This is a genomic window from Micromonospora sp. LZ34 (genome assembly GCF_052981855.1).
On the sequence record NZ_JBRIQN010000010.1, the window covers coordinates 1 to 55386 of the forward strand.

Sequence of the window (55386 nt, forward strand, 5' to 3'; positions counted from 1 at the left end):
ATCCCCGCCCCCGGCTGACACCGATCAGCCCCGACCCAACGACCGGAGGACCCCAGGAGACCCACGCTCACCCGGCGCGACAGCCGGCCCACCACCACATCCACCCACGACCAGCATCGACTCACAACGATGAAATCAGACGGGTCGTACCAACACGTCAACCCCGCGAATGATCGAGGCTAAAGTGCTTCAAGATCCTGCGCGATTACCGGCGCGCAGCCAGCACATTGACCGCCGCCGCTTCCGGTGTTGCCAACCTGCACAACATCGCCCTCGCGGGTTGACGGCCAGCCCGGCGCCGGGCAACGCCTTCACCGAGTTGCGAGACGTCCCTTAGGGAAGAGGCCATCGCCATCCCGTGTCGTATGTGACCAGGCGACCAGCCGGCCCGTGAGAGGTTCGATGGACACTGCGCGGTCTCGTTTTCGTTGATCGGCAGCCGCACGTGCCCCGGCGGGTCGACCAGCATCTCCATGCTGGCCTCACCTCGAGGGTTTTCCTCGCCTGAGAAGTCGGCGGCGCTGCGACAGCGCACATAATCCGCAATTCTGAACCGCTATTACGCTTCGCCGTCGCTCTCAGACGCTGACGGCACTGTCCGGTCTGCTTTGTTCATGGGAAGTTGCTGCCGCCCGGTAGACGTTGGGTACACACCGGCCTGTCCGGCAGGGTGGGGGCGTGTGCGTATATGCCAGCGACGGCGAGCCATCCGGCGCTGCCGAATCAGCCTGGTTACTTCCGTCAGGCGGGGCTATCCGCTCTGAGCTGCCCCCGCTTTCGCGGAGGCTTCTGATCATGGTCTGAAGGCCATGGAGAGAAGTCATCTGTGGCAGCGCCGAAGAAGGACCCGGACGATCTGCCTGCCGGCGCAGTGCGCCTGTACCGGGAGTCGAACGAACCCGGTGATCCGCAGGCTGGCGGAGCAGCTGGGCGTGCATCACGAGGCGCTACGGAACTGGGGGCGAATGATCCGCTGCAACCGCTGCCCCTTGGGTTGCCGCTCGGCCGTCCACCACGAGCGTACGGTGTCGGCTCCATCCTTGTTCTCCAAGCCACCGAAGACACCGCTACTCGCGATGAATATGGCTCACTTATGTGAGTCTGGACGCCGAACCACGCGGCAAGAGGCAGACTCTTATCCCGGAGAGCTCGTGAAGCGAGTTACGTAGGTTGCTGCACGAGCAACTCAAGCGTGTTGCGCGATCGATGCGGAGGCCAAATGTCGACAGTCCCCAATCTGCCGACACCAACCTTCACCTTCGACGCAGATGCGTCGGGTGCATGCATCGCCGGGGTGCGGCCCTACCGCTCCGGCTCCTATCGGCTTGACGCCGAGACGGCGTCCGGCAAGCTGATCGTGCACAACTACGGCCACGGTGGTGCGGGCATCACGCTGAGTTGGGGCTGCGCCGCCAAAGTAAAAGAGATCGTGCAGCGCCGTATCGCCGCCTCGCACGACACGGAAGTCGCGGTACTCGGCGCCGGCGTCATGGGCTTGACTGCCGCGACGCTGCTGCTCGACCTGGGCCTTGGAGTCACGATCTATGCGGACCGCATGCCGCTCGAGACGACGTCATCCAAGGCCGGCGGCCAATGGGCCCTGTCCATCGTGGCATACGCCGGTAAGGAGCAGGAGCTCAAGGACATTCTCAACACCTCGTACACGACCTTCAGGAGCAGCATCGACAACGGCTTCGGCGTCGCCGAACGGCCCAACTACAGCCCCATCCCCGCGGAGAACCTCGAGGTAGTGATGCGGCTCGTGCCTGGACTGCTGCCACGCCGGGAATTTCTGGAGCGGCTGCCGTTCGAGCACCACACCCAAGCCGGATACAGATATCAGACACTGCTGATCGAACCGCCGATCTTTCTGCGACGGCTAGAACGCGATCTCAGGCAGCGCGGCGTCACATTCATGCAGCGGAAGTTCGCGAGTAGGTCGGAGGTGGTCACATCGTTGGCGCAGACCATCGTCGTGAACTGCACCGGGCTCGGAGCGCAGACGTTGTGGCACGACGCAAGGGTTGTCCCGATCACAGGACAGCTCGCCATGCTGCCGCCGCAGCCGAATTTGCAGTACCTCTACAGCAAGAACGGGTACATGTTCCCACGCAGCGACCACGTCGTCATCGGCGGCACCTACCAAGAGCACCTCAACAACGAGACACCGGACAAGGCGTTGTGCAAAGTGCTCGTCCACTACCTCGCCGCCCAGTTCGGCAAGGCGACACCGATCCCGATCCCGGACCACCACGTCCACCACCCGCGCAACGCGCGGATGGTCGACCCGACCACGCCGGCCATGCTGTTCCCGATTGACTCGCCCGAACGCCGGGCCCGGAGGTGAGCGTGACCATAGCCTTCACCGTCGCCGACTACATCCTGACTCGGCTGAGCGAGCAGCACGTCGACACCCTCTTCGGCGTACCCGGAGCGTATTGCGCGGCGCTCTTCGACGCGGCCGCCGCCCGCGGCGTGCGGCCGGTCGTCACGACCAGCGATCTCGAAGCTGGCTACGCCGCCGACGGCTACGCGCGCACGAAGGGGCTCGGCGCGGTCTCGGTCGCCAACGGGGTCGGCACGTTGAGCATGATCAATGCGATCGCCGGCGCGTACGTCGAGCGCAGTCCAGTCGTCGTCATCAACGGCAGCCCGACCGCCCGGCACCTCGACAACCTCAAGAACTTCGACGTCCTCTTCTCGCACTCCATTGGCCAGCCCGACACGGACCTGAACGCCTACCGGCTCGTCACTGGGAGCGCGACGCGGGCCGGCAATACGACTCAGGTGCCAGCGGCGGTCGACACCGCGCTCGCGACCGCGATCCGGAAGAAGCGGCCGAGCTACGTCGAGATCAGCATGGACCTATGGACCCAGCCCTGCCCAATGCCGGCCGGACCGCTCTCGCTCACCAACCCCGTGGCCGGCACCGAGCAGCAGCTCGCGGCTACGATCGTCCAGCTGATCCGCGCCGCAACCAAACCGCTGGTGCTGGTCGGCACCGAAATCCAGCGTTACGGGCTCGCTAACCAGGTCGCCGACCTGATTGCGAAGCTTGGCGTGCGCTGGTCGACCGCGCTGCTCGCCAAGTCGACGCTGCCCGAACAGGGAAACGGCTGGATCGGCGTCTACAACCCGCCGCAACTGACCCCGTCCGTTAAGCAGGCGGTCGAGCAGGCGGACCTGCTGGTGATGCTCGGGGCGGTACTCCCGAACGGCTACGCGCCGCTGGTCACCAATCGCATCACCCAAATCGTCTCCGTGTATGACGGCACGGTGCGGATCAAGGGTGGACCGAAGCAGGACGCGGAACTCCGCGCCCTAGTGGCGGCGCTCGTCTCCGAGGCTGCGACGGCGCCGCCCAAACCCGTACCCCCGGGGGTGGTGCCAGCCGCGCCCCCGCCCGCCACCGGCGCCTTGACCTACCGCCAGGTGTTCGACCGGGTCGGCGCCGCGCTGGACGACTCCTGGCTCGTCGTTTCCGACACGTTGCTCGGGGTGTACTCGGCTGCGAATCTCCCGGTGAAGGGCCGCGATGGGTTCCTGTGCGGCGCCGTGTGGGCATCGATCGGGCATTCGGTCGCCGCCGCCGTCGGCGCCTCCTTCGCCTCTAACCGGCGGCCGCTCGTCATCTGCGGCGACGGCGGCTTCCACATGACCGCGCAGGCGCTCTCCACGATGGCGCGCCACCGTCGCAACCCGGTCGTCCTCGTAATCGGCAACGGCATTTACGCCTTCGAGCAGTTCATCGTCGACAAGGCATATTTTGGCAATCCTGCGGCACTGCCGAAGCCCTATGTCGTCCTCAACCGATGGGATTTCGTCAAATTCGCGGACGCGCTCGGCGTCCACTCCGCCCAGTCGGTCAACACCGCAGCCGGGTTGGATTCGGCGCTGGCTAACGCCAAGGCGTCCCCCGCCCCGGCGCTCATCCATGCACAGGTGAGCCCACACGATCTGCCGGCTGAGCTTCCTTGACCTGCGGGGCGCCTGTCGGGTTCTCTCCCTGAAGCCTCGCGGCAGCGTCGGTGGTGCTGTTGCATTGTGGATCGGCGGACGTGGTGAGCCCGTCACGGGATCCGAGGTCAGATCGCCTGGGCGAGTTCGGTGAACGCTGCGGCGACCCGTGTAGCCGGCGGGGCGTCGACGGCGAGTTCGTAGCGTCCGCTGCGGAGGTTCTGCATGAATCCGTCTCCGGCGATGATCACCTGTGCCGTCGTGTCCGTCCGTAGCCCGCACATCGGCCTCAACCGATGTTTGAGCTGGCTGTGATCAGCCCTCGATCGGATCGTTGACGTACTGCTCGACGTGGTGCCACGCGGACGGGATCAGCTCATCCAGGGCGCCGGGGTAGACCGCGGCGGCGTCGGTGACGACCTCCCTGGGTGTCATCTTCGCCGTCGACAGCGCCCGCCGTCGGAAGTACCGCCGGGCCGCATCGGCATCGCGGCGGGCCGAGATCAGCACATCGATGAACTGCCCGTGCTGGTCCATCGCGCGGTAGACGTATCGCCGCACGCCGTTGACCTTGACGTAGGTCTCGTCAACGAACCACCGGTCACCGGGCGAGTGGCGGGCGAACCGGGCCGCGTCGGCCAGCAGCAGTGTCCACGGTTGAACCCACCGGAACACGGTGACGTGGTCGACCTCGGCAGCGCGTTCAGCCAGGAGTTCCTCCACGTCTCGGTAGGAGAGGTTGTAGCGCAGGTACCAGCGGACCGCGACGACGATCACCTCGGACGGGAAACGGATCCCGGTGAACGCCGACTTCGGCGGCGACCAGGGACGACGAGGCCTGGACCGCTTCACCGGTTAAGCCTCGATCATGCCAACGCTCAATGCAACGGTGCCCCCCGGGCGAGCCGAGCAGACCACCGCCCGCCCCGCCAGCGTCCGAACATACGGCGCCGAGCGTTTCCGCACGCCCTCCAGCAAGCGTCAAGGGTGCCTCGTACCGGCTGCACGGGTTTGCAGGCCAGGCCCAACACCTCACGCTGGCCGTCAGCGTTGATGCCGACCGCGATCAGGGCGTGGACGTTGACTCTTAGGTGCTCGCGGACCTTCATCGTGTGAGGTCGGGCCGCAGCGCGGTGCCGGTCTTTCGACTGGTCCGCTTCTACGGCCCGCCTCCCAAACCGGACGTGCGGCTCTCACCGCATCCGGCTCTCCGCAAGTCCCGGTGGGGTCGGGCTGTCGCCGGCGCTGGAGTCGTTCCCCGGCTCGGCGGCCGGGTTGTCGGCGGCCACAATCACCTGGCTGAGCAAGCAGTGGCCCAATATTGCCAATTTCTCTACGCGCGCTGCTCGTATCGCGAGAGAGTAGTTGGAGATCGTCGGCCAGTTGCTCCCGTGGCCGCATGACCACGCCGACCGGCTAGGGCTTGAAGGAGAGCTATGCCAAACGATCGACCCGACCCGCTGGATCGAATCATCGCGCAGTCGCGCCCGCAACGGGGCGACGCGCCCGCGGAGCTCAATGACCGGCGCAACTATCTCGTCTTCGATCGTCTGCCGTCCGCCGGCGCGCTCGATGACCCTGCCACCGTATTCACCACAGGCCGGGACGCGCGCGTGGCCGTCAGCGATCCCGACACCGTGCTTGGTATCGTCGTAGGGGCTGTGGAGCCGGTGACCTCGGAGGCCATCGAGTCCGAACTCGCCGACATGCGGGAGGCCGACGACAGCGTGGGGCGCGACGCTTCGTCGTATATCCCGGACTGGACCGCCATGTCCGCCACGCCGACCCTGGCCCCCCACGTGGAGCGCCCCCGCCTGGTGCGCCGCAACGGGACGCGGGTGCGCCCGGAATGCGTGATCGATGTCGACAACCGGTCGGCGTACTACCCCAACTCCTGGCCGTTCTCCCTCGTCGGCCGGATCTTCGTCTGGAAGGACGCGACCCTCCCGAACTATTCCTCGCGGGCCACGGCCTCTCTCCTTGGTGCTCGCACGATCCTGACCGCCAGTCACGTAGTGCCGTGGGGTTCGTCGAACTGGAAGGCGCTGTTCGTGCCGGCCTACTACGACGGCGCCTCGATCCTCGGCGCGTCGACGGCCTCATGGGTGACCTCGGCCCAGGGATACAGCAGTCACTCGCAAGGTGACGACATGGCGGTCATGCGTCTAGACACTCCACTCGGCACCAACCTCGGCTTTTTCGGCTTCCGGACATACACCAGCGACTGGGAGGACCAGAGCGTCTGGACGCTGCCGGGCTACCCACGGGACAAGGGCGGCGAGCGGCCGTGGCTGCACCTGAACTTCCCGATCATCGACGATGATAACGACGGTGCCGGCGTCGAGCTGGAGTACCGGGCCGACACCGAGGATGGCATGAGCGGTGCGCCGGTGTTCGCGTGGTTCAACGGATCACCCGATGTCGTCGGCACCCACTCCGGATGCGAGGACAACTTCGGTGAGCCGAGGCAGAACGTTGCCGCCGGCGGCAACGCTCTGACGAACCTGCTGCACTGGGCGCGCAGCAATTGGCCGTAGGGTCTGCCGATCGCGAGCCGCGGATGCTGGCCGCCCCGTTGGAGGCGGAGGTCGACGGCCTACCTGGCCGAGCTACTGGTGAGCGGGATCAGCGGGCCCTGTGAGGCTCGTAAGGCGGGGTTCAGGACGAGTGAGGTGTCCCGGCGGTGGGCAGGCCCGTGGAGGGCTGCCGGTCATCCCTTCGCCTGCGGTAGGGCGGGCATGATGGGGTGCGCGGTGCTCCGGTCGGCGGGGTCAATCAGAGGGGGCGACCACGCCGGGGGTGGGGGTCATGACCTGCACGACCTCGCGCCGACCAGATTTTGGGCGGCTCCTGCCGCCGTCGGGGTGCGCAGCGCGTAGTAGACGTATTCCAGTTGCCGGCGGGCGGCTGCTACGACGCCGATGTTGCGGCCGCGGCGGGCGGCGATGCGGTCACGGACCTGTCCGACCGTGGTGGTCTTGGGCAGCAGCTGCACCGACTCGACCGCGGCCCAGCGCACCAGTCGGGAACCCTGCTTGGTGATCCGGCCGCGGTGCACGTGCGTGTCCGACTCATGATGCTTTGGGGTGAGCCCGGCCCAGCTGGTCAGCTGGGTGGCGGTGGTGAACCGCGTGACGTCGCCGATCTCCGCGACGAATACCGCACCGAGGATCGGCCCGATGCCCGGGATGGCCTGCACCGCCCGGTAGCCCGGATCGCGGGCCAGTCGGGCGAACACGTCGATCTCGAAGTCCAGCAGCTCCATCAGCCGGCGCAGGGAGGCGATACGGGCCGCGTACGGCGCGGGCAGCTGCAGCCTGCCCAGCAGATCTGTGCCGGCCACGCGAACAGGTCGCTCATCAGTACCTGGATGCCGCACTTGGCCAGCACGGCATGGATCTGCGCCTTGGCGTGGCTGCGCAGTGTGACGAGCTTGGCCCGATGCCGGACCAGCTCGCGCAGCTCGCGGGTGGCAGGCGGAGCTATCCATGCCTCGGGCAGCCGACCCATGCGCAGCAGGTCGGCCAGGTCGATGGCGTCACGCACGTCGTTCTTCACCCGCCGGTAGGCAAACGCCTTGACGCCCAACGGGTGCGCCAGGTGCACCCGGGCGCCGGCGGCCTGTAGCGCGTCGACCGCCCAGTACCAGCCGTAGGTGGCCTCCAGCACCACCTCCGGCACCTCGCCAGCCCGCGCGATGACCTCGGTCAACCGATCCGGGTCGTTGACAATCCGCACACTCTCCAACAGCTCTCCGTCCGTCGTGGTCCGCACGATCACCGAACGGCACCGGTGCAGATCGATACCCACGAACTGCTGTCCTCCGTACGCTTCCATCAGGGGCCTCCTTCGTCGTGAGACGTGAGCACCTCCAGCGTCCGCCGGAGAGTCACGAGGTGCGGAGGCCTCGCTCCTTCATCGCATCAGGGCGCATGCCGTTGGGCGCCGTTCGGTGCCCAACGGCAGGCAGTTCAACGCCCGTTCAGCGCACCCAAGTGCTCCCAACCAGCTCCACTGATTGAACCCGCCTCACATGGACCCAGACGGTCATGCGAAACATCTGAGGATGGCGCCACCGGCGATCCAGCATGCGGCAAAGATGCCGATGCCCTTCAGTACATCCAGAACGAGCAGGGCTGGTGTACACCTCGTCGTCACTGAGGGATCCGAACGGCGCGCACAGAAGCATTCCGATGACCGCCGGGCAGCCGATCGGCCGTGGACGTCGGGCCATCAAGTGTCGAGGCAACAGGAGAATGGGCAGCCCTACGAGCTGCCACTCGGTCAGTGATCTGGCGAGCCCGCTCGTTCAGCACGGTCATGGAGCGGGCGAGCGACGTGAAACGGCACGATGTCCATTCCGAGGCGACGGCTAGCCATCCGGCGCTGCCGAATCAGCCTGGTTACTTTCGCCAGGCGGGGGCCATCCGCTCGGACATCTCCCGCCAGAACGTCCGTAGGTCCTCCCGGTTGACCGCCTGCCAGTCCGCCCGCCCGGGCGAGCGGAACAGGTGCCCGATGAGGTCGATTTGGTGGGCGCAGAAGGCCTCGTCCATTTGGTACGGCAGCTCGTCTCCCTTGGGCGGCAGTGGGCATAGCCGGAACGGGCAGTCGTCGATGCAGGTGGAGCCGGGTTGGACGTCGTGGGCCTGGCGGCGGCTGAGGGTGACTCGCATGGCGCTGCGGTCGATGGTGAGGCATGGGGGCAGTTCGGCCCGGCTGGCTCGGCTGAGCCGCCGCGCCCGTTCGGCGTTGTCCTGTCCGCGGTCGGCGAGGTTGAGCAGCAGCATCACGTCGGCCAGCAGCCGTTGGGCGCGTGGTTCCAGGACGGCCCAGCCGTGTGACGGTGGGAGCCAGGAGTCCTGGAGCCGGCGGACGCCGGGTTGGGGGCTGCCCGCTCCGACGCGTCCGACGATCTCCCGTTCGTCCACCCAGCAGTGCCGTTCCGGGTGGCGGTCGGTGAGCGCTTCGGCGCACAGGTCGGCGACCTCGAGGACGAGCGGGTGTGCCGTGCCGCTGCCGGGCTGCGGGGCGCGGTGCCCGCCGCCGGCGATCGAGGTCCAGAAGGTGACCAGCCCGCGGGGGTCCGAGCCGTGACCCCGCTCGCGCAACGTCTCGCCGGGATCGCGGGGTAGGGCCAGCAGGGTGAGCGCTTGGAGGAGCACGAGGTGCGAGTACCAGAAATGGGAGTGCCGCAGCGCCTTCTCGGCTTCCTCGATCAGGATGCTGCGGTGCGCCGGGTAGGCGCGGCAGTTGGCCGCCAGCCGGAATCCCTGTGCGAGCGTGAGTTCGTAGACGCGGGCCCCCTCCGAGGCGTCGGTGGCCAGGCGGTGCACCCAGTGCCGCAGGGTCTCCCGGGCCACGCCCTGCCAGTCCGGTTCGCCGGGGGCGTGCTCGCCCTCGGTGAAGAGGAACAGCGACGGCGCGATCCAGGTCCGCAGCTCCTCCAGGCGCTCCCGGCCCGGGGTGTCGGCCGTCTGCGGCGGCTCGTCGAGCAGGTCGTGCAGCGCGCGGGCGGCGGCATTGCCGCCGCTGCCGATCTCGCGGGCCGCGGCCAGCCGGGGCAGGTACGACGTCTCGTCGGCGATCATCTGGAACAGTTGCCGGTACTGCGGCTCGGGCGGCTGCCCTCGGGGCCCGGTGGCCTCCGGCGACCGGTCCCTGAGCTGCCGGGCGGCGTCGCCGTACCGGTGCACGAGGGCGATCTTGGCGTCTTCGAGGGGGCGGTCGGTGACCGAGCCGTCCCCCTGGTAGTTGGGCCAGGCGTCGCGGATCGCGTCGGCCAGTTTTCGGTGGACCGTGTGCCCGCTGGCGGCGTCCATCTCCAGCGCGGCGGCGAACATCTCCAGGGCCCGGGTGCGGTTGCGTGTCCCGGTCGCCGCGGCACAGAGCCGCTGGACGAGGAAGATCGTCCGGTTCTGGGTGACCGTGGCGTCCTGGCCGCCCGTGCGGAGTCCCACGGTCTGCCGGACGGCGTCACCGAGGCGGTGCAGCTTTCCGCGTGCGGACGGCGGCATCCGCCGTCCGTCCAGCCGTTCGAACACCCCGCCGCTGCGGCTGTAGAGAGTGAGGGCCGATAGCAGCTCCCGTCCCGGGCCGTGGTTGCGGGTGAAGGCCCGCTCGAGGAAGGCGTCGTCGCGCAGGGCGGCGGCGAGGAAGCGCGAGCCGAGGTACGCCTGGATCACCCCGTGCTGGAAGCGCACCCCGTCCTGCCGCTTTACCACAATGTTGAGCGCGTCCCCGGTGGTCTCGGCGAGCCCGATGTCCTGCGGGTTGTCGGCGCTGAGCTTGTGCAACCGGGCCCGGAGTTCGGCCAGGATCCACTGGCGGCCGGCGTCCTGCGCGCCGTCGGCGCCGGTGAGCGCGGTGGTGCGCACCGACTGCTGGTTGTCACGCAACCCGATGCAGGCCAGCGCGGAGAGCACCTCGATCGCGTCGGACCGTTCGGTCGGCGGCATGCCGTAGTCCTCGTACAGGTCCCCGGCGACGGTGGCGTCACACCACTCCTCCAGCAGGCTCCAGCGCAGTGCGGATCTGCCCTGGCCCGCTGGCTCGACGCTGTCGAGGCGGTCGATCCCGTAGAGCTGGCCGATGACGCGCAGATAGAACGGTGAGTCGGCGACGTCGGCGTCCTTGACCAGCCCGGTGATGCGGTCCGATCGCTGTCCGGCGTCCGAGCGGCGGCTGCGGGTCTGCACGTACTCCAGGGCGGCGCCCTGGGCAAGCGGCTCCAGTTGCAGCAGCAGCGCCTCCAGCCCGCGCAGCGGATCGGCGGGGCGCGACGCGACCACCAGGGGGAGACGCTCGCGGACCGCGCCCCGGACGGCCTCCCGCAGCAAGCTGTCCCGGTCGGCGGGCTGCGCGGTGTCGGCGAGGACTTCCTCCAGGCCGTCGGCGAGCACGACGATGCGGTTCTCCAGGCAGAGCCGCCGCCACACCTTGTCGGCCTCCCCCGCGGCGTGCAGTTGGGTATCGATGGTGCGCTCGAACTGTGCCTGGGCGAGCTGGTGGAAATTCAGCTTCTCCGAATCCGTGACGGTGCGCAGGTCGATCCCGATGGGTACGACGTCGGTGGCCATCAGCATCTCCGCGAGGCGGACCAGCGTGGCCGTCTTGCCGGTGCCGATGCCGCCCACCAGCAGCAGCGGCCGGCGGTTGTCCTCGTCGCGGAGCCGTTGGATCATCAGTTCGCACAGTTCGTCCCGGCCGACGACGTGGACGCCGCTGATGTCGCGTTCGGCGGTGGGTATCACCATCCGGCGATTGCGCAGGGCGTTCCGCTCGTACCAGCGGCGGACCCGCAGATACCGCCACAAGAGGAAGACCGCGAGGCCCAGCGCCAGCACCAGCGGGCCCTTGACGAAGCCCTCCACCTGCCCGCAGTAGTACGACCTCGGCGGCTGTCCCGCGCACCACTGCGACATCGGAAGGAAGCCGGGCTCGGTGTTGAGAACCGTCAACACCAGCGAGTAGATGGTCCACGCCACGAGGATCGTGGCGGTGGCGATGATCGCCCACCGCAGCCCGCGGTGATGCCGCCAGTTCATCCGGTGGTCGGGCCGCTGATCCGTCCGCCGGCGGAGGCTCCGCTCGATCCGGCGTTCGCGTCGGGTACGCCACCTGCGCCGGCGCTGGCGTAGCCATAGCTCGGCTGCCCAGACCGGACCACGTCTCGGCCCGCGCATGGACACCCCCATGATCGACATGGTCGGCTACTCGGACAGTCACCTGGACGACCCAGTCAACAGATGCCCGCAGTTGACCGCTCTGGCCCGGCGGGTCCGCGAGTTCGCCGTCCTGCACACTGGCCGTCTCGGCCACGACCTCGATGCCTGGATGACCGCAGTCGAGACCGAACGCCTGTTCGCGCTGCACGCCCTTGCACGCAAGGACTTGCCGGCTGTCGTCGCCGGGCTGACCCTGCCCTATAGCAACGGCCCCATAGTAGGCGCCCGCACATGGTCAAGTTCCTGAAACGGCAGGTGTACGGCCGGGCCGGATTCGCCCTTCACCGGCAGCGGATTCTGGTCTCAAGGACGCGGGGGCGGTCGAAGGTCAGGTCCGCGGCGCTGGACGTGCGGATCGCGCAGGAGCTGATCGATCAGGCTCGGGCTCAGGGGGTGTCGCTGGTCGTCGTGGCAGATCATCGCGCGATCGGCGACGAGCCCTTGGACTCCCGGCGAACCGCTTAAGCTCTCCGACACCCGCTGGCACCGCGCCGAGCGCTGTCTACTTCCGCAACCAGCGCGGGCCTGCAACCCCGGTCACGATCTGCTGCCAGACTCCAGCTCGCTGCCACCGCCTGAACAGCGCGTACACCGTCTGCGATGACCCGTAACGCTGTCAAGTATGGTCCACCAAAAGAATCCGGACATTTGAACTCGCTGTGCGGGGCCAGGCGGTTGACCTGCTCTCATTTCGCTGACGTGGTCTCCACTTCGCACCGCCTGAGCTGTCTGTCCGGATTTCCGGATGCGAACCCGGACCAGCGTCGGCGTGGGTGGGGTCGCCGTGCGCCGCCCGCCCGGGTTATGGCTCAGGTCACGACGAGAAACGGAAAGGAGAACATCTACAAGGACGGGAAGAAGCTGCACATCGTGCAGGACGGTCAACTCGTGTCCGGTGGCGCATGACGGTGCGACGCGCTCGTGGTGGACGAATGCGGGAGCAATGTTGCGCGTCATTCGGTGTGAGCATGATGGCGTCACTGCTGGTGAGCGTGTAGCGCGATGAGGAAGCCCCGCGGCCGGCTGCTGGCGGGGCGTGGTGTTCATGTTGTCGTGGGGGGTGGTCTCCGGCTGGCCCGCGATGCATGTGCGGGCGTTCAGCATCGAGCCGGCGGGCGGTGACGAGGCCCGCATCCGGAGGACGCCCCCGGCCGGATGCGGCTGCTGCGCCTGGAACGCCTCGCCCCGGCGGTGCTGCTGTGCCTGTTCGACGGCATCCCGACCGTCGTCCACCTCGAGGAGCCGCGCCAGGCGTCCAGTTCGGCTTCGACGCCACCGGCGAGGACGACGACGTCCGGGCGACGCTGTAGCCACGGGACGTGGCCATGTTCGACAAGCTGCCCGGTGATTCGATCCCGGCGCGGGCTGACAACCGGGGCAAATCCGTGTTCAACAACCGGATCCGGGTGACCGCCGCCGCAGCGAGTTCAGCGACCGGCTGCTGTGCCCCGCTCGGCAATAGCCCGTCGTCACTCCGCGACGGTGACCCGAATCTGCTGCGTTTCCGGTGCCCGCCACGGGTCGCCGGTGACAACATCGATCACCGACCGGCCCGGGGCGGTGCTGCGGAACAGCACGACGTTGGGCGTCCCGGCGGGGGTGAGAACCTCACCGTTCGTGCCAACGGTGCTGTCCACGTAGCTGCCGAGCAGTTCGACGGAGGTGCCTTCGCGGACCCGGCCGCCGGTGGCGGCGAACCGGAGCACATCACCCATCGCGACGGTCAAGCTCCCCGGCTGGCCCGGCACACCGTGCCGTAGGTCGATGAATCGGCCCATGCCCGCTGCTCCTTACTCGGCACCCGCGGTGCCCCGCCGGTGGCTCACACGGGCACCGCGACGTCCTTGGCGGGCTCCCAATCGACCACCATCGCCGCCGCATGGACCTGCGGGGTCAAACTCAGTGGGGGATACACGGCGGTGGCCAACCCGATGTCCCACGAGCTGAGGTCCGCTCCGCCGCGGATCGGCAATCCGTCCACGGTGATGGCTGCCGGGATCGGATAGCACATTATCGAGTCCTGATCCGGGGGCGTAGCGAAGATCGAGGACTCCTCCAGCGGAGTGAGCACCTGCTGGTCGACCATCTCCGGCGGCCAGCCACAACAGTCCTGGAAGTACGCGTACGCCTTCTGCCGGTCGATCCGTTCCACCAGCTCCCGGCGCATGTGCTCATGGGGGAAGCCCATGGCATGCCCCGCCTCATGCCGGACCACCCGTCGAAACTCTGCCTCGGAGGTGCCCATGGAGAACCGCTCGAGGTTCATCGTCGGCTTGTCTGGCGGTATCAGCAGGTTGTCGGTGCCGAGGTACGACCAGTAGCCACCAGGTTCGCGCGAGATGCGTATCTCGCCGGTCCCACCGGTCTCCGCGAAAGAGAGCCCCGTTCCCCAGGCGTTCATGTGCGAAATGATCCTCGCCCGCACGTCCGCCGGAGTCGACTCCATGAAGCTTACCGACAGCACGCGCGGCGCGGCGCCCCAGTACTTCGTAACGAGCAGCGCCAGGCGCTGCGGTGGGCTGATCACCGCACCGTCGACCGGTTGTTCGCACAGCGGCGCGTTAACGGGGTTGATCCGGACGGCGACATGCGCGGCCTTGTCCCTCAGCCGCGGGGGCACCGGCATGATGCGGCAGCTCTGTCGAGGGGTGGCCGCATCCCCATCCGACGCCACGTGCGTGGCGCCGGGCATCCCCGACGCCGCGTTGGCGATACGTGCGATCTCGGCGAGTGCCATTCGGTCTCGAGTCATGCCGGCGGTCGTTCCGTTCACGGCGGTCCCCCTCCATACGCCGTGCACACGGCGGCTAAAAAGCGTGTACACCGCAAGGGTAGTAACTGCCCGACCGGCCGGACGTGATTTCGCCGGAGCCGGCAAAGGCAGGCAGCATCCCGGCGTACGCTCGAACTTCGCGCGGAGCTGCAACTGACCACGGGTCGTGATTGCGAGGCCGGGGCCGGGCGCTCTTCAGCACGTCTCGGCGCTGCGGTATGGACGGACCAATTCAGGAATGATCCGTCAGGCTTCACACGCGCACCGAGAATCATCGGGGATCGAGGCGTTTGGGCCTAGGAATCGGACGGGGTCCTCACCGGCACCGAAGGCACTGTCCTGTACACCATTCGGTCGGACGACGGTCCGGTCGGGAGTGTCAGACTTCATTGGAACGATCCTTTTGCCGGCGGGAACTCATGCGGTTCCTCCGTCACTCCTCAGGCGACGGACGATGAACCGGGCTTCTCGGTGGGGCATGGCCGGGGGCGACGGCAACGACGCCAGGGTCACCTTTTACCTGATGAAGGGAAACTGCAAGATCGGCCCCGACGGTGATGCCTACAGCAGGGACGGGCGAGTTCTAGCGCAGAACACCGCCGCACATACGCTGCCCGGCAGCGCCCGAATCGGCGGCGGTAAACTGGGCTTCTTCGAGCAGGCACGAGCCGACAAGTACAGGCGCGAACTCGAAGGGCTGCGACAGGAAATCAACGACCTGACAGTGCTGATGCACAAGCGGACGCAGTCCAGGCGGGTCTGTTGCATTGCCCGAGTCCAGGGATCGAGGCAGGCTTGACGGGTGCAGCGGTCGAGTCCTCGTCGTCCCTGGTCGCCGCCGAAGTCGGCGTTCACCGGGTTCCGGTTCCCCGCAGAGGTGATCGTCGTCGCGGTCCGCTGGTACCTGCGCTACAACCTCTCCTATCGGGACGTGGAGGAACTCCTGGCTGAGCGCGGTGTCGAGGTCGACCACGTCACCGTGTTCCGGTGGGTGCAACGGTTCACGCCGCTGCTGGCCGACGCGGCCCGGTTCGCCCGCCACTCCCCCGGTGATCGGTGGTTCGTCGACGAGACCTACGTCAGGGTCAACGGCGTGTGGCGCTACGTCTACCGCGCGATCGACCAGCAAGGGCAGGTCATTGACGTGCTCGTCTCGGCGCGCCGTGATGCCGCGACGGCCCGCCGGTTCTTCCAGCGGGCGCTGAAGGCGCTGAAGGTGACGCCCAGCGAAGTCGTCACCGACGCCGCCCCGGTCTACCCCGCCGTGCTCGACGACCTGATCCCCTCGGCCTGGCACCACGTCGAGCAGCACGCCAACAATCCGATCGAGGCCGACCACAGTCAGCTCAAGCACCGGTTACGACCGATGCGCGGGCTCCGGACCGACCAGAACGCACAAGTGATCATCGCCGGACACGCACTCATCCAGAACCTCCGCCGCGGACACTATGAACTCGGGCTCGACAATCAGCCCAAGCTCCGAGTCGCTTCGGCGTTCAGCGACCTCGCCCGGGTCATCTGACGCGGACCCGACCCGGGCGTTCCGCGTCTCCCGATCAGATAACGCAACGGCACCTACGTCAATAATCCGATCGAAGCCGATCACGGCCAGCTGAAACACCGGTTGAGACCGATGCGCGGACTACGAACGGACAAGACAGCACAGGTGATCATCGCCGGTCACGCGTTCATGCAGAACCTGCGCCGCGGACACTACGAACTCGCCGTCGACGTCCCGCCGGCAACGCGCGTGTCTTCGGCGTTCGCCGACCTCGCCCTGGCGATCTGACCGCGGACCCGACGCCGGTTCAACGTTTCCGTCGATCCCACAACGCAACAGCGCCGATCTTGTCCCGACGCACCAAGGACCTCACCGACCTTGCCGCCATATGGAGGCGGGCGGTCGAGGTGACCCGCTACTGACGCGTCGAGACCGTCCAAGCGGCGGTGATCGACTGCCGTCCTCAGCCCAGACCACCACGGGAGCGAACCCGGACGGCACCGCGTCCAAGGCCAAGACGTGCTCGACCCGGCCCTGGCGGACAAGGTGAGCAAGCAGGCCGCCGAGCTGCTCGCCGACTTCCCTCTCTACCCCGCCGCCGGCCTCGGCTACGGCGCCGACCGTCGAGCGGGGGAGCTGCGGTGAGTCCCACCGCAGCTCCCCCGCCCGTTCCGGTCAGCTCCGCACCTACGGGTTCGCGCAGTAGCGGAGCGGTTCGCCGCGCAGATAGCGGCCCACCTCGCCGGCAACGATGCGGGCCGCGTTCGCGGCGGTCTCCTTGCTGGCCCCGGCCAAATGCGGGGTCAGCACGATGTTCGGCGTGGAGAGCAGGCGGGAGCCGGCCGGGATCGGTTCCTCCGGGAAGACGTCGAAGGCCGCACCGAACAGGTGCCCGGCGTCGAGGGCGTCGCATACGGCGTCGTAGTCGAGCAGCGCGCCCCGGGCGCAGTTGACGATCACCGAACCGGCCGGCATCGCGGCCAGCTGCGCGGCACGGATCATCCCGGTGGTCTCGGGGGTGACCCGGGCGTGCAGGGAGACGATGTGCGACCGCAGCAGCAGGTCGTCGAGGGACGTCAACTCGGCGATCCCGTTCACCTGGTCGGCGGTGACGTAGGGGTCGTGCACCAGGACTCGCGCGCCGAACGCGTGGAGGATGCGGGCGACCCGGCTGCCGATGGCGCCGAAGCCGACCAGGCCCACCCTGCTGCCGCCCAGCTCCGGTCCGACGCTGTCGTAGCGGTAGTAGTCACCCCGCCAGGTGCCGTGGAGGAGGTCCTGGTGCGTCGACGCGATCCGGCGGATGGCGGCGAGGATCATGGCGACGGTGTGTTCGGCGGTGGCGGCCGCGTTGCGACCCGGCGCGGAACAGACGGCCACCCCCCGCTCGGTCGCCGCCTCGAGGTTGACGTTGACCGGCCCGCCGCGGCTGACGCAGACCAGCTCGAGGTCCGGTGCCGCCTCGAGCACCTTCCGCGTGATCGGGGCCATCTGCGTGACGCAGATGCGCACCCCGCGCAGCGCCTCGATCAGCTCGTCCTCGGTGCCGGACGCCTCGTGCACCTCTGCCACCGGTCCGAACGGCTCGACCGGCCAGGGCAGCGTCAGCTGCCTGATGTCGAGACCGTCGGGGACCTCGGCGCGTACGGCGTCGACGAGCAGACGGTTGAGCACGAAGTGGTCGCCGGCGGCGAGCAGGCGGACGCTCATCAGAGGATCTCCCAGGGTTGTCGCGGTTTCGGCGGACGGGACGTGGCTCACGCGACTTGCCGGGCGATCGGGGCGTTGAACTCGAGTACGGCGACCCGGTCACCGTCCAGCCGGATCTCGGTCAGGGCGCAGTTGCGGACGAACGGAAAGAGCCGGCGATACTCCCGCAGTGGCACCCTGAGCAGCTGGCACAGGGCCAGCCGGATCGCGGTCGTGTGCGCGACCACGAGCACCCGGCCGTCCGGATGCTCGGCCGCGATGTCGCACAGGCAGGCGGTGAACCGCTGCGCCGCGTGGGCCGGGTCCTCCCCGCCGGGCAGGTGGTCCGCGACCGGATCGGCGTGGAAGGCGTCCAGCGCCTCTGGGAACTGCTCCCGCATCTCCGCGCGGGTCAGCCCCTCGCCGTCACCGAAGTCCAGCTCGCGGAGGCGTTCGTCGGCCCACAGCGGCGTGCCGGCGGCCTCGGCGCAGGGCGCGGCGGTGAGCTGGGCGCGGCTCAGGGTGGAGGTCCAGACAGCGGACAATCCTGCCGTCGCGGCCCAGGCCGCCAGCTGCGCGGCCTGGTCGTGCCCACGGGCGGTGAGCGAGATGTCGCTGACACCGGCGTACCGGTTGTCCGCGTGCCAGACGGTCTCCCCGTGGCGGACGAGGACGAGGGTGGTCATAAGGCGGTCCTTTCCCGTGCGTGTGCGGCCGCAGCCGGTGCCAGCCAGCCCCGTTGCTCGAGCACCTCGACCAGCCGCAGATATCCCGGCGTGAACCGGTGGTGCGCTCCCTCGCGTGGCTCCACGACCGCCCGCACCCGCACCATGGCCGCCGCGACCTCGACCGGGTCCCGGTCGGCCGCCGCGGCGAGGATCGCCATGCCGAGCGCGGGCTCGGCGTTCTCCGGCAACACCACTGGCCGGCCGAGGATGTCGGCACGCAGCTGGTTCCAGTACCCGCTGCGGGTGGCGCCGCCGGTCAGCACCAGCTCGCCGTCCAACGGCGCGCCGAGCAGGTGCAGGTAGGCGAAGCAGAGCCGTTCCAGGTACGCGACCCCCTGCAGCACCGCTGCGAACCGGTCAGCCTCCCCGGCCGGCTCGCCGAGCAGGAACCCGCGGGCCTGGGGGGCCACGAACGGGAAGCGTTCCCCGGTGGCGACCAGCGGGTAGCACAGGACAGTCGCGGGCTCGTGGGACGTCGCCGCGCGGTTGAGGGCGTCGAGATCGGCGGCCGGGAAGTCGCGCGAGACGGCTCCCGCCCCGGTGCTGGACGCGCCCCCGGGCAGCCAGGTGTCGTTCGGGCCGCGGTGCGAGTAGACCACCCCGGCCGGGTCGTGGACCGGCTGCCGGGCCACGCCCTTGAGCACCAGCGTGGTGCCGAGCACTGAGTTCCAGCTGCCGACCCGCAGCGCCCCGGACCCGAGCTGCGCCGCGCACCCGTCGGTCATGCCGGCGAACACCGGGGTGCCGGCGGGGATGCCGGTCTGCTCGGCGGCGTCGGCGCAGACCGTGCCGAGACGGGTGCCGGACCGCACCAGCGGCGGCAGCAGCTCACCGGGCACGCCTAGCGCGTCGAGGACGGCGGCCGGCCAGTCGGCGTCGACCAGGTGGGCACCGGTCTTGAGCGCGTTACTCAGGTCGGTTGGCACCTCGTGCCCGACCAGGCGCCGGTTGATCACATCGCTCTGGTGCGCCAGCCGGTGCGCGTCCGCCGCGCCGGGGTGGTGCCGCAGCAGCCAGAGCAGCTTCGGCAGCGCCCAGGCGGGCTGCATGCGCTGGTACCCAAGCGCCGCCCAGGTCGCCGCGCCGATCTCGTTCACCCGCTCGACCTCGGCGGCCGCGCGGGAGTCGTCGTACATGACGCCCGGGGTCACCGGCTCGCCGGCCCGGTCCACCAGGAGCAACGTGCCGGAGGTGGCGTCCACGGCGACTCCCCGGACGCTGGCCGGTGCGACGTCGGCCAGCGCCGCCCGCGCCGCGGCGGACACGGCGGCCCACCACTGTCGCGGATCCTGCTCGTGCCGGTCGCCGTCGCGGTGGCTGGTCAGCGGCGAGCTGCCCATGCCGACCGCTATACCTCGGCCGGTGACGGCCAGGGCCCGCACGCTCTGCGTGCCGAGATCGAGCCCGATCCAGACGCCGTCGTCCTCCGGCCGGGTCACCCGTCCCCCTCCTCGCGCAGGGCCGCCAGCTGCGGCCACACCGTCGCCGCGTGCCGGCGCAGGCGGACGAACTCCCCGAGCAGGTCGGCGTAGCGCCGCGTCCGCACCGGGTCCGGCAGGAACGAGTCCTGGACCCGCACGTACGCGGCGACCGCGTCCTCCACCGTGGCCATCGCCCCGGTGGCCAGCTTTCCGACCACGAACGCCCCGCGGGCGCCGACCTCGGCGTCGGCGGTACGCCGCACGGGTACCCCGACCACGTCGGCGATGAGCTGCGCCCAGGTCGCGTTCACCGCGCCGCCGCCGCAAATCACCAGCCCCGTCGGCGTCACCTGCGAGGCGGCCAGGCAGTCGCGGATGACGAGGGTGAGCCCCTCGACGACGGCGCGGGCGATGTGCTCCCGGCCGTGCTCCACCGAGAGGCCGAACAGCATTCCCCGCGCCTGCGGGTCGACGAACGGCACCCGTTCGCCGGCCAGCGACAGGTAGGGCAGGAACATCAGGCCGCCGGCGCCGACCGACGCGTGGCCCGCCAGGTCGATCAGGTCTCCGGGGTGGTTCAGGCGGAGTAGCCCGCACGCCCAGGTCAGCACCTCGGTGCCGGTCAGCGTCGGCATGGCCCGCAGGTGTCGGCCCGGCACACCGAGCGCGACGGTCGCGCCGAGCGGCTCGTCCCCGAGCGACACCTCGTCGGTCACCACTTCGGTGCAGAGGGTGGTGCCGAGGACGCTGCACGCCTGGCCGGGGTGGACCGCGCCGGCGCCGATCGCCGTGGCGGCGATGTCGTAGGGGGCGATCACGACCGGCGTACCGGCCGGCACCCCGAGTTCGGCGGCGGCGTCGGCCCGCAGCGGGGCCACCCGTTCCGCGCCCTGCGCCACCGGTGGGAGCAGCCGCTGCGCCCAGGCCAGGTCGAACAGGTCGAACAGCCGCGGGGCGTACCGGCCGGTGCGCAGCTCCACGAAGGGCGCCGAGGCGTCCGACTCCTCCATCACGACGGCGCCGGTGAGCTGGGCGAAGAGCCAGCCGCCGCAGGTCAGTACGGCGGCCGAGCGGGCCAGTCGATCCGGGTCGTGGGTCCGCAGCCAGCTGAGGATCGCGTTGGGCAGGCCGGGGAAGGTCACCGAACCGTTGCGGCGGAACGCCTCGGGTAGCAGGCCGGCCTCGGACCAGCGCCGTACCACCGAGGCGGCCCGGCCGTCGTTCCAGAGCACGGCCGGACCGGTCGGGGCGCCGGCCGCGTCGACCAGCCAGCAGCCGTCGCCCTGCGCGGTGAGCGCGACGAACTCGATCTCACCGTGCAGCTGGACGCGGACGCCCCGGACCGCGCGGAACACCGCGTCCCGGACCTGGCGCATGTCCTGCTCGACCCAGCCGGACTTCGGCCGCTGCGCGATGGCCGGTTCCCGGACGACGACGGACGCCAGGCCGCTGTCGTCGTAGCCGACCGCCTTGATCATCGTCGTGCCGGCGTCGATGCAGATGGCTGCCACGATCTTTCCTCCTCCTGCTCAGCCCCGGCCGTGCGCCGCCCGGGACCGGCGTGCCACCGAGTCCAGCGTCACGGCGATCAGCAGGACGGCGCCAGTGACCATGAACCGGAACGACGAGTCCAGGTTCAGCAGGGTCAGCCCGCTGGAGATCGACTGGATCACCACGATCCCGAGCAGCGCGGCGAAGGCGTTGCCCCGGCCGCCGAAGAGGCTGGTGCCACCGATGACGGCGGCCGCGATGGCGTTCAGGTTGACGTCGCCACCCCCGCTGCTCTGGTTGGCCGCCGCGAGCCGGGCCGCGGCCAGGACGCCACCGATGGCGGCGAGCGTAGTGCAGACCATGAAGACGGAGGTGTAGACGGCCTTGACGTTGATGCCGGCGCGCCGGGCCGCCTCGACGTTGCCGCCGATCGCGTACACCGCCTTGCCGTACTTCGTCCTCCGGAGCACGTAGTGCATGGCCAGGACGAGGGCGAGAAACAGCACGAACATCCAGCCGACGCCACGGGTCTGCTGCAGGTAGGCGACGACCGCGCCAAGCCCGACGGCGAGCAGGATGCTGCGGACGGCGAGGTACTGCACCGAAGCGGCGGACAGCTGCGCGCGTCGCCGGGCGTGAGCGTGCAGGTAGCCGCTCAGGAACCAGGCCACGGCGCCCACACCGACCAGGGTGTACGACAGCCACGCCGGCAGGAAGGCCAGCTGCGCGAAGGTCACCAGACCGGAGTCGAACGGCAGGTTGATGGAGCCCTTGGCGCCGAGCACCCAGAGCTGGAGGCCGAGGAAGCCGAGCAGGCCGGCCAGGGTGATGACGAAGCTGGGGACGCCGAACCGGTTGAAAAGCTGGCCGTAGACCCAGCCCAGCGCGGCGCCCATGACGGCGGCCGCGGCGACCGCGAACCAGGCCGGCAGGCCGCGGTCGACGAAGAGCACGGCCATGACCGCGGCGGACAGACCGCTGACCGAGCCGACCGACAGGTCGATCTCGCCGACCAGAAGGATGAACACGACGCCAAGCGCGATCACGCCGACCGGTGCGATCTCCAGGGTGAGGTTCACCAGGTTGGCGCTGGACAGGAAGATCGGGTTGAGCGACTGCAGCACCGTCCAGATGACGACGAGCCCGGCCACCACGGGAAGGAACCCGAGGTCCCCGCTGCGTACCCGGTCAATGAAAGCGGTCACCGCCCCACCGACGCCGGTGTGCTGACGCAGCCGCTCGTCGTGCAGGTCGGTCGGGCCGGAAGGGGCCGGCGCGGCGGTGTGGACCTCGGTCACGGCTGAGTCCTCCCTTCGATGGTCGTGGTCGGCTGGGCGCGCCGCGCGCTACGTCGGGCGACGACGTTGTCGGTGGCGCCGGTGATCGCGGCGATGATGTCCTCGGGTGAGACCTCGTCCACCGCGAAGACCCCGTTGTTGCGGCCGAGCCGCAGCACAGCCACCTTGTCGGCGACGGCCTTCACATCCGCCATGTTGTGGCTGATCATGATGACGCCGTGGTCGCGCCCACGGAGCCGCTCGATGAGGTTGAGCACCTCGGCCGTCTGCGCCACGCCGAGGGCGGCGGTGGGCTCGTCCAGGATCACGATCTTGGGATCGCCCAGCAGCGAGCGGGCGATGGCCACGGTCTGCCGCTGCCCGCCGGAGAGCGAGGCGACAGGGATCCGTACCGTCGGGATCTTCGCGGACAGCTGCCGCAGCAGCTCCCACGAGCGGACCTCCATGGCCACGTCGTCGAGGCGCAGCCCGCGCAGTTCGTGGCCGAGGAAGAGGTTCTCGATCACGTTGAGGTTCTCGCACAGCGCGAGATCCTGGAAGACCGTGGCGATGCCGAGCTGGTGGGCGGCGGCCGGGTTCGGGATGGTGACCTCGTTGCCCTCGAACCTGATCGTCCCGGAGTCCGGAACGTGGACCCCGGAGAGGATCTTCACGAGGGTCGACTTGCCGGCGCCGTTGTCGCCGACGATCGCCACCACCTGGCCGGCGGCCACGTCGAGGTCGATGCCGGTCAGGGCGGCGACGGCGCCGAAGGTCTTGGTGATGCCGCGGAGCGACAGGACGGTGTCTGCCTCGGCTTCCGGAGGTTGGCTGGTCGGCGTTGGCGACATGGCGGTCCTTCGGGGACGGTGGGACGGTGGCTCCGCGGAGCGGGGCGATGGTGCGGGGTCGGCCCTCGTCACCGTGGCGACGAGGGGCCGGACCCGCCTACTTGATTCCGAGCTTGTCGCAGGCGGCCTTGTACTCCGCGGTACAGACGTCGGCTGCCTTCAGCGCGCCGTCCGGGCCGAACATCACCTCAGCGACGTTCTGCTGCGTCACGACCGTCGGGGTGAACAGCTTCGACGGGGTGTCGAACAGGGTGGTCTCGCCCGCCGGCTTGTCGCCCTGGACGAACTTGTACGCGATCTCCGCAGCCGCCTCGGCCACGATCTTGATCGGCTTCGAGATCGTGTTGTACTGGTCACCGGCGATGATGCGCTGGATCGCGGCCAGCTCCGCGTCGTTGCCGGTCACCGGCGGGACCTTCACGCCGGCGGCCTTGAACGCGGCGATCGCGCCGCCTCCGGTGCCGTCGTTGGCGGCCACCACACCGGCGACCTGGCCCGGGAACTGGGTGATCTGTCCGCTCACCCACTCCTGCGCCTTGCTCGGCTGCCAGCCCGGGGTGTCGTACTCGGCCAGCAGCTTGAACCCGCTCGAATCGACGGCCGAGTGGATGCCCTTCTTGATCAGGCCCGCGGCGGCGTCGGTCGGCGAGCCGTTGACCTCGAGGATGCCGCCCTGCGCGTTGGTCTCCTTGAGGTGGTCCACCAGCGACTGGGCGATGAGCGAGCCGATCTTCTCGTTGTCGAAGGAGACGTAGTAGTCGGCCTTCGCGTCCGGGATGGGCCGGTCGTAGGCGATGACTGGGACCTTCTGGGCCTGCGCCGACTTGACGATCGTGGCGGCGGCGGCCGAGTCGACCGGGTCGAGCACGATCGCCTTGACGCCCTGGGCGAGGACGGAGTTGGCCTGCTGCTGCTGCTTCGACGCGTCAGCCCCGGCGTTCTGGTAGAGCACCTCGCACTTGGGGCAGAGCTCCTTCACCTTGGCCTTGAACAGCGGAGCGTCGTACTGCTCGTAGCGAGTCGAAGCGATGTCCGGCATCAGGAACGCGATCTTCGCGTTCTCCGCGCCGCTGCCGGAGCCGCCGCCGGCGTCGTCGTCGGTGGGGGCACAGGCGGCGAGGGCGAGCAGCGTCGCGGAGACGGCGACGAGTGCCCGCAGGGGGATTCTCTTCATGACGCACTCCTCAAGTGGTCCGGCCGCACCCCGGTTGCGAGGGTGGTGGGTGCGTCCGGCGTCGGCAGCCATCCCGAACGGTCCGACAAGACCGTCCGCGACGACGGAGGTAGCTTGTGTTACGAACAGAACATCAGCGACTGCAGAGATGTCAAGCGCCTGACATAAACCACAACGTTGCTGTGATGTTCGAGGTCAACCCCCGCGCAGAACTCCAGTATTCGGGCGTATGTCGGCGCATAGGAGGGTGTTATCTTCTCATCAGAATCTCGCGGTGGTGTTACGCAGAGCGTCGCCCCAAGCGCGCGCCGGAGACGGACGCGGTAGGTTGCGGCATGCGCCGGCAACGCGGATCGGACCCCACCCACCCGACCGGACCGCTCGGCACCCACGACAGGAGGCAGCTCGGTGGCCCACGACGTCGCCAGCGTCAACACCCTGCCTGAGGCGGCCCCGCCGCTGAACCCCCGCGAGCGGCGCGAGCAGATTCGCCGGCGGGTCATCGACGAGGGCTTCGTCAAGATCGAAGACCTCGCCGAGGCGCAGGGCGTGAGCCTGATGACCATCCATCGCGACCTCGACGCGCTGCAGAGCGAGGGCTGGCTGCGCAAGGTGCGCGGTGGCGCGACCGCGCAACCGTCCGCCGTCCACCACGGCGACGTACGCCACCGGGTGCAGGCGATGGCGGCCGAGAAGCGGGACCTCGCCCACGCAACGCTCGAACTCGTCACCCCAGGCACCGCCATCATGATCGACGACAGCACCACTGGGCTGGCGGTCGCGGAGCTGCTGCCGAGCCGCGGCCCGTTGACCGTCATCAGCAACTTCCTGGCCGTGCTGAAGCTGCTCGCCGGTGAGCCGGGAGTCGACCTCATCGGTCTCGGCGGCGCCTACTACCCGGCGTACGACGCCTTCCTCGGCATGCAGACCACCGACACCATCCGGTCACTACGGGCCGACGTGCTGTTCATGTCCACCACTGCGGTGACCGACGGGCACTGCTACCACCAGTCACAGGAGACGGTGGCCGTCAAGCGCGCGCTGATGGAGGCCGCCAACCACCGGGTGCTGCTCATTGACCACAGCAAGTTTACCAAGAACGGGCTGCACCAGCTCGCGCCGCTGACCGCGTTCGACCTGGTCATCGTGGACGCCGGCGCGAGCGAATCCCAGCTCGCCCCACTCCGGGCCCAGGGCGTCCCCCTCAAGATCGCCGATCGCACCGCCTGAGGCCGGACTGACCGGCGGCGGACGCGGCTGCCGGGCAGCCGCGGGTTAGGCGAGCACGCTCTTGAGGTGATAGCGGTGCACCTCGGTGCTGCCCTGGACGTTGTTCACGTCCTCGACGACGGAGACCAGTTCCCAGCCTTCCCCGGCCGACCCGGTTGAGGTGCGCGATCGCGGTGTCCCCGTAGGCGGTCACGTCGGTGAGCCACCCGTCCGGGCCGTACCAGGCGAACGAGACGTGGAAATATGCCCAGACCGATTGGCCCGCACCCGGCGACCACCACCACGTCGTCGAAGGTGATGCCGCCGCGCTCGACGGCGTGCAGCGCACAGGACAGCGGCTCGGCGAACGCCGCGTGCGCCGGGGGCAGGTCCGGGGAGACCCGGTGCACCAGGGCACCGGCCGGGAACACTATGTACGAGCCATCGTACCGGGCGTGCGGCGCTTGAAACCGTAGATGTCGTGCGGGGCGCACATCCAGTACTGGCCGCGCCGGCAGTACCGGCACTCCCAGCAGGGCACGATCTGTTCGGAGACCACCCGGTCGCCGACCTCGACGCCCCACCGGGCGCGGGCCGCGTCGTCCAGGGCGACCACTTCGCCGACGAACTCATGGCCCGGCACCACCTGCGTCTCCGCCCACGCCGGACGCGTCCCGTCGCCCCAGAACTTGGGTCGCCCCGTGGTAGCCCTTCAGGTCGCTGGCGCAGATGCCGACGGCCTCCACCCGGACCAGCGCCTCACCGGGGCCGGGGACCGGCACCGGCACCTGTTCCAGTCGGTAGTCGCCGGGCCGTGGCAGACCACCGCTCGCATCGTTTCCGGCACGGGTCCTCCTCGCTGTCGTGGGGTGGGGGTCAGCCGGCGATTCCGTACCGCGCGTCGGCCTCGGCGAAGTGGCAGGCGACGTGGCGCCCGGTCGCCCGGTCGGTGAGTTCCGGCTCGACCTGAGCGCAGGTGGGCTGGGCCTTGAAGCAGCGGGTCCGGAACCGGCAGCCGGTGGGTGGCGCGAGCGGTGAGGGCACCTCACCGGTCAACACGATCTCCTCGGGCCGGTCGTGCCGCCAGTCGTTAACCGCCGGTGCGGCGGACAGCAGCGCCTGGGTGTACGGGTGGGCCGGCGCAGCGAACACCTCGTCGGTGGGGCCCTGTTCGACGAAGCGACCGAGGTACATGACCGCTACCGTGTCGGCGACGTGCCGCACCACGCCCAGGTCATGGGAGACGAAGACGTACGACACCCCGGTGTCGGCCTGCACGTCGCGCAGCAGGTTGAGGATCTGCGCCCGGATCGACACGTCGAGCGCGGAGACCGCCTCGTCGCAGACGATCACCTTCGGCCGTACGGCGAGGGCCCGGGCGATGCAGATGCGCTGCCGCTGGCCGCCGGAGAACTGGTGCGGTCGCAGCCCGCGCTGGCTGGGTCGCAGTCCGACCAGTTCGAGCAGCCGGTCGACCTCGGCGTCCCACCGCTCCTGCGGCACGATCCCCGGATGGATCTGCCAGGGTTCGCTGATCAGGTCGCGGACGCTCATCCACGGGTTCAGCGACGCGTACGGGTCCTGGAAGACCATCTGCACGTCCGGTCGCAACCGGCGGCGGGTGCCCCGGGAGGCGGTGGGCAGGTCCACGTCGCCGAGCAGCACCTGCCCGCTGGCTGGCGGAAGCAGTCCCACGATGGTCCGGGCCAGGGTGGACTTGCCGCAGCCGGACTCCCCCACGATGCCGACGGTGCTGCCGGCCGGCACGACCAGGTTCACCCCGGCCACCGCCCGCACCCGGCGGCCGCGGGAGAACAACCCGCCGGAAAGCCGGTAGTCGACGTGCAGGTCTCGCAGTCGCAGGACCGGTGTCCGCTCAGACATGTCCGCTCACCTCGCTGGCCTTGGGCAGGTTCGGGCCATCGCCGGCGAGTTCGTCGGCGAAGTGGCAGGCGCTGGCCCGGGCCGGCCCGACGGGCCGCAGCGCGGGCACCTCGGTTCGGCACCGGTCCCGTGCCATGGGGCACCGGGGGTGGAAGGCGCACCCGGACGGAACGGTGCGCGGGTCCGGCGGCTGGCCGGGGATGGCCTCCAGCGCCGCGCCCGGCCGGCGGCGGTCGGGCACCGAGCGCATCAGCCCCACCGTGTACGGGTGGGCGGGCCGGGTGAGGACCTCCCGGCTCGGCCCGGACTCGACGACCCGGCCGGCGTACACGACGGCCACCGAGTCGGCGGAGCGGGACACCACCCCGAGGTCGTGGCTGATCAGGATCATGGTGAGCCCGCGTGCCTGCTTGCGTGCCACCAGCAGCCGCATGATCTGCGCCTGCACGGTGACGTCGAGCGCGGTGGTGGGTTCGTCGGCGATGAGCAGTTGCGGCTGCAGCGACAGGGCCATCGCGATCATGACCCGTTGGCGCATTCCGCCGGAGAACTCGTGCGGGTACGACTGGGCCCGGCGTTCGGCGTCCGGGATGCCGACCTCGACCATCGACTCCACCGCGCGATCGCGTGCCTCGCGGCGGCCCAGCCCGGCCCGGCGCCGGAACATCTCGGCGATCTGGTCGCCGACCCGGATGCACGGGTTCAACGCGGACAGCGGGTCCTGGAAGATCATGCCGAGCTGCCGGCCGCGCAGCGGCTGCCATTCGCGTTCGGTCAGCCGGGCCACCGGTGTGCCGTCGAAGACGATGTCCCCGCCGCCGACGGTGACGCCGGACGGCAGCAGGCCCATCATGGACAGCGCGATGAGGCTCTTGCCGCTGCCGGACTCGCCAACGACCGCCAGCGTCGTGCCGCGCGGCACGTCGAGGCTCACGCCGCGGACCAGATCCACCGCGCCGGCGCCGTGTCCCAGGCTCAACCGCAGGTCGGTCAGGCTGATCAGCGATGCGGCGCCGGTGCCCGCGGGTGCGCCGGTGCCGGTCGGTGTGTGGGTGCCGGTCGGGGTGTGGGTGCCGCCGTCCGGCGGTCGGGTGTCGGTCACAGCGCCGCCCTCGGGTCGGTGTGGTCGCGGTAGGCGTCACTGACCAGGCCGACCGCCACGACCACTAGGGCGAGCGCCACCCCGGGCAGGGTCGAGATCCACCAGGCCGATGACAGGTAGTCGCGTCCGTCAGAGATCGTCGCCCCCCAGGACGCCTGGGTGACCGGTACGCCGAGGCCGAGGAAGCTCAGTGACGCCTCGGCCACCATGGCGAGTCCGATCTGCGCCGTGCCGGCCACCAGCAGCGGAGCCCAGCAGGACGGGAGAATGTAGCGGACCAGGATCCGCACGTGGCCGGCGCCCATAACCCGGGCGGAATCGACGTACTCAAGGCCGTGCACGGTGATCGCGGACGCCCGGACCACCCGGGCGAAGATGACCCATCGGGTCACCGCCAGGGCGATGATGATGTTGGTGAGGCTGGGTCCGAGCACCCCGGCGATGAGGATGGCCAGCAGCACGCTGGGGAAGGCCAGCTGCACGTCGCCGAGGCGGGAGATGAGCGTGTCGACCCAGCCGCCGAAGTAACCGGCCAGCAGCCCGAGCACCATGCCGACGAAGCCGCCGATCAGCACGGTGGCCAGACCGACGATCACGGACACCCGACTGCCGGCCAGGATCTGGGCGAGCAGGTCGCGGCCGAGCTGGTCGGTGCCGAGCAGCGCGACCCCACCGTCGGAGAGTCTCGCCCCCGGTGGGAGCAGCCGGTTGGGCAGGTCGGTCTCGGTGGCCGAGTAGGGCAGCAGCATCGGCCCGACGGCAGCGGCCAGCACGACGAGGCCGAGGAAGGTCAGGGCGATCCAAGCGCGGGGCGGCACCCGACGGCGTGTCGGCGCGGGGGGCGGTGCCGCAGGTGTTCCGGTGCCGGCCGGTGCCCGCTCCGGGGACACTGGGTTGAGTGTCATGACATGTGCTCCGGATTCAGCCGCGGATCCAGCTTGACGTAGAGGAAGTCGACCAGCAGGTTCAGCAGGACATAGGCGACGGTGATGGTCATGATGACCGCCTGCACCACGGAGTAGTCGCGGTTGGTGATTGAGTCGATCATCAGCGATCCGATGCCGGGCCAGGCGAAGACCACCTCGATGATCACCGCGTTGGCGATGAAGTTGCCGACCAGCAGCCCTAGCAGGGTGACCACCGGGATCATCATGTTGCGGACCACATGCCGGTAGAAGACCACCCAGCTGTCCACGCCCTTGGACCGCGCGGTGCGTACGTAGTCCTTGCCCAACTCCTCCAGCACGCCGTTACGCACCAGCCGGGCCAGCCAGCCGAGGAACGGCAGCGCCAGCGTTACCGACGGCAGCACCAGGGAGGCGACCGTTCCGTCGGCGGTCGCCGGCAGCACGTTCAGGGTGCGGGAGAAGACCAGGATCAGCATGACGCCGACCCAGAACGACGGCAGCGCCTGACCGAGCAGCGTGGGCACGGAGATCAGCCGGTCGATCCACGAGCCGGCCCGCCGCGCGCTGACCACGCCGAGCGGGAAGCCGACCGCGATCGTGATGAGCAGCGCGAACGCGGACAGTTGGAGGGTGGCCGGCAGCCGGTCGAGCACGTTGCCGAGGGCGTCGCCGCCGAGCCGCCAGGAGACACCGAAGTCACCCTGCAGGACGCCCTGCAGGAAAGTGACGTACTGCCGCAGCAGCGGCTCCTCCAGGCCGAGTTCCCGACGCAGCTCGGCGATGTCGGACTGGCTGGCCGACGCACCGAGGATCAACGCGGCCGGGTCACCAGGAGCGACCCGGACGACGAGGAAGACCACCGTCAGCGAGGCCAGGATGATCAGCACCGCCTGACCGAGCCGTTTCAACACGAACCTGAGCATCAGCTGCTCCCGCGGTCGGCGGCAGTGGAGTACCGGTGGGTGGAAGACGCCCGGACGATCAGTTCACCGGGGAAGTGGACCCTGGCCCGGGGCTCGGCGGACCCAGGCCGGCCGATCCGGGCGACGAGCTGGTCGACAGCTGCGGTGCCGACCTGTTGGGCGGGCAGCCGGACGCTGCTCAGCGCCGGGTTGAGGTACGCGGAGAACGGGTGGTCGCCGAAGCCGACGACTGCCACCTCGCCACCGATCATGCGGCCCGCCTCGGTGAACGCGCGGTAGACCCCGAGGGCGAAGTAGTCGTTGCCGACCAGGATCCCGGAGCGCGGCGGCACCTCGGCCACGAGGGCCCGGGCCAGCTCGTACGCCTCCGCCGGTTCCCACGGTAGGGTGCTCGCGGCCTGCCGGCGGGTCGGTACGCGCAGCACGCGTACCGACTCCGACGGCACCCCCCGTTCGGTGAGCGCCCGGTGGAACCCGTCCACCCGGGCGCTCACGGTGGAGATTTTCAGGTCCTCCTCCAGGAGGTAGACCCGCTCCACCCCGGTGTCGAGCAGATGCAGTGTGGCCTCGTAGGCGCTCTGCCCGTAGTCGATCCCGACCAAGTCGCAGTCGAGATCCGGCAGGTCCCGGTTGACCAGCACCATCTCGGTGCCAGCGGACACAAGCCGGCGCCAGTGATCGACTTCGGGCTGCACCGGCACCACCAACGCCCCGTCGACACCCCAGCGCATCATCGAGTCCACGGCCCGCAACTCGTTGTCGTGGTTCTCCTCGGAGACCATCAGCAGCACTGAGTAGCCCAGAGCGCTGCCGCGCTGTTCGATCGCGCTGATCATGCGGGAGTAGAACGGGTTCGAGGGGTTGGTGATGACCACCCCGATGGTCATGGCCTGACCAAGGACCAGTGACCTGGCCATGGTGTTCGGGACGTAGCCGAGCCGTTCCGCCTCGGCCTTGATCATCGCCCGGGTCTCCTTGCTCACGGCGCTCTTGCCGGCGAGCGCGCGGGAGACGGTGTTGACCGACAGGCCGACCGAGGTGGCGATGTCGTGCAATGTGACGCGCCGGGGTGGGTTCATGGTGACGTCGGCGATCTCCAGGGACCGCTCAGCCTCCCATCATCACTGTGGACAGATCCGGTTGGTTGCTGGGAACCGGCGTGAAGCCCTGCACCGTGTCACGTATCGCGTAAGCGGTGGTGATGGTCGCCGGGAAGATCCCGACGGCATCGTCCCAGATGCTCTTGCACGCCTGCGCGTACAGCGCTTTCCGCTCCGCCTGGTCCGACGAGCCGCGCGCCTTGGCAAGCAGGTCGTCCAGTGCCGGGTTGCGGTAGCCCATCCGGTTGGCCTGCGAGGTGTACAGCCGGCCGAGGGTGAAGTCGGCGTCGCCGGTGGTGACCGTGTTGGTCTGCAGCTCCATGTCCCAGTCGAGCTTGTTGAGCCGGGTCAGCCAGGCCGCCTTTTCGATCTGCTGGGCCTCGACCTCGATGCCCACCTTCGCCCAGCTCGCGATCATCGACTGGGCCAGCTGGGAGATCAGCGGTCCGCTGGTGGCGAACCACATCATCGAGGTCTTGAACCCGCCGGCCAGGCCGGCCTCCGCGAGCAGTTGCTTCGCCCGGTCCGGGTCGTAGGCGTACGGCTGCTGCGGCGCAGCGCCGAAGACTGTGGACGGGATCGGCGAGTCCATCACCGTGGCCGACTCCGCGTACAGGTCGCGGACGATGTTGTTGACATCCACGGCGTGCCACATCGCCCGGCGTACCCGGGGATCGGTGAAGGGCTTGCGGGAGCAGTTGAACCAGTTGAGGAAGTAGACGTAACTCGGCACCCGGTCGACCTTCACGCCGCCCTTGCCGGACACGTCGCGCACCTGGTCCGGCGGTACCGGCCAGAACGCGTCCACGTCCCCGGTCAGCAGCGAGGTGATCGCCGTGGAGGTCTCCGGGATGTACGGCAGGTCGATCGCCGGACTCTTCGCGGCCTCGCCCCAGTATCTGTCGGCCTTGACCAGGCTGAGCTTGGACGAGGGGGCGAACGCGTCCACCCGGTAGGGGCCGCTGCCGACCGGCTTGCGGAAGAACTCCGGGTCCTCCAGCCGGTTGCCCGGTGGGATGAACAGCAGGGTGAGGTTGACCAGCAGGGTGCCCAGCGGCCCGTCGGTGCGGACGGTGACAGTGGTCGGGTTGGTCGCCTCCGCCGACTTCACCGACGCCCAGAGGGCGGAGAGGTTGGTGGTCTTGCTGATCGCCTTCTTCATCGAAGCGACCACGTCGTCCGCGGTCAGCTTGGTGCCATCGTGGAACGTCACGTCGTCGCGCAGGGTGAAGACCCAGGTCTGCGGGTCCGGTCGGGTCCAGGATTTGGCCAGGGCTGGGGTGTAGGTGTCGCCCTTGCGGCGCACCAGCGTGTCGAAGATGAGCCGGCGCGCCATGAGCGCCGGCTCATCCACGGTCGTGTTCGCGCTGAGCGGGTCCAGATCGGTGATCGGCTGTGCGAAGCAGACCTGGAGGGCCGCCTTCGCCTTCTCCGCGTCGCCGCCCGCCACCCCGCAGGATGCCAGGAAGGCACTCGCCGCTCCGATGCCAGCGACTGTCAGGAAGCGCCGGCGGTTGATGGTGATGTCGTTGTCCATCGCCTTCTCCTCAGAAGGGGCCAGGCCATCGGCGAGCCGGAGGGGCGTCGTCAGGCCTTCAGCGCGAGATAGATCAGGGTGGGAACCTGGGTGTCCGCGTTGTCGCCGTGCACGGTGGCGCGCAGCCGCAGCCAGCCGCCGAACTCTCGGGTGGTCCAGGTGCACACCCCCGCCCCGTCGACGGTGGTGGTCGCCTCGTCAAGGTCACACCAGTACAGGCCGTCCGGGGAGACCTGGACGGTGCAGTCGACCCGCTGCACGCCGGCCGGCAGGTCGAGTACCCGCAGGAACCAGCGGGCCTCCCGGGCCCAGGCGACCTCGTACGGCTCGGTGACGTACTTCGGTCCGGTGATGCCGTCGCGCTCAAGAACCGCGGTCATGGAATGGTGCATGGAATTGGCCTACCAATCCGTCGAGATAAGGACGGAGTCGAGGTACACGAAATTGCGGACGTTCGTGTGCGTACGAACGCTGACGTAGAAGTTGAGCAGATTGTTCAGCGAGCCGTACTTTTCGCTGTACGGCGGGACCGGGACATCGGAGAGATCCATAATCCGGTCATTCACCTGAAGCTCGACGTTCTTCCGGGTTTTTGTGTCGATGACCCATCGCAGATAATGCCAGTTGACCTTTGTCGGCACCTCGTTGTAGCACAGTTCCTGAGGCTCGCCCACCGGGCTCCAGTCGGCCGGGTCGGGAGCAGTGAAGTCCGCCGTGCGAGGGAGCTTGAGCTTTCCCTCGAAGTGCTCGCGCGGCGTCGGCTCGGGGACCGTGGGGTAGACCCACTGCCGGGTCAATTTGTTGTCCAGGTCGGTGTTCAGGTAGCGCATGACGGTGTGGTACCGGGTGCCGTCACAGATATCGGTGGCAACGGTGAGCGCACCGAACTGGGTCTCGGAGGGGTGGAAGTTGGCGTCCCACCCACTGCTGCCGGCCTGCTCAGCGGCGCGATTCTCGGCCGATGCCGCCTCCGCGTTATAGGAGAAGTAGGTCTCGAACTGCACCTTCCCGCGTCCGGCCATGGTCAGCCGGCGGATGGCCACACCGGTGTGGCCGGTGACCGGCTTGGTGGCCACCTTCAGCGCGTAGGTCCCGGACATGGCCCCGTGGGTGCCGATGTCGAAGAAGTTGCACGCGCTCAGCTGCGGCGGCCGGAAGTCGCGCATGTGGTCGTCGACGACGGAGAGGTCACCCTTCTGGTCGTGATTGCCGATCAGTTCTGTCCAGCCATGGTGGCCGGTGTTGAAGTCATCGTGGCAAAGGATTCTGGGCAGCGGGTTGAATCGGGACAGCCGCACATCCGAAGCCAGATTCGCCCGCCGGATCTGCTCGCCGATGTCAACGGTTTCAGGTGCCTGGGTCACGCTAACTCCGCTCGTCACCATTAACGTTCATGTAGAACCGCCGTCTCGGGCGGCAACATTAACGTTGAGATTGCTGTCAGGTTACGGGCGACCCACAGGGGTGTCAAGGGATCGGAAATGTGGAGACCGAGCCGTGACAGGCCAAAGAAGTCACGGTCGAGCACATCACCCGGACGGCGCGTGAGCAGCTCGCCCGACTTTTGGACGGGTGTCGGTTTCGTCCCGGCGCTGGTCTGCGGAAACGGTAGCCGCCCGCGACCACATGGGGAGACCAGGGTTCGGGATCAGCGTCGGCTGACCCCGAACCCCCGACCCACCCACCGGAGCCCGGTACCCGCGTGACTTGCGGCGGGTCCCGTGGCGGACGCTCCTAGCGACCGCGGCGGACATCCCGGGGGCGGGTGGCAGGGGCGCACGGCGATGGCCCAGTGGTCGTTCGCTCAGCCCCGGACGGGTCGGGTCGCCCGGGCGTAGGACCAGGTCGTCGCCGTCAACAGTCCAAGCACGACGATCCCGAGCAGGCCGTGCTGCCACCGCCAGCCCACGCCGAGGCCGACGAACCCGTCCGCGGCCATGACGACCGCGCCGGCGCCGGCCGAGGCCATCGCCCCGGCGAGCGCCAGCAGCATCAGCACCCGGGGCACCCGGCGTCCCAGGCTGGTCACCGTGGCCAGGGCGAGCAGGGCGCCCAGCAGGCCGGTCGCGACCGCGAGCCACTGCGCCAGGGCCACGTCCATCAGGTCGCGGGCGTAGCGCTCGTGCTCCTCGGCGGGCACGACCGGTCCGCCCGGGAACCCCAGTCTGCCCTGCGCCGCGAAGACGGCCTTGCCGGCGGCGTAGCCGAGGAACAGCACCGCCATCGCGTATCCGGGCCAGCGCACCTGCCGATCGGATCTGATTGCCATGCCCCGACCGTAGGTGCCGGGTAGCCGGCAACCGTCCCGCGGCGGAGGGAACCCGCTCCCCGAGCGGAGGGAGACCGCACGGCGGGCAGCGGGTGGCGGCGGTAGCGGATCCTGTACGCATGTTCAGGCGCATCCGGGCACAGGCCCGGGAGAACCGCCGGCAGTCAACCCGGTTCTCGAAGTCGAAGAACCCCGACGGCTGCTGCGACTGCTGCGACCTCGGACTGTTCTCCACCCTGCTGACGCTCGGCTCGATCGCGGCGGCGAGGACCCGGGCGCCGGTGCTGGACCGGGCGGGGGTGGCGGCCATCCAGGGCTACCGCCGATGGCTGTCGCCGCACTGGCCCGGCCGGTGCCGGCTCACGCCGACCTGCGGACCGTACGGGTTGACGGCACTGCAGCGGTACGGGTTGGCGGTGGGTGGCCGGATGGCCGCCGACCGGGTGCGCCGGTGCCGCCCGGGGGTGCCGCGCGGCACCCACGACCCGGTGCGCTGAAGCGGTCGGTCACTCGGCGACGACGAGCGCCTGCGGGGCGGCCTGCTTCATCCGGGTACGCAGCCACTTCAGCTGGATCGCCGTCTCCCCCGCGCACCGTGGTTGAAACCGGTGGCACCCGACGGAAGGGGACGACCCGCCCACCCGACCCGGTTCGCGGCAACCGGGTTTGCCCCCTGCGAGCCCGGGAAGCCGGCGGGTTCGACGGCGCGAGGTGCGCCTCGCGCCGTGCTCGAGAGGGAGGTTGACATGGCTGATCGGACTCAGCTCCACGACCTGCGCCAGCGCGCCCACGACGCGGGTATCCAGGGCAACTCGAAGATGACCGAGGGCCAGTTGCGCGACGCCCTGAAGAAGGTCGGGAAGGGCACCGACCCGCAGGCCGCCAAGCGGCAGGCCCGCGGCTGACGCGCGGACGGCGGCGCCAGCACCGCGGGCGCTGGCGCCGTCGGCGTTGGCGGACCCGCCGGCGGTGGCCGGAGCCGCGGTCTCGGACGAGCTGCTTGCCATCGCGCAACGGTCGCGCCCGGGCGCAACCCCCGTATCCTGCCCGTATGCGGCCTGGGCAGGGGGAAGGCGCCGACCTGACGGACGGCGCGCCGGTGGGGAACCGGTCGGTGCCGCTGTGGGCGGGTGCGTTCACCGCCGAGACGGCGACCGAGGTACGCCACGCGCTGACCCGCCACGTCACGGAGGCGGGACTCGCCGGTGACGACGCCGAGGACTTCGTCCTGGCCGTGCACGAGCTGGTGACCAACGCGGTGCGGCACGGCGGCGGGTCGGGCCGGGCCGAGCTGCGCCGCCAGGACGACGCGCTGGTGTGCGAGGTGCACGACCGCGGCGCCGGCACGGACGCCGACGCGGTGCAGCTGCCCGCGGCGGACGTGCCCGGTGGGCGCGGCCTGTGGCTGGCCCGCGAGCTGACCGGCGGGCTGATGCTGACCCGGCGTCCGGACGGCATGACCGCCACGGTGAGCGTCTGCCTGACCGTCGGAGACCGGTCCGCGTCATCGGCGACGCCGGCCGGCGCCGACCCGGCGGGACCGCCGCACCCCTGACCGTCCGCTCGGGCAGCGGCCGCCGCCGGGGATTGCGCACCGGCCGGGCGGGTAGGTGCCGCCGTGACCGACTGGGAAACCGTGTTCCGCCCGGACACGCCGCTGCCGGAGATCTTCGCCCGGGGCAGCGTGATGTACCTGTCGCTGTTCGTCCTGCTCCGGGTCATCCTGAAGCGGGAGAGCGGCACCACCGGCGTCACCAACCTGCTGGTCATCGTGCTGCTCGCCGACGCCGCGCAGAACGGCATGTCGGACGACTACCGCTCGGTCACCGACGGGGTGCTCCTGGTCGCGGTGATCATCGGCTGGTCGTACCTGCTGGACGCGCTGGCCTACCGGTGGCGGCTGGCGGCCCGGCTGATCCGGCCCAGCTCGCTGGTGCTGGTGCGGGACGGGCGGATCCTGCGCCACAACCTGCGCCGGGAGTTCATCACCGACGAGGAACTCCACGCCGAGCTGCGGGAACAGGGCATCGCCGAGCTCAGCGAGGTACGCGAGGTCCGGATGGAGCCCGACGGCCAGTTCAGCGTCATCACCGCCACCGGCGACAAGCCGCGGAAGAAGTCGGGCCGACGCGGCGCGATGTGAGACTCCGTCAGCCGGCGCGGCGAGCGCGCTCCGCGGCGACCAGTTCCCGGGTGGCCGGGGCGACCTCGGCCGCGAACCGCTGGATGGTGGCGGCGTCGTCGGCGGCGAGGATGAAGGCGCTGACCCCGTGGTCGAGGGTCAGCCCGGCGAGGTCCTCCGCCCACTGCTCCGGCGGCCCGTCCAGCAGCGCCCGTCCGGTCTCGGCGAACCGTCCGGCGATGTTGAGCAGCCGGCGTACCGCCGCGGGCTCGCGCCCGGCGGTGGCGGCGCTGTCGTCGACGACCCGGTTCATCCCCTCCAGGTCGACCGGCCCACCCGGCAGGTACGCCAGGCTGGGCAGCCAGCCGTCCGCGAGCCGCCCGGTCAGCCGCAGCATCCGCGGCTTGTACGCGCCCACCCAGACGCCGATCCGGTGGGCCGGCGCCGGTCCCCGCTTGGCGCCGTTGACCTGGTAGTACTCCCCCTTGACCCGGACCGCACCGGGCTGGTCCGCGGCCCAGACCGCACGGATGACCTCGATCGCCTCGCCCAGCGCGCCGATCGCCTCGCCCGGGCCGAGTCGCCGGCCGCCCATCGCCTCGATGGCCTCCCAGAACGCGCCCGCCCCGATGCCGAGCTCGAACCGGCCGCCGCTGAGCAGGTCGAGGCTCGCGGCGCTGCGGGCGAGCACCGCCGGCTGGCGCAACGGCAGGTTGATCACGTTGCCGCTGAGCCGGACCCGCTCGGTCCGCGCGGCCACGTAGCTCAGCAGGGTCCAGGTGTCGTGGAACCGGGGCTGGTACGGGTGGTCCTGGAAGGTGACCAGGTCGAGCCCGGCCCGGTCGGCCACCACGGCGAGGTCGACGGCCTGGTGGGCGGGGTGCGCGGTGGGCGTGATGAAGGTGCCGAACATCAACTCGTGTCCGTAGTCGGTCATGACGCCATCCTCGCCCGCGGACCCGTCGCGGCGGGCCGGCATGCCGGGGACCTGGGCACCGCCCGCCCGCGCGGCTCCGCGGGCCCGGGCCCGCCCCCGTCCCGCGGCGGGTTTCGCCCGGGCGGCCCCGGGAAGTCGACCGGGACCTGCAGCGGGCACCCGGAGGGATCACCATGCGGATCGGGCAGGACGGTGGAGGACCGGTGGCACCGGCGGGTGGGTGGCCGGACGGTACGGCGTGAACGGCCCGGTCGGCGACGAGCCGGTCGGCGGGCTGGAACTGGTGCACACGTTCACCGGGCCGATGCCGACCGGGGTGACCGTCTCGCACACCGGCCGGATCTTCGTGAACTTCCCGAAGTGGGGCGACGAGGTCCCGGCCACGGTGGTGGAGCTGTGCGGCGGGCAGGAGGTGCCCTTCCCCGACCAGCGGTGGAACAGCCCGGCGAGGAACGGTGACGCCGAGGCGTTCGTCTCGGTGCAGAGCGTGGTGGTCGATCCGGCCGACCGGCTCTGGGTGCTCGACACCGGCAGCCCGATGTTCCAGCCGACCGAGCCGGGCGGACCGAAGCTGGTCCGGGTGGACCTGGACACCGACACGGTTGCCCAGGTGATCACCTTTCCGGCGGACGTGGCGCTGCCGACCACCTACCTCAACGACGTGCGCTTCGACCTGCGCCGCGGGGAGGGCGGCGTCGCGTACATCACCGACTCGTCGGATTCCGGCCCGAACGGGATCATCGTGGTGGACCTGGCCAGCGGCGCGTCCTGGCGGCGGCTGCACGAGCACCCCTCCACGAAGGCGGAGCCGCTGGCGACGTTCCGGCCGGTGGTCGAGGGCCGGCCCTTCCTGCGCCGGCCGCCCGACGGCCCGCCGACGCCGGTGGCGATGGGCTCGGACGGCATCGCGATCTCGGCCGACGGCTCCCGCCTGCACTACTGCCCGCTCGCGTCCCGCCGCTGGTACAGCGTGGCGACCGACGCCCTGACCGACCGCACGCTCCCGGAGGCCGACGTCGCCGCGACGGTGGTGGACGAGGGCGACAAGGGCGGCGGCTCGGACGGTCTGGAGACCGACGACGCCGGGCGGTTCTACCTCACCTCCTACGAGCACAACGCGGTGCTGCGCCGCCGCCCGGACGGCGAGTACGAGACGCTCGTGCACGACCCCCGGCTGCTCTGGCCGGACACCATGTCGGTGGCCGGCGACGGGTACCTGTACGTCACGGCCAACCAGTTGCACCGGCAGTCCCCGTACCAGGGCGGCCAGGACCTGCGTCGCAAGCCGTACGCGCTGTTCCGCACCCGGATCGACGCCGGACCGGTCCGGCTGCGGTGACCGTCGCCGGTGCGCCGCCGGCCTCCGCCACCCGTCCGGGCCCGGCCGCGCACCGACGGCCGCCGTCCCGGGTCGGCCTACACTTGGCCGCGTGGGGCAACCAGCATGATCGGGGAGAAGCGGCCGGCGGGGGCCTTCGGTCACGTGTGCTGGGCCTACGACGATCCTGCCGCCTTCCGGGCGTACGCCGAGGCGTACCTCGCCGCGGGCCTCGCGGCCGGCGAGCGGGTCTGGTACGTCACCCCCGACGAGCCGGAGTCGGTGCTGGCGCGGCTGCGCCGGAACCGGGGGCTCGCCGACGCGCTGGGCCGCGGCGCCGCCGAGGTCGTCCCGCTCGACTCGACCTACGCCCGCGGCCGCACCGTGGACGCGGCGGCCCAGGTGGCCGCCTACGCCGCCGCCACCGACCGGGCACTGGCCGCCGGCCACACCGGGCTGCGCGTGGTCGCCGAGGCCACTCCGCTGGTGCGCACCCCGGCGCAGCTCGACGCGTTCGCCCGCTACGAGCACCAGATCGACCGCTACATGCGCACCCGGCCGTTCCGGGCGATGTGCGCCTACCACCGGCCGGAGCTGGGTGCCCGGGCGGTCGCCGAGCTGGCCTCCCTGCACCCCGAGAGCAACGTCGAGGACCTGCTGTTCCAGCTGTACGCGGCCGCCCCGCGCGACGGGCACGCCGCCCTCGCCGGTGAGCTGGACCCGTCCCAGCACGAGCTGTTCGGCACCGCCCTGGAGCGGGCCGACCTGCGCCCGACCGACGGTGAGCTGGTGCTGCGCGCGACCGGCCTGCGGTTCATGGACCACCGCTCGCTGGTGCACCTCGACGAGTACGCGCACCGCCGCACCGCGACGGCGGTGCTGCGGGCCCCGCGTCCGGCCGTGGCCCGGCTGGCCGGGCTGCTGGACCTGTCCCACCTGCGGGTGGAGGTGACCCGGTGAGGACCGGAGCCGCCGCCGGCCACCAGGGCTACTTCCACGAGGCCGTCCGCTACGACACCGACGACGAGTTGCTCGCCGTCGTGCTGCCCTTCCTGGTCGGCGGCGTCGAGGCGGGCGAGCCGACCTTCGTCGCCCTCGGTGAGCGCACCGGCGGGCTGGTCCGAAAGGCGTTGCCTCCCGGGCTGAAGGTCGAGTTCCTGCCCGGCGGCGACGTGTACGCCCGGCCGACCGCCGCGATCCGGTCCTACCGACGGCTGCTGGCCGAGCAGGTGGCCGACGGCGCCGGCCAGATCCGGATCATCGGCGAGCTGCCACGCACCGCGTTCGGCGCGACGTGGGACTGGTGGGCCCGGTACGAGGCGGCGATCAACCACGCGTACGACGAGTTCCCGCTCTGGAGCATGTGCGCGTACGACACCCGGATCACCCCGGCGTCGGTGCTGGCCGAGGTGGCCCGGACCCACCCCCGGTTCGCCGTGCCCGACGGCCGGCACCTGCCCAGCGGGGCGTACACCCCACCGGCCACGTACCTGCTGGAGAACCGCCCGGTGGCGCCGGACCCGCTCCAGGCGGGGCCGCCGGCCGTCGAACTGACCGACCCGACGGCGGCCCGCGCCCGCGCCGCCGTGCACGCCGTCGACCAGGGCCGGTTGCCGGCCGACGACCTCGAGGACCTGGTGGTCGCGGTGAGCGAGACGGTCACCAACGCGCAGCGCCACGGCGTTCCCCCGGTCCGGGTCCGCATCTGGCCGGGCGACGACCGGATCGTGGTGACCGTCAGCGACGGCGGCACCGGGCCGCGGGACCCGTTCGCCGGGCTGCTGCCGGCCGGCGACGGCGCCCCGGGCGGGCTCGGGCTCTGGATCACGTACCAGTCCTGCAACCACGTGACCGTGCACCGGGACGGCGCCGGCTTCACGCTGCGACTGACCGCCGGTAACCCGCACCACGGCGGCTGACCCCGGACGCGAAGCTGCGCCGGCGGTACCAGCCGGCGAAGAGGGCGACGGCCAGCAGCAGTTCGGCCAGGTCACCCCCGTGGTACATCAGCCGGGCCGCGGCCCGCAGCGCCTCGACGTCCCGGTCGTCCAGGCCGGGCGGCAGGGTGGCGGCGTGCGCGTAGAGGTACTTGGCGAGCACGGAATGCCCGGCCGCCGCGCCGAGCAGGGCGCCGACCCGCACGGCCAGCCCCGGCCTGCGGGGCGCCGGGTCGGGTCCGGCGATCGCCCAGGCGAGCAGGTAGCCGGCGGCGAGGTAGTGCCCGTGCAGCCCGAGGTGCAGCCAGGTGTGCCGCTCCGCCGCCGCGTAGAGCGGGGTGAGCAGCACCAGGGCGAGCCCGCCGGTGCTGAGCAGCGCGGCCGTCACCGGGTGCCCGAGCAGATGCAACGGCCGGGACCGCAGCACCCGGCCCACCGCCCGGCGTACCCGGGGCGGGGCGACCCGCAGCAGCAGCGTCACCGGAGCGCCCAACGCCAGCCCGAGCGGGGCGAACATGCCCAGCAGCAGGTGCTGCGCCGCGTGGGCGCGCGGACCGCCGCCCGCCACCGGGCCGAGGGCGACCGCCAGCAGCGCGCAGCCGGCCAGCCAGGCGACCGTACGCCGGCGGCGCCAGCCCCGCCCGTCCCGGCCGACCGCATAGAGGTATCCGGCGGCGAGCAGGGCGACCGCGGCGAGCGGCAGCACCTCCGCGGCGGACCCGGCGGGTTGGGGCGTCACCGGACCCGGACCGGCCGCGCCCGCCAGAGCACCGCGACGCCGAGCAGCAGCAGCACCACGGCGGCGCCGTTCCACACCAGGTCGTACGGGAGCAGGTGCACCCCGTACCGGATCTGGTGCAGCCGCAGCACCTTGTGGTCGACGATCCCGTCGAAGAGCTGGAACGCCCCGGCCCCCAGCAGGAACCCGCCCCACGCGGCGCGGCCGACCAGGACGCCCCGCCGGCGCAGGTCGGCGTACCAGAAGAAGCCGCCGACCAGGGCGAGCAGCTCGGCCGCGTGCAGCAGCCCGTCGGAGAGCAGCGCGACCGACGGGGTGGACCGGTCGTAGAAGTGGTGCCAGCCGAGCAGCTGGTGGAACACGATCTCGTCGACGGCGGCCATCACCGCGGCGCCGATCAGCGCGCCGGCTCCCGTCGACGGGCGGTCGACGTTCACCGCGGTTCCGCCATCACTGACCTCGCCTACCTCGGGTGGGTCCTCCTGTACCCGGAAACCGCCGGGGCATGCCGCACCCGGGCATGGTGCCGGGGCGGCCGGCCGGGCGGCCGTCCCCGCCGACGCCCGGAACCACCCCGGCCCGGGGGCGCGGCGGGTGCGGTCAGTTGCCCTGCCGCTGCTGGCAGGGCACGCAGAAGCGGGCCCAGGGCAGGATCTCCAGGCGGGCGACCGGGATCTCTGCCCCGCAGCGCTCGCACAGGCCGTAGCTGCCCTCGGACATCCGCCGCAGCGCCTGCGCCGTGTCGGCGACGCCCTGCCGGGCGGTCTCCATCAGGCCGCGCAGCGTGTCGGGGTCGTGGCCGCCCCGCTCGGGCTCCCGGCTGTGGATGGTCAGTTCCGCGAGCTGGTCGGTGTGGCTCTGGAACTGCTGTTCCAGAAGTTCACGCAGGGCCTCGGTACGGTTGCTGACGGTATCCGTCATGATCGTGTCTTCCTTCCGGTGGTGCGCGGGGTCCCCCGGGATTGCCGGGGTGAGCCGCGGGGTGGATGTGGGGCGGCCGCCGCGCCGGGCGGCCCGCGGGTGGAATCGGGTACGGGGGGACCGGAGGCTTCCGGGCCGGGCAGGAAACTGCGCGTCGGCCGCCGCGGCACAGCGCGGCGGCCGGGAAGGGCTGATCGGTCCGGCGGAGCGTCAGGTCCTGGATCGTCGAGGCGATCCCGGGGCGCCGGTCGGCGGACACCCGGCCGGACCGGCGATCACGCTCCTCCGGCGGCCGGCGGTCGGCACCGGCGGTCGACCGGGTGGCGAGGGTGGCACCGCCATCGCGCTGGTCGTCATCACCGCCTCCTCGCCGGTCGGGAACACCTCGGACCTCCAGAGTCGGCCGAAATCGGCCGCCGGACAGTGCCCACGGCCGGCCAACAACCCGCCCCGAGATTGCCGGCCGCCGGACAAGTCGCTCCCCTGCCGGTCAGGACGCGGGACCGGGCAGCGGCTGCGCCGGCCAGTCCAGCGCCCGGGCGCCGAAGACCGCGGCCTGGAGGGTGAACCGGTCACCGGGGTTGGTCGGGTCGTGGCCGGTGAGCGTCCTGACCCGGGCCAGCCGGTAGGTCACCGTACGGACCGACACGTGCAGCCGGCGGGCCGCCTCGGTGGCGACCCCACCGGTGGCGAAGTACGCGTCGAGGGTGTCCAGCAGTGGCTCCGCGCCGCCCCGGCTGCGGCCCAGCGGGCTGAGCACCGCCCGTACCAGGTCGACCATGGCCGGCTGGTCCCGCAGCAGGACGCGGTAGATGAGCAGGTCGTGGGCGTCGACGACGGCGGTGTCGGCGTGCAGCCGCCGCGCCATGGTGAGCGCCTCCCGGGCCTCCTCGTAGGAGCGGGCGATGCCGTACAGGCCCGGGTGGGGGCGGCCGACCGCCACCTGCCAGGGCCGGCCGCGGGGCAGCCGGTCCAGCTCGGCGTGGATCAACCGGCCCAGGTCGGCGGCCGGGGCACCGCCCCCGGCCGCCCGGTCGGCGGCCACCGCGTCGGCGGGGGCGATCACCACGAGCAGTCCCTCCTTGGTGGCGACCAGCACGTCCCGGTCGCCCAGCCGGTCGAAGATCACCGCCTCCAGAGCGCTGATCGCCGCGTCCGTGTCGGGCAGCCGCCGGCGGGGCGCGGCCAGCACCACCTGGTGCACCCGCGCCAGGTCCAGCCCGAACGGCTCGGCGCGCTCCACCAGGCCGCCGAGGTCCGAGTCGCCGCGGAGCAGGTCGTCGACTAGCTCCCGGCGCAGCGCCTCCTCCCGCCGGACCAGTTCCCGGCGGGCCACCGCGAAGCCCTCGGCCAGGGTGGCCACCGCGGCGTCGACCACGTGCAGCACCGCCTCGGCCGCCGCCCGCACCACCTCGCTGTCCGTGGCGTGCGCCAGCTGCGGCGACTCCTGCCACAGGCGCCGCGCCGCCGACAGGTACAGCTGCACCGCCCGGCCCGCCGACACGCCCTGCTCGGCGGCCCGCCGGCCCAGCGCACCGACCGCGTCGAGTTCACCGCGCCGGGGACGTCGCCCGGTCACCGCCGCCTCGGCGAGCAACGGCAGGTAGTCACCGAGCAGCTCCACCGGCACCCCGCCGGCGTCCGCGCTGGCGCCCCGCGCCACCTCCGCCAGCCAGGCGTCGTCGCGACCCGCACCGGCGTACCGTCCCGGGCCGGGCCGCCGGACTGCGCCGGTCATCCACCGACTCCCTCGGACCTGGTCTCGGCGCCCACCGCCGATTCCGGACACCCTAACCCGGTGCCCGCCCGAGCTCCCCGGAAGTGGGCCGGGCTCAGCGCCGGGCCAGCCGGCGGGCCAGGGTGCCGCGCAGCTCGTCCATGCCGGCGCCGGTGAGCGCCGAGACCGCGACCGCGCCGTGGTGCACCCGCAGCAGCGCGTCGAGCCACTCCACCGGAGTCACGTCGATCTTGTTGAGCACCAGCAGCTCCGGCACGTCACCGGCGCCGATCTCGTGCAGCACCCCGTGCACGGTGGTGATCTGGTCCAGGGCGTCCGGCGCCGAGGCGTCCACCACGTGCAGGGCCAGGTCGGCCCGGCTGACCTCCTCCAGCGTCGAGCGGAACGCGTCGACCAGCTGGTGCGGCAGGTGCCGGACGAAGCCGACCGTGTCGGTGACGGTGAACAGCACGTCGTCGGCGCGTACCCGGCGCACCGTCGGGTCGAGGGTGGCGAACAGCACGTCCTGCACCTGCGCGTCGGCGCCGGTGAGCCGGTTGAGCAGGGCCGACTTGCCGGCGTTGGTGTAGCCGGTGAGGCCCACCGAGGGCACCTGGTTGCGGGCCCGCCGCTCCCGGTTCCGGTCCCGGCGCCGGGCCAGCTCGGAGGCGTTGCGGCGCAGCCGGGTGGCGCGCTGGCGCAGCCGGCGCCGCTGCGTCTCCAGCCGCATCTCACCGGGACCACGCACACCCATGCCGGCACCGCCGGCCATCCGGCCACCACCGACCCGGGACATCGAGCGCCCGTCGCCGCGCAGCCGCGGCAGCTGGTACGCGATCTGCGCCAGTTCCACCTGCACCCGGCCCTCGCTGGTGCGGGCGTGCTCGGCGAAGATGTCCAGGATCAGGGCGGTCCGGTCGACCACCCGCACCCCGACCCGCTCCTCCAGGTTGCGGACCTGGCCGGGGGTCAGGTCGCCGTCGGCGATGACCAGCTCGGCGCCGGTCCGCTCCGCCAGCGCGGCCAGCTCGTCGACCTTGCCGGACCCGACGTAGGTGGCGGGGTCGGGGCGGGGCCGGTTCTGCACCACCTCGTCGACCACGGCCAGCCCGTCGGTGTCGGCGAGCCGGCGCAGCTCGGTCAGCGACACCTCGGTGCCCGGGCCGGTGTCCCCCGCCTCGTCCTCCCGGTGCACCGCGACGAGCAGCGCCGTCGGCCGTCGCGCCGACGTGCCGGCGCCGTTGCCCAGCAACCACGATCCCGCCATCGCGTACCTCGCCTCGCTCGCGTCGACCCTCGATCTACCCGGCAGCGGGCGAAGCATGCGACGCGCCGGTGTCGCCCGTCACGACCGACGGACGACGGCCCGGCCCGGCGGTACGTTCGGCGGGCGGGCGACGGTCACTTCCGGGCACGCGGGCGACAGAGCGAGGGGGACGCGACCGTGCCGGACGCCGAGAAACTGATCACCGACGCGGTGGCGGCGGCGCGCGGCACCGACGTACGGCTCGCCGAGCGGCAGCTGGACCGGCTGGTGGTCGGCGCCGGCGCCGCGGACGTCGACGCCGTCCTGCTCCGCCGCCTGGTCCGCCGAGTCGGGCTGCTCGCGGCCCGCGGCTGGCAGCCGGTCGACCTGGCCCGGATCGCCACCCGCCGGCTCGGCGCGCGGCCCGCCCGGCTGGTGCGGGACGCGCTCGCCGCCCAGCGGCGTGACCAGACCGGCCCGGTGCCCGGGTGGTGGGACGCCCAGCTCGACGACCTCGAGGCGCGGGTGTGGTGGCCGGACGACGGCCAGTACCTGGCCGGGTGGGCGGGCCGGGAAGGGCTGGACCGGATCACCGCGCTCCGGGAGGCGGTGGACGTGCTGGCGCTCGCCGAGGGGCTGCCCCCGATCGCCGTGCTCCGCCCGCCGCCCGGCGTGGCCGCACCGCCGAGCGCGGGCCGCGGTCGCGGCGACGGCGCCTCCCGGATGCTCGACCGCGTCCGGGCGCTGCTGGCCAAGGCCGAGTCGACCACCTTCCCGGCCGAGGCCGAGGCGCTGACCGGCAAGGCCCAGGAGCTGATCGCCCGGCACAGCGTCGACCAGGCGCTGCTCGCCGCCGGCGCGGACCGGGACGACCTGCCCGGCGGAGTGCGGCTCGGCACCGACCCCCCGTACCCGGGCGCGAAGGCGCTGCTGGTGCAGGAGGTGGCGGCGGCCAACCGGTGCGAGGCGGTGTGGTCCGACGAGCTGGGCTTCACCACCGTGCTCGGCTGGCCGGCCGACCTGGAGGCGGTCGAGCTGCTCTACACCTCGCTGCTCGTGCAGGCCACCGCCGCGATGCTGCGCGGCCGGGGCGAGCGCCGGACGAGCTCCACCGGCCGGCGCACCCGGGGCTACGACGAGTCCTTCCTGAACGCCTTCGCGCTGCGGATCGGTGAGCGGCTGCGGGCCGCCACCGAGGCGGCGGACCGGCAGGCCGCCGACACCGCGGGGCCGGAGCGGCTGCTGCCGGTGCTTGCCGCCCGCTCCGAGGCGGTGCGGGAACGCCTCGACACGCTCTTCCCGGGCGTCACCCGGCACCGGCTCACCGTCCGCGACGCCGAGGGCTGGTCGTCCGGCACCTCCGCCGCCGACCGGGCGTCGCTGGACCCGGGCGGGCCGGCCCGGCCGACCCGGCAGGTACGCGGCCGCCGGCGCTGACGCCGGAAATTTTTTCCCCCCGGTTGTCGGTCAGCGGGGGGTCGGCTCCGACCTACCGGCGAGAAGCGCCACGATGGGCGCGACACCGACGCGAGGAGCATCCGATGAAGTACATGCTGCTGATCTGGAACCGCCCGGGGTTCGCCGAGTCGCTCTCCGAGCCGGAACGCACCGCGCTCTTCGGCGAGGTCGACGAGATCATGAAGGAGCTGACCGAGTCCGGTGAGCTGGTCGGCGGCCAGGCGCTGGCCGACCCGTCGCAGACCCGTACCGTCCGGCTCGGCGGGGACCGGCCGGAGGTCACCGACGGGCCGTTCATGGAGAGCAAGGAGCAGTTCGCCGGCTACCTGATGGTCGACTGCGACAGCCCCGAGCGGGCCGTCGAGATCGCCCGGCGCTGGCCGGACGTTCGGCTGGGCGGCGCGCTGGAGGTCCGCGCGGTGATGGACGAGGCCGGGACGGAGATGTGACGGACCGGGCCGGCGAGGACCTGCTGCGCACCCTCGCGCCGCAGGTCCTCGGCCTGCTGGTGCGCCGGCACGGCCAGTTCGACCGGTGCGAGGACGCCGTCCAGGAGGCGCTGCTGGCCGCCGCGACGCAGTGGCCCGAGCAGGGCGTGCCGGGCAATCCCCGCGCCTGGTTGCTGACCGTCGCCACCCGCCGACTCACCGACGAGTGGCGTAGCGAGCGGGCCCGCCGCGACCGCGAGGTCGCGGTGGCCGTCCGCGAGCCGGCGTACGCGGCGGTCGCCCCGCCGGCCGACGAGGAGCCGCCGGCCGCGGACGACACGCTGACCCTGCTCTTCCTCTGCTGCCACCCGGCGCTGGCGCGCTCGGCCCAGGTGGCGTTGACGCTGCGCGCGGTCGGCGGTCTGAGCACGGCGCAGATCGCCCGGGCCCACCTGGTGCCCGAGGCGACCATGAGCCAGCGCATCCGCCGGGCCAAGCAGCGGGTCGAGGCCGCCGGGGCCCGGTTCGCCATGCCGTCGGCGGCCGAGCGCGGCGAGCGGCTGCGGACCGTGCTCCAGGTGCTCTACCTGATCTTCAACGAGGGCTACACCGCCTCCAGCGGCCCGGACCTGCACCGCGCCGACCTGACCAGCGAGGCGATCCGGCTCACCCGCACCGTGCACCGGCTGCTGCCCGACGACGGCGAGGTGGCCGGGTTGCTGGCGCTGATGCTGCTCACCGACGCGCACCGGGCGGCGCGTACCGGGCCGGACGGGGAACTGGTCCCGCTGGCCGAGCAGGACCGCAGCCGCTGGGACCGGGCCGCCATCGAGGAGGGGATCGGCCTGGTCACCGCGGCGCTGACCTGGTCACCGCCGGGGCCGTACCAGGTGCAGGCGGCGATCGCCGCGGTGCACGCCGAGGCGCCGTCGGCCGAGCGGACCGACTGGCCGCAGATCCTGGCGCTCTACCGGCTGCTGGCCCGGCTCGCGCCGAATCCGATGATCACGCTCAACCAGGCGGTCGCGGTGGCCATGGTCGACGGGCCCCGGGCCGGGCTGGCCCTGCTCGCCCCGCTCGACTCCGACGAGCGCACCGCCGGGCACCACCGGCTGGCCGCCGTCCGCGCCCACCTGCTGGAGCTGGCCGGCGAGCCGGCCGCCGCGCGGGAGGCGTACCTGGCGGCGGCGCGAGCGACGACCAGCCGCCCCGAACAGCGCTACCTGGAACTGCGCGCGGCCCGGCTGGCCGGACCGCCCGACCCGACGAAGGAGCGACCGTGAGCACAGTGACCTGCCAGATCTCGATTTCCCTGGACGGCTACGTGGCGGGACCCGAGCAGAGCCTCCAGGACCCGCTCGGCAAGGGCGGCATGCGGCTGCACGAGTGGGCGTTCCCCGCCGACGGCGGGCGGGACCGGCCCGGGCCGGCCGACGACGGGTCCGACGTGGACGCCCGGCTGATCGACGAGATGACCCGCGACGTCGGGGCGTACGTGATGGGGCGGCGGATGTTCGGCGGCGGTGACGGGCCGTGGGACGAGTCCTGGCGCGGCTGGTGGGGCGAGGATCCCCCGTTCCACACCCCGGTCTTCGTGCTGACCCACCATCCGCGGAAGCCGCTGCCGATGGCTGGCGGGACGGAGTTCCGATTCGTCACCGACGGCATCCACTCGGCGCTGGCGCAGACCCGAGCGGCCGCCGGTGACCGGGAGGTGGCGATCGCCGGCGGCGCGAGCACTGTGCGGCAGTACCTGGCGGCCGGCCTGCTCGACTCGCTCCACCTGCACATCGTGCCGATCGTGCTGGGCGCCGGGGAGCGGATCTTCGACAGCGTGGGCGACCCCCGGCTGGAGCAGGTGGCGGTGGTCGCCGGGCCGACGGTCACCCACGTGCGGTACCGGGTGCTGCGCTGACGTCGCCGCCCGGCGGCCCCCGCGAGCTTGCGCAGGTGCCCCCGCACCAGTTCCCGCGAGCGCTCGCGCGAGTTGTTGCCGTGGCCCGGGGCCCGGGCCACTCACTGAGATGACGGAGCGATCTTGGTAGGAAAGAACTCGAAGCGCCCGGCCGACGACCAACCGCCATCCAACCCGGGAGACGGCGAAACCGCCGGGCCCGGCGGTGCCGGGCCGGCGGTTTCGCGTACGCCGGTCAGCTCTTGAAGGCGTCCTTGATCTTCTCGCCGGCCTGCTTCAGGTTGGCGGACGCCTGGTCGTTGCGGCCCTCGGCCTCGAGGCGCTCGTCGTCGGTGGCCCGGCCGGCGCCCTCCTTCAGCTTGCCGGCGGCGTTCTCGGTCGCATTGTTGATCTTGTCGTCGACACCCATGTCAACCTCCCGCTCAGCGTTCCGGTTTCGTCCCGGATGTACCCCGCGGCCCGGTCGGTCAACCGCCGCCGCCGGTCAGGCCACCGGTCGGAAGCCGCGCAGCCGGAGGCTGTTGGCCACCACGAAGACCGAGGAGAAGGCCATCGCGGCACCGGCGATCATCGGGTTGAGCAGGCCGGCCGCGGCCAGCGGCAGGGCGGCCACGTTGTAGGCGAAGGCCCAGAACAGGTTGCCCTTGATGATGCCGAGGGTGCGCCGGGAGAGCCGGATCGCGTCCACGGCGGCGGTCAGGTCGCCGCGGACCAGGGTCAGGTCACTCGCCTCGATCGCCACGTCCGTGCCGGTGCCCATGGCCAGCCCCAGGTCGGCCCGGGCCAGCGCGGCGGCGTCGTTGATTCCGTCGCCGACCATCGCGACGACCTTCCCCTCGGCCTGGAGCCGGGCGACCACGTCCACCTTGTCCGCCGGCAAGACTTCGGCGATCACCTGGTCGACACCGACCTCGGCGGCCACCGCCTGGGCGACCGTGGCGTTGTCGCCGGTGAGCAGCACCGGGGTCAGGCCGAGCGCGCGCAGCCCGGCGACGGCCGCCCGGCTGGTCGGCTTGACCACGTCGGCCACCGCGAGGACCCCGCGGGCCCGCCCGTCCCAGCCGGCCAGCACGGCCGTCCGGCCCGCGGCCTCCGCCGCGGTCGCCGCCCGTGCCACCTCCTCCGGTACGTCGAGCCCGCGCTCGCGCAGCAGCCGGAGCCGGCCCACCAGCACCTCGCGGCCCTCGACGGTGCCGGTCACCCCGAGGCCCTCGACGTTGGCGAAGCCGGTCACCGGGGGCAGCGCCCCGGCCTCGGCGGCGCCGGTGGCGACCGCGCGGGCGATCGGGTGCTCGGAGGCGGCCTCCAGGGCGCCGGCCAGCCGGAGCAGCTCGGCCCGCTCCTCGCCGGCCGCCGGGAGCACGTCCACCAGGGTCATCCGGCCGGTGGTGACCGTGCCGGTCTTGTCCAGCACCACGGTGTCCACCCGCCTGGTGGACTCCAGCACCTCGGGGCCCTTGATCAGGATGCCGAGCTGGGCGCCGCGGCCGGTGCCGACCAGCAGCGCGGTCGGCGTGGCCAGGCCGAGGGCGCACGGGCAGGCGATGATGAGCACCGCCACCGCGGCGGTGAACGCGGCCGTCGGCCCCGCCCCGGTGCCCAGCCACCAGCCCAGCGTGCCGGCGGCCAGCGCGATCACCACCGGAACGAAGAAGCCGGAGATCCGGTCGGCGAGCCGCTGCACCGCGGCCTTGCCGGTCTGCGCCTCCTCGACCAGCCGGGCCATCTGCGCCAGCTGGGTGTCGCCGCCGATCCGGGTGGCGGTGACCACGAGGCGGCCGCCGGCGTTGATGGTGGCGCCGACCACGGTGTCGCCCGGGCCGACCTCGACCGGCACGGACTCGCCGGTCAGCATGCTGGCGTCGACCGCCGAGGTGCCCTCGTCGACCACGCCGTCGGTGGCGATCTTCTCGCCGGGCCGGACCACGAACCGGTCGCCCACCGCGAGCTGGTCGACCGGGATCCGGGTCTCGGTGCCGCCACGCAGCACCGCGACGTCCCGGGCACCGAGTTCCAGCAGGGCCCGCAGGGCCGCGCCGGCGGTCCGCTTCGAGCGGGCCTCGAAGTAGCGGCCGGCGAGGATGAACACCGTCACCCCGGCCGCCGCCTCCAGGTAGATGTTGCCGGCGCCGTCGGTGCGGCTGATGTCGAAGCTGAACGGGTGGGTCATCCCCGGCATGCCGGCGGTGCCGAGGAAGAGCGCCCAGACCGACCAGCCGAACGCGGCCAGCGTGCCGAGGGAGACCAGGGTGTCCATGGTCGCCGCGCCGTGCCGGAGGTTGATCCAGGCCGCCCGGTGGAAGGGCAGGCCGCCGTAGACCACCACCGGCGCGGCCAGGGTCAGCGACAGCCACTGCCAGTAGTCGAACTGCCAGGCCGGCACCATGGCCAGCAGGATCACCGGCACGGTCAGCACGACCGAGACCCAGAGCCGGGTCCGCAGGCCGCGCAGTTCGTCCACCGGTTCGGCGGCCGGTTCCGTACCGGCCGGGGTGGGTGGGGGCGGCAGGACGGCGGTGTAGCCGGTCTTCTCCACCGTGGCGATCAGCTCCGCCGGGGTCACCTCGTCGGCGTACTGGACGGTGGCCTTCTCGGTGGCGTAGTTGACCGTGGCGGTCACGCCGTCGAGGCGGTTGAGTTTCTTCTCGATCCGGGCGGCGCAGGAGGCGCAGGTCATGCCGCCGATCGCCAGCTCGATCCGGTTCGGTGCCATCGGTAGGGGCTTGCTGGTGGTGGTCATCACGGTCCCGTCAGTCGTGCCCGTGGCCGGGGGCGCCGTGGTCGGCGCCGGCCGTCGGTGCGGGTGCGCTCGTGCTGGGGGGCGCGGGGACGGCCGGCGCGCCGCCGGCCGGGGCGCCGGGGCTGCCGGCGACGACGGTGAACTCGGCGGTGTGCACCGCACCGCCGTGCTTGAAGTCCAGGTAGAGCCGGTAGGCGCCGGCCGACGGCACCTCGGCGAAGAAGGTCACCTCGGGGCCGGGTCGGGTCCGCCCGTCGCCCGGCGCGCCGTCCGGGTGCACGTGCAGGTACGCCAGGTCGCCCTGGCGCAGCGCCACCAGGTGCCCGTACGCCCCGAGGTAGGGCTCCAGGTCGGTGACCGGCGCGCCGTCGCGGCTCACGGTCAGGGTGAGCTCGGCGGTGCGGCCGGGCTCCGGGGTGCCGGCGAGGGTGACGGTGTAGCCGTCGACCGTGGTGCTGGCCGCCGGCGCCGGCAGCGGGACCTCGGTCAGCGTCCCGGGCACGGTCACGTCCACGCCGAGCGTGAGCGGCTCCGCGCCGGTGGGCGTGAAGTCGGCGAACGCCCGCCAGACGCCCGGCCCGGCCAGCGGCGAGGCGACCCGCCAGGTGCCGTCCGGCGCCATCTCGGGGTGCACGTGCCGGAAGCCGGAGAGATCGCGGCGGGCCACGATCAGGTGCATCCGCTTGTCGTGCGCCACGTCGTACGCGGTGACCGCCCGGCCGTCCGGACCGGTGACCCGGAAGGCGAACTCGCCCGCCGGGGCGGCCGCCGGGACGAGGGTGTAGCCGCGGTCGGAGACGAGCAGACCACCGGGAAGGTGGGCGGCCGCGCTCTCCTCGCCGCCGTGCCCGGAGGCACCGGTGTCGGAGTGTCCGCCGTCACCGGCGTCGTGACGGGTGTCGGCCGCGGGGGTGACGGGGCCGGCCACCTGGCCGACCCCGTACGCCGCGCCGAACACCGCCGCGAGGCCGAGGGCGAAACCGCTCAGCTTCGTCGCCGTGTTCATGCTGGTTACCTCGATTTCCTCGGCCGGCGACCGGTCACGCGTCGACGAGGTCGTAACCGGCCTCGTCGACCGCCGCGCGCACGGTGTCGGTGTCCAACGGCTGCTCGCTGGTGACGGTGACCCGGCCGGTGGCCAGGTCGACCTGGACGTCGGTGACGCCCGGCACGGCGCCGACCTCGGCGCTGACCGAGCTGACGCAGTGCCCGCAGGTCATGCCCTGCACCTGGTACGTCGTGGTGACCATCGGAACTCCCCTCTCACCGCCCCCACCATATACCCCCGGGGGGTAACGCGCAGGCGGATAGCTGCCAATCCTGGTTACCGGTACCGGGTGGGGGTACCGGACATCTGGCACCGTACCATACCCCCCTGGGGTACGCTATCCTTGTCGACATGACCTCACCTACGCCCGTCCGGGGCTACACCGCCAGCAAGGACCAGCTGCTCGCGCGGCTGCGCCGCGTCGAGGGCCAGGTGCGCGGCATCGAGAAGATGGTCGACGACGACCGCTACTGCATCGACGTGCTCACCCAGATCTCCGCCATCCAGGCCGCGCTGGACAAGGTCGCCCTCGGCCTGCTCGACGGGCACGCCCGGCACTGCATGCACGAGGGCGCCGCCGAGGGCCGCGCCGACGAGATGGCCACCGAGATGATGGCCGCCGTCGGCCGCCTCATGAAGCGCGGCTGACCCCGGCACAGGACGTCGCCCGGTCGGGCCGGGAGCCCGGACCCGCCACAACGGTAGGTGGACGGGCCCGGGCGCTCGCTCCGACGGTGTCAGAGTCGGGCCAGGACCTCCTTCATCATGGCGATCTCGGCCCGCTGGGCGGTGATGATCTCCCGGGCGAGTGCCTTCGCCTCCGCGTTGGCGCCGTCGGTGAGCTCGTCCTCGGCCATCGTGACCGCACCCTCGTGGTGGGCGATCATCATTGTCAGGAACCGCCGGTCGAAATCCTGACCCGAGGCCGCCGCCAGCCCCTGCATGTCGGCGTCGGACATCATGCCCGGCATGCCGTGATCCTGGTGCGGCGTCCGGGCGCCGGCGGACGGCGCCGGGTGCCCCCAGGCGGCCAGCCATCCGGTCATGGTGGCAATCTCCGGCGCCTGAGCGGCCCTGATCTGCCCGGCAAGCCGCTTCACCTCCGGCTCGGCGGCCCGGGTGGCGGCCAGGTCGGCCATCTCCACCGCCTGCCGGTGGTGCGGGATCATCATCTGGGCGAACATCACGTCGTCCGGGTCGAACGCCGTCGCGCCGGTCGAGGCGCCGCCGGTCGCGGTGGCGCCGGGCATGTCGTGACCCATGCCCGACGATGAGTGGCCCCCGCCGCAGGCGGCCAGGGCGAGGACGCCGGTGACAGCGGCGCCGGCCAGGGCGGCAC

Annotated in this window: 54 protein-coding genes and 5 pseudogenes (1 of these 59 only partly in view); 22 read left to right on the forward strand and 37 right to left on the reverse strand. The window is 71.4% G+C overall.

All coding sequences use genetic code 11. The annotated features are described in order from the left end of the window. Window positions 1–205: 205 nt before the first annotated feature. Complete coding sequence (locus ACVCAH_RS13230) at window positions 206–475, reverse strand: hypothetical protein (RefSeq protein WP_447136402.1); 270 nt, start codon at window positions 473–475, stop codon at window positions 206–208. Between the two features lie 744 nt (window positions 476–1219). On the opposite strand from ACVCAH_RS13230, the gene ACVCAH_RS13235 reads away from it, so the two are divergent. Beyond that, window positions 1220–2347, forward strand: coding sequence for an FAD-dependent oxidoreductase (locus ACVCAH_RS13235; RefSeq protein ID WP_447136403.1), 1128 nt, complete (start codon window positions 1220–1222; stop codon window positions 2345–2347). A 2-nt stretch (window positions 2348–2349) separates the two neighbouring features. Next, on the forward strand, window positions 2350–3978 hold the full coding sequence (locus ACVCAH_RS13240; RefSeq protein WP_447136404.1) for a thiamine pyrophosphate-binding protein: 1629 nt from the start codon (window positions 2350–2352) through the stop codon (window positions 3976–3978). Window positions 3979–4085: 107 nt separating this feature from the next. On the opposite strand, the pseudogene ACVCAH_RS13245 reads toward ACVCAH_RS13240, so the two are convergent. Next, a pseudogene (locus ACVCAH_RS13245) lies at window positions 4086–4809 on the reverse strand (IS6 family transposase). A gap of 167 nt (window positions 4810–4976) precedes the next feature. Next, window positions 4977–5066, reverse strand: a pseudogene (locus ACVCAH_RS13250) (transposase); the annotation flags it as partial. Window positions 5067–5393: 327 nt separating this feature from the next. On the opposite strand from ACVCAH_RS13250, the gene ACVCAH_RS13255 reads away from it, so the two are divergent. Then, window positions 5394–6494: a trypsin-like serine peptidase gene (locus ACVCAH_RS13255; protein ID WP_447136405.1), complete on the forward strand. Its 1101-nt coding sequence runs from the start codon at window positions 5394–5396 to the stop codon at window positions 6492–6494. 269 nt (window positions 6495–6763) lie between these two features. Here ACVCAH_RS13255 and ACVCAH_RS13260 read toward each other — a convergent pair whose 3' ends face one another. From ACVCAH_RS13260 to ACVCAH_RS13270, 3 genes are all read right to left on the reverse strand, one after another. After that, window positions 6764–7222 carry a transposase gene (locus tag ACVCAH_RS13260; protein ID WP_447136406.1) on the reverse strand — a complete coding sequence of 153 codons (459 nt, stop codon included), beginning with the start codon at window positions 7220–7222 and terminating at the stop codon, window positions 6764–6766. Continuing rightward, entirely contained in the window at window positions 7222–7794 is a 573-nt protein-coding gene (locus ACVCAH_RS13265; RefSeq protein WP_447136407.1) for an IS110 family transposase, read from the reverse strand. The genes ACVCAH_RS13260 and ACVCAH_RS13265 overlap by 1 nt, the downstream gene beginning before the upstream one ends. Window positions 7795–8360: 566 nt before the next feature. Beyond that, window positions 8361–11504 (reverse strand): NACHT domain-containing protein, encoded by a 3144-nt coding sequence (locus ACVCAH_RS13270; RefSeq protein ID WP_447136408.1) that lies wholly within the window; start codon window positions 11502–11504, stop codon window positions 8361–8363. A gap of 148 nt (window positions 11505–11652) precedes the next feature. Here ACVCAH_RS13270 and ACVCAH_RS13275 point away from each other — a divergent pair, with 148 nt between their 5' ends. Both ACVCAH_RS13275 and ACVCAH_RS13280 read left to right on the forward strand, forming a co-directional pair. Further along, a complete protein-coding gene (locus ACVCAH_RS13275) occupies window positions 11653–11931 on the forward strand; it encodes a hypothetical protein (RefSeq protein WP_447136409.1) in 279 nt (92 codons plus the stop codon). Then, complete coding sequence (locus ACVCAH_RS13280; RefSeq protein ID WP_447136410.1) at window positions 11916–12149, forward strand: hypothetical protein; 234 nt, start codon at window positions 11916–11918, stop codon at window positions 12147–12149. The genes ACVCAH_RS13275 and ACVCAH_RS13280 overlap by 16 nt, the downstream gene beginning before the upstream one ends. 1004 nt (window positions 12150–13153) lie before the next feature. Here ACVCAH_RS13280 and ACVCAH_RS13285 read toward each other — a convergent pair. Together ACVCAH_RS13285 and ACVCAH_RS13290 are read right to left on the reverse strand one after the other, a co-directional pair. Next, window positions 13154–13462, reverse strand: coding sequence for a hypothetical protein (locus tag ACVCAH_RS13285; RefSeq protein ID WP_447136411.1), 309 nt, complete (start codon window positions 13460–13462; stop codon window positions 13154–13156). Between the two features lie 44 nt (window positions 13463–13506). Next, window positions 13507–14457, reverse strand: a complete 951-nt coding sequence (locus ACVCAH_RS13290) for a hypothetical protein (protein ID WP_447136412.1) — start codon at window positions 14455–14457, stop codon at window positions 13507–13509. Window positions 14458–14935: 478 nt separating this feature from the next. Between ACVCAH_RS13290 and ACVCAH_RS13295 the strand changes: the two genes are divergently transcribed. From ACVCAH_RS13295 to ACVCAH_RS13310, 4 genes and pseudogenes are all read left to right on the forward strand, one after another. Further along, window positions 14936–15256 carry a hypothetical protein gene (locus ACVCAH_RS13295; protein ID WP_447136413.1) on the forward strand — a complete coding sequence of 107 codons (321 nt, stop codon included), beginning with the start codon at window positions 14936–14938 and terminating at the stop codon, window positions 15254–15256. A 3-nt stretch (window positions 15257–15259) separates the two neighbouring features. Further along, window positions 15260–15979: an IS6 family transposase gene (locus tag ACVCAH_RS13300; protein ID WP_447136414.1), complete on the forward strand. Its 720-nt coding sequence runs from the start codon at window positions 15260–15262 to the stop codon at window positions 15977–15979. Window positions 15980–16042: 63 nt separating this feature from the next. Then, window positions 16043–16246 (forward strand): annotated as a pseudogene (locus ACVCAH_RS13305) (DDE-type integrase/transposase/recombinase); the annotation flags it as partial. Window positions 16247–16477: 231 nt separating this feature from the next. Next, window positions 16478–16603 (forward strand): hypothetical protein, encoded by a 126-nt coding sequence (locus ACVCAH_RS13310; protein ID WP_447136415.1) that lies wholly within the window; start codon window positions 16478–16480, stop codon window positions 16601–16603. Between the two features lie 42 nt (window positions 16604–16645). Here the strand turns inward: ACVCAH_RS13310 and ACVCAH_RS13315 are convergent, their stop codons facing one another. The 7 genes from ACVCAH_RS13315 to ACVCAH_RS13345 all read right to left on the reverse strand — a co-directional run bounded on the left by ACVCAH_RS13315 (window position 16646) and on the right by ACVCAH_RS13345 (window position 24589). Then, a complete protein-coding gene (locus ACVCAH_RS13315) occupies window positions 16646–17668 on the reverse strand; it encodes a 2-hydroxyacid dehydrogenase (protein WP_447136416.1) in 1023 nt (340 codons plus the stop codon). 47 nt (window positions 17669–17715) lie between these two features. Next, window positions 17716–18333, reverse strand: a complete 618-nt coding sequence (locus ACVCAH_RS13320) for a histidine phosphatase family protein (RefSeq protein WP_447136417.1) — start codon at window positions 18331–18333, stop codon at window positions 17716–17718. After that, window positions 18330–19814, reverse strand: coding sequence for an FGGY-family carbohydrate kinase (locus ACVCAH_RS13325; RefSeq protein WP_447136418.1), 1485 nt, complete (start codon window positions 19812–19814; stop codon window positions 18330–18332). Before ACVCAH_RS13325 ends, ACVCAH_RS13320 begins: the two co-directional genes overlap by 4 nt. Further along, window positions 19811–21307 carry an FGGY family carbohydrate kinase gene (locus ACVCAH_RS13330; protein WP_447136419.1) on the reverse strand — a complete coding sequence of 499 codons (1497 nt, stop codon included), beginning with the start codon at window positions 21305–21307 and terminating at the stop codon, window positions 19811–19813. The genes ACVCAH_RS13325 and ACVCAH_RS13330 overlap by 4 nt, the downstream gene beginning before the upstream one ends. Window positions 21308–21325: 18 nt before the next feature. Next, a complete protein-coding gene (locus ACVCAH_RS13335; RefSeq protein WP_447136420.1) occupies window positions 21326–22585 on the reverse strand; it encodes a sugar ABC transporter permease in 1260 nt (419 codons plus the stop codon). Continuing rightward, window positions 22582–23415, reverse strand: coding sequence for an ATP-binding cassette domain-containing protein (locus ACVCAH_RS13340; protein WP_447136421.1), 834 nt, complete (start codon window positions 23413–23415; stop codon window positions 22582–22584). Before ACVCAH_RS13340 ends, ACVCAH_RS13335 begins: the two co-directional genes overlap by 4 nt. A gap of 97 nt (window positions 23416–23512) precedes the next feature. After that, window positions 23513–24589: an ABC transporter substrate-binding protein gene (locus ACVCAH_RS13345; RefSeq protein WP_447136422.1), complete on the reverse strand. Its 1077-nt coding sequence runs from the start codon at window positions 24587–24589 to the stop codon at window positions 23513–23515. Between the two features lie 408 nt (window positions 24590–24997). Between ACVCAH_RS13345 and ACVCAH_RS13350 the strand changes: the two genes are divergently transcribed. Then, on the forward strand, window positions 24998–25819 hold the full coding sequence (locus tag ACVCAH_RS13350; RefSeq protein ID WP_447136423.1) for a DeoR/GlpR family DNA-binding transcription regulator: 822 nt from the start codon (window positions 24998–25000) through the stop codon (window positions 25817–25819). Between the two features lie 45 nt (window positions 25820–25864). Here the strand turns inward: ACVCAH_RS13350 and ACVCAH_RS13355 are convergent. From ACVCAH_RS13355 to ACVCAH_RS13405, 11 genes and pseudogenes are all read right to left on the reverse strand, one after another. Further along, window positions 25865–26060: pseudogene (locus ACVCAH_RS13355) on the reverse strand (hypothetical protein); the annotation flags it as partial. A gap of 1 nt (window position 26061) precedes the next feature. Then, a pseudogene (locus ACVCAH_RS13360) lies at window positions 26062–26633 on the reverse strand (alcohol dehydrogenase catalytic domain-containing protein); the annotation flags it as partial. 41 nt (window positions 26634–26674) lie between these two features. Further along, a complete protein-coding gene (locus ACVCAH_RS13365; protein WP_447136424.1) occupies window positions 26675–27682 on the reverse strand; it encodes an ABC transporter ATP-binding protein in 1008 nt (335 codons plus the stop codon). After that, the gene (locus tag ACVCAH_RS13370) at window positions 27675–28784 is read right to left on the reverse strand and encodes an ABC transporter ATP-binding protein (RefSeq protein ID WP_447136425.1); all 1110 of its coding nucleotides are present in this window, start codon (window positions 28782–28784) and stop codon (window positions 27675–27677) included. The genes ACVCAH_RS13365 and ACVCAH_RS13370 overlap by 8 nt, the downstream gene beginning before the upstream one ends. Next, window positions 28781–29602 carry an ABC transporter permease gene (locus tag ACVCAH_RS13375; protein WP_447136426.1) on the reverse strand — a complete coding sequence of 274 codons (822 nt, stop codon included), beginning with the start codon at window positions 29600–29602 and terminating at the stop codon, window positions 28781–28783. The genes ACVCAH_RS13370 and ACVCAH_RS13375 overlap by 4 nt, the downstream gene beginning before the upstream one ends. Window positions 29603–29685: 83 nt before the next feature. Beyond that, the gene (locus tag ACVCAH_RS13380) at window positions 29686–30615 is read right to left on the reverse strand and encodes an ABC transporter permease (RefSeq protein WP_447136427.1); all 930 of its coding nucleotides are present in this window, start codon (window positions 30613–30615) and stop codon (window positions 29686–29688) included. After that, window positions 30615–31694, reverse strand: a complete 1080-nt coding sequence (locus ACVCAH_RS13385) for a LacI family DNA-binding transcriptional regulator (protein ID WP_447136428.1) — start codon at window positions 31692–31694, stop codon at window positions 30615–30617. The genes ACVCAH_RS13380 and ACVCAH_RS13385 overlap by 1 nt, the downstream gene beginning before the upstream one ends. Window positions 31695–31722: 28 nt before the next feature. Next, window positions 31723–33252 (reverse strand): ABC transporter substrate-binding protein, encoded by a 1530-nt coding sequence (locus tag ACVCAH_RS13390; RefSeq protein WP_447136429.1) that lies wholly within the window; start codon window positions 33250–33252, stop codon window positions 31723–31725. A gap of 50 nt (window positions 33253–33302) precedes the next feature. Beyond that, window positions 33303–33632, reverse strand: coding sequence for a hypothetical protein (locus tag ACVCAH_RS13395; RefSeq protein WP_447136430.1), 330 nt, complete (start codon window positions 33630–33632; stop codon window positions 33303–33305). Window positions 33633–33653: 21 nt separating this feature from the next. Next, entirely contained in the window at window positions 33654–34616 is a 963-nt protein-coding gene (locus tag ACVCAH_RS13400) for a DUF6772 family protein (RefSeq protein ID WP_447136431.1), read from the reverse strand. A 440-nt stretch (window positions 34617–35056) separates the two neighbouring features. After that, entirely contained in the window at window positions 35057–35521 is a 465-nt protein-coding gene (locus ACVCAH_RS13405; RefSeq protein WP_447136432.1) for a hypothetical protein, read from the reverse strand. A 119-nt stretch (window positions 35522–35640) separates the two neighbouring features. Here ACVCAH_RS13405 and yidD point away from each other — a divergent pair, with 119 nt between their 5' ends. The 4 genes from yidD (at window position 35641) to ACVCAH_RS13425 (ending at window position 37664) form a co-directional block, all read left to right on the forward strand. Further along, window positions 35641–36018 (forward strand): membrane protein insertion efficiency factor YidD, encoded by a 378-nt coding sequence (gene yidD, locus ACVCAH_RS13410; protein ID WP_447136433.1) that lies wholly within the window; start codon window positions 35641–35643, stop codon window positions 36016–36018. Window positions 36019–36267: 249 nt separating this feature from the next. Beyond that, on the forward strand, window positions 36268–36426 hold the full coding sequence (locus ACVCAH_RS13415) for a hypothetical protein (protein ID WP_447136434.1): 159 nt from the start codon (window positions 36268–36270) through the stop codon (window positions 36424–36426). Between the two features lie 146 nt (window positions 36427–36572). Further along, a complete protein-coding gene (locus tag ACVCAH_RS13420) occupies window positions 36573–37076 on the forward strand; it encodes an ATP-binding protein (RefSeq protein ID WP_447136435.1) in 504 nt (167 codons plus the stop codon). Window positions 37077–37139: 63 nt separating this feature from the next. Further along, window positions 37140–37664 (forward strand): DUF421 domain-containing protein, encoded by a 525-nt coding sequence (locus tag ACVCAH_RS13425; RefSeq protein ID WP_447136436.1) that lies wholly within the window; start codon window positions 37140–37142, stop codon window positions 37662–37664. A 7-nt stretch (window positions 37665–37671) separates the two neighbouring features. On the opposite strand, the gene ACVCAH_RS13430 is transcribed toward ACVCAH_RS13425, so the two are convergent. Next, window positions 37672–38580, reverse strand: coding sequence for an LLM class flavin-dependent oxidoreductase (locus ACVCAH_RS13430; protein ID WP_447136437.1), 909 nt, complete (start codon window positions 38578–38580; stop codon window positions 37672–37674). A gap of 220 nt (window positions 38581–38800) precedes the next feature. Here ACVCAH_RS13430 and ACVCAH_RS13435 point away from each other — a divergent pair, with 220 nt between their 5' ends. The 3 genes from ACVCAH_RS13435 (at window position 38801) to ACVCAH_RS13445 (ending at window position 41817) form a co-directional block, all read left to right on the forward strand. Beyond that, on the forward strand, window positions 38801–39919 hold the full coding sequence (locus ACVCAH_RS13435) for an L-dopachrome tautomerase-related protein (RefSeq protein ID WP_447136438.1): 1119 nt from the start codon (window positions 38801–38803) through the stop codon (window positions 39917–39919). Between the two features lie 105 nt (window positions 39920–40024). Beyond that, window positions 40025–40858: an MEDS domain-containing protein gene (locus ACVCAH_RS13440; protein WP_447136439.1), complete on the forward strand. Its 834-nt coding sequence runs from the start codon at window positions 40025–40027 to the stop codon at window positions 40856–40858. Next, window positions 40855–41817: an anti-sigma factor RsbA family regulatory protein gene (locus tag ACVCAH_RS13445; RefSeq protein WP_447136440.1), complete on the forward strand. Its 963-nt coding sequence runs from the start codon at window positions 40855–40857 to the stop codon at window positions 41815–41817. The genes ACVCAH_RS13440 and ACVCAH_RS13445 overlap by 4 nt, the downstream gene beginning before the upstream one ends. Here ACVCAH_RS13445 and ACVCAH_RS13450 read toward each other — a convergent pair. The 5 genes from ACVCAH_RS13450 to hflX form a co-directional block, all read right to left on the reverse strand. Beyond that, window positions 41774–42574: a cytochrome c oxidase assembly protein gene (locus tag ACVCAH_RS13450; protein ID WP_447136441.1), complete on the reverse strand. Its 801-nt coding sequence runs from the start codon at window positions 42572–42574 to the stop codon at window positions 41774–41776. The two genes, ACVCAH_RS13445 and ACVCAH_RS13450, sit on opposite strands and share 44 nt — an antisense overlap. Further along, entirely contained in the window at window positions 42571–43011 is a 441-nt protein-coding gene (locus ACVCAH_RS13455; RefSeq protein ID WP_447136442.1) for a DUF2243 domain-containing protein, read from the reverse strand. The genes ACVCAH_RS13450 and ACVCAH_RS13455 overlap by 4 nt, the downstream gene beginning before the upstream one ends. 163 nt (window positions 43012–43174) lie before the next feature. Further along, window positions 43175–43495 (reverse strand): TraR/DksA family transcriptional regulator, encoded by a 321-nt coding sequence (locus tag ACVCAH_RS13460; RefSeq protein ID WP_447136443.1) that lies wholly within the window; start codon window positions 43493–43495, stop codon window positions 43175–43177. A 490-nt stretch (window positions 43496–43985) separates the two neighbouring features. After that, window positions 43986–45233 (reverse strand): PucR family transcriptional regulator, encoded by a 1248-nt coding sequence (locus ACVCAH_RS13465; protein ID WP_447136444.1) that lies wholly within the window; start codon window positions 45231–45233, stop codon window positions 43986–43988. Between the two features lie 94 nt (window positions 45234–45327). Further along, entirely contained in the window at window positions 45328–46479 is a 1152-nt protein-coding gene (gene hflX, locus ACVCAH_RS13470; RefSeq protein ID WP_447136445.1) for a GTPase HflX, read from the reverse strand. Between the two features lie 177 nt (window positions 46480–46656). Here hflX and ACVCAH_RS13475 point away from each other — a divergent pair, with 177 nt between their 5' ends. The 4 genes from ACVCAH_RS13475 (at window position 46657) to ACVCAH_RS13490 (ending at window position 50259) form a co-directional block, all read left to right on the forward strand. After that, window positions 46657–47895, forward strand: a complete 1239-nt coding sequence (locus ACVCAH_RS13475) for a DUF2786 domain-containing protein (RefSeq protein WP_447136446.1) — start codon at window positions 46657–46659, stop codon at window positions 47893–47895. Window positions 47896–47999: 104 nt separating this feature from the next. Then, complete coding sequence (locus ACVCAH_RS13480) at window positions 48000–48365, forward strand: YciI family protein (protein ID WP_447136447.1); 366 nt, start codon at window positions 48000–48002, stop codon at window positions 48363–48365. After that, a complete protein-coding gene (locus ACVCAH_RS13485) occupies window positions 48362–49627 on the forward strand; it encodes an RNA polymerase sigma factor (protein WP_447136448.1) in 1266 nt (421 codons plus the stop codon). The genes ACVCAH_RS13480 and ACVCAH_RS13485 overlap by 4 nt, the downstream gene beginning before the upstream one ends. Next, window positions 49624–50259 carry a dihydrofolate reductase family protein gene (locus ACVCAH_RS13490; protein WP_447136449.1) on the forward strand — a complete coding sequence of 212 codons (636 nt, stop codon included), beginning with the start codon at window positions 49624–49626 and terminating at the stop codon, window positions 50257–50259. The genes ACVCAH_RS13485 and ACVCAH_RS13490 overlap by 4 nt, the downstream gene beginning before the upstream one ends. A gap of 235 nt (window positions 50260–50494) precedes the next feature. Here the strand turns inward: ACVCAH_RS13490 and ACVCAH_RS13495 are convergent, their stop codons facing one another. The 4 genes from ACVCAH_RS13495 to ACVCAH_RS13510 all read right to left on the reverse strand — a co-directional run bounded on the left by ACVCAH_RS13495 (window position 50495) and on the right by ACVCAH_RS13510 (window position 54249). Then, on the reverse strand, window positions 50495–50668 hold the full coding sequence (locus ACVCAH_RS13495) for a CsbD family protein (protein WP_447136450.1): 174 nt from the start codon (window positions 50666–50668) through the stop codon (window positions 50495–50497). A gap of 75 nt (window positions 50669–50743) precedes the next feature. After that, window positions 50744–52999 carry a heavy metal translocating P-type ATPase gene (locus ACVCAH_RS13500; RefSeq protein ID WP_447136451.1) on the reverse strand — a complete coding sequence of 752 codons (2256 nt, stop codon included), beginning with the start codon at window positions 52997–52999 and terminating at the stop codon, window positions 50744–50746. A gap of 10 nt (window positions 53000–53009) precedes the next feature. Further along, window positions 53010–54005 carry a hypothetical protein gene (locus ACVCAH_RS13505; protein ID WP_447136452.1) on the reverse strand — a complete coding sequence of 332 codons (996 nt, stop codon included), beginning with the start codon at window positions 54003–54005 and terminating at the stop codon, window positions 53010–53012. A 34-nt stretch (window positions 54006–54039) separates the two neighbouring features. Further along, window positions 54040–54249 (reverse strand): heavy-metal-associated domain-containing protein, encoded by a 210-nt coding sequence (locus ACVCAH_RS13510; protein WP_447136453.1) that lies wholly within the window; start codon window positions 54247–54249, stop codon window positions 54040–54042. Between the two features lie 149 nt (window positions 54250–54398). Here ACVCAH_RS13510 and ACVCAH_RS13515 point away from each other — a divergent pair, with 149 nt between their 5' ends. Continuing rightward, window positions 54399–54695 carry a metal-sensitive transcriptional regulator gene (locus ACVCAH_RS13515; protein WP_167181125.1) on the forward strand — a complete coding sequence of 99 codons (297 nt, stop codon included), beginning with the start codon at window positions 54399–54401 and terminating at the stop codon, window positions 54693–54695. A gap of 89 nt (window positions 54696–54784) precedes the next feature. Here ACVCAH_RS13515 and ACVCAH_RS13520 read toward each other — a convergent pair whose 3' ends face one another. Next, window positions 54785–55386 carry the 3' portion of a DUF305 domain-containing protein gene (locus ACVCAH_RS13520; RefSeq protein ID WP_447136454.1) on the reverse strand. 25 nt of this gene lie beyond the right edge of the window, so only the last 602 of its 627 coding nucleotides appear in the window; its start codon lies off the right edge, out of view; the stop codon is at window positions 54785–54787.

Excerpts from the sequence above, each read along its gene's own strand:
- ACVCAH_RS13230 (WP_447136402.1), bottom strand. The coding sequence starts at position 475 with ATGGAGATGCTGGTCGACCCGCCGGGGCACGTGCGGCTGCCGATCAAC.
- ACVCAH_RS13235 (WP_447136403.1), top strand. The coding sequence starts at position 1,220 with ATGTCGACAGTCCCCAATCTGCCGACACCAACCTTCACCTTCGACGCA.
- ACVCAH_RS13255 (WP_447136405.1), top strand. The coding sequence starts at position 5,394 with ATGCCAAACGATCGACCCGACCCGCTGGATCGAATCATCGCGCAGTCG.
- ACVCAH_RS13260 (WP_447136406.1), bottom strand. The coding sequence starts at position 7,222 with ATGGAGCTGCTGGACTTCGAGATCGACGTGTTCGCCCGACTGGCCCGC.
- ACVCAH_RS13265 (WP_447136407.1), bottom strand. The coding sequence starts at position 7,794 with ATGGAAGCGTACGGAGGACAGCAGTTCGTGGGTATCGATCTGCACCGG.
- ACVCAH_RS13270 (WP_447136408.1), bottom strand. The coding sequence starts at position 11,504 with ATGAACTGGCGGCATCACCGCGGGCTGCGGTGGGCGATCATCGCCACC.
- ACVCAH_RS13275 (WP_447136409.1), top strand. The coding sequence starts at position 11,653 with ATGATCGACATGGTCGGCTACTCGGACAGTCACCTGGACGACCCAGTC.
- ACVCAH_RS13280 (WP_447136410.1), top strand. The coding sequence starts at position 11,916 with ATGGTCAAGTTCCTGAAACGGCAGGTGTACGGCCGGGCCGGATTCGCC.
- ACVCAH_RS13285 (WP_447136411.1), bottom strand. The coding sequence starts at position 13,462 with ATGGGCCGATTCATCGACCTACGGCACGGTGTGCCGGGCCAGCCGGGG.
- ACVCAH_RS13295 (WP_447136413.1), top strand. The coding sequence starts at position 14,936 with ATGGCCGGGGGCGACGGCAACGACGCCAGGGTCACCTTTTACCTGATG.
- ACVCAH_RS13315 (WP_447136416.1), bottom strand. The coding sequence starts at position 17,668 with ATGAGCGTCCGCCTGCTCGCCGCCGGCGACCACTTCGTGCTCAACCGT.
- ACVCAH_RS13320 (WP_447136417.1), bottom strand. The coding sequence starts at position 18,333 with ATGACCACCCTCGTCCTCGTCCGCCACGGGGAGACCGTCTGGCACGCG.
- ACVCAH_RS13340 (WP_447136421.1), bottom strand. The coding sequence starts at position 23,415 with ATGTCGCCAACGCCGACCAGCCAACCTCCGGAAGCCGAGGCAGACACC.
- ACVCAH_RS13345 (WP_447136422.1), bottom strand. The coding sequence starts at position 24,589 with ATGAAGAGAATCCCCCTGCGGGCACTCGTCGCCGTCTCCGCGACGCTG.
- ACVCAH_RS13365 (WP_447136424.1), bottom strand. The coding sequence starts at position 27,682 with ATGTCTGAGCGGACACCGGTCCTGCGACTGCGAGACCTGCACGTCGAC.
- ACVCAH_RS13380 (WP_447136427.1), bottom strand. The coding sequence starts at position 30,615 with ATGCTCAGGTTCGTGTTGAAACGGCTCGGTCAGGCGGTGCTGATCATC.
- ACVCAH_RS13385 (WP_447136428.1), bottom strand. The coding sequence starts at position 31,694 with ATGAACCCACCCCGGCGCGTCACATTGCACGACATCGCCACCTCGGTC.
- ACVCAH_RS13390 (WP_447136429.1), bottom strand. The coding sequence starts at position 33,252 with ATGGACAACGACATCACCATCAACCGCCGGCGCTTCCTGACAGTCGCT.
- ACVCAH_RS13395 (WP_447136430.1), bottom strand. The coding sequence starts at position 33,632 with ATGACCGCGGTTCTTGAGCGCGACGGCATCACCGGACCGAAGTACGTC.
- ACVCAH_RS13405 (WP_447136432.1), bottom strand. The coding sequence starts at position 35,521 with ATGGCAATCAGATCCGATCGGCAGGTGCGCTGGCCCGGATACGCGATG.
- yidD (WP_447136433.1), top strand. The coding sequence starts at position 35,641 with ATGTTCAGGCGCATCCGGGCACAGGCCCGGGAGAACCGCCGGCAGTCA.
- ACVCAH_RS13415 (WP_447136434.1), top strand. The coding sequence starts at position 36,268 with ATGGCTGATCGGACTCAGCTCCACGACCTGCGCCAGCGCGCCCACGAC.
- ACVCAH_RS13420 (WP_447136435.1), top strand. The coding sequence starts at position 36,573 with ATGCGGCCTGGGCAGGGGGAAGGCGCCGACCTGACGGACGGCGCGCCG.
- ACVCAH_RS13430 (WP_447136437.1), bottom strand. The coding sequence starts at position 38,580 with ATGACCGACTACGGACACGAGTTGATGTTCGGCACCTTCATCACGCCC.
- ACVCAH_RS13440 (WP_447136439.1), top strand. The coding sequence starts at position 40,025 with ATGATCGGGGAGAAGCGGCCGGCGGGGGCCTTCGGTCACGTGTGCTGG.
- ACVCAH_RS13460 (WP_447136443.1), bottom strand. The coding sequence starts at position 43,495 with ATGACGGATACCGTCAGCAACCGTACCGAGGCCCTGCGTGAACTTCTG.
- ACVCAH_RS13465 (WP_447136444.1), bottom strand. The coding sequence starts at position 45,233 with ATGACCGGCGCAGTCCGGCGGCCCGGCCCGGGACGGTACGCCGGTGCG.
- hflX (WP_447136445.1), bottom strand. The coding sequence starts at position 46,479 with ATGGCGGGATCGTGGTTGCTGGGCAACGGCGCCGGCACGTCGGCGCGA.
- ACVCAH_RS13480 (WP_447136447.1), top strand. The coding sequence starts at position 48,000 with ATGAAGTACATGCTGCTGATCTGGAACCGCCCGGGGTTCGCCGAGTCG.
- ACVCAH_RS13495 (WP_447136450.1), bottom strand. The coding sequence starts at position 50,668 with ATGGGTGTCGACGACAAGATCAACAATGCGACCGAGAACGCCGCCGGC.
- ACVCAH_RS13500 (WP_447136451.1), bottom strand. The coding sequence starts at position 52,999 with ATGACCACCACCAGCAAGCCCCTACCGATGGCACCGAACCGGATCGAG.
- ACVCAH_RS13505 (WP_447136452.1), bottom strand. The coding sequence starts at position 54,005 with ATGAACACGGCGACGAAGCTGAGCGGTTTCGCCCTCGGCCTCGCGGCG.
- ACVCAH_RS13510 (WP_447136453.1), bottom strand. The coding sequence starts at position 54,249 with ATGGTCACCACGACGTACCAGGTGCAGGGCATGACCTGCGGGCACTGC.
- ACVCAH_RS13515 (WP_167181125.1), top strand. The coding sequence starts at position 54,399 with ATGACCTCACCTACGCCCGTCCGGGGCTACACCGCCAGCAAGGACCAG.